The organism is Neisseria basseii (genome assembly GCF_962707005.1).
In the GTDB taxonomy this organism is placed as follows: domain Bacteria; phylum Pseudomonadota; class Gammaproteobacteria; order Burkholderiales; family Neisseriaceae; genus Neisseria; species Neisseria bergeri.
Map to the genome: position 1 here is coordinate 1 of NZ_CAUIXH010000015.1, position 44,983 is coordinate 44,983.

General features: G+C 52.1%; 37 protein-coding genes, 4 tRNA genes and 6 pseudogenes. 25 read left to right on the plus strand and 22 right to left on the minus strand.

Features of this window, described 5'->3' with window-relative positions; all coding sequences use genetic code 11:
* Positions 1–269: 269 nt before the first annotated feature.
* The 4 genes from Q9I99_RS08155 to Q9I99_RS08170 all read right to left on the minus strand — a co-directional run bounded on the left by Q9I99_RS08155 (position 270) and on the right by Q9I99_RS08170 (position 4,553).
* Positions 270–392, minus strand: a complete 123-nt coding sequence (locus Q9I99_RS08155; RefSeq protein ID WP_301667003.1) for a hypothetical protein — start codon at positions 390–392, stop codon at positions 270–272.
* Positions 393–404: 12 nt separating this feature from the next.
* Complete coding sequence (rnhB, locus tag Q9I99_RS08160; RefSeq protein WP_301667004.1) at positions 405–989, minus strand: ribonuclease HII; 585 nt, start codon at positions 987–989, stop codon at positions 405–407.
* 68 nt (positions 990–1,057) lie between these two features.
* Complete coding sequence (gene mnmG / locus Q9I99_RS08165; RefSeq protein ID WP_301667021.1) at positions 1,058–2,953, minus strand: tRNA uridine-5-carboxymethylaminomethyl(34) synthesis enzyme MnmG; 1,896 nt, start codon at positions 2,951–2,953, stop codon at positions 1,058–1,060.
* A gap of 172 nt (positions 2,954–3,125) precedes the next feature.
* On the minus strand, positions 3,126–4,553 hold the full coding sequence (locus Q9I99_RS08170; protein WP_301667005.1) for an alanine/glycine:cation symporter family protein: 1,428 nt from the start codon (positions 4,551–4,553) through the stop codon (positions 3,126–3,128).
* A 158-nt stretch (positions 4,554–4,711) separates the two neighbouring features.
* Between Q9I99_RS08170 and pdxA the strand changes: the two genes are divergently transcribed.
* Together pdxA and Q9I99_RS08180 are read left to right on the plus strand one after the other, a co-directional pair.
* On the plus strand, positions 4,712–5,701 hold the full coding sequence (gene pdxA, locus Q9I99_RS08175; RefSeq protein ID WP_301667006.1) for a 4-hydroxythreonine-4-phosphate dehydrogenase PdxA: 990 nt from the start codon (positions 4,712–4,714) through the stop codon (positions 5,699–5,701).
* A gap of 585 nt (positions 5,702–6,286) precedes the next feature.
* Positions 6,287–6,430 carry a hypothetical protein gene (locus tag Q9I99_RS08180; protein ID WP_304666203.1) on the plus strand — a complete coding sequence of 48 codons (144 nt, stop codon included), beginning with the start codon at positions 6,287–6,289 and terminating at the stop codon, positions 6,428–6,430.
* Between the two features lie 236 nt (positions 6,431–6,666).
* On the opposite strand, the gene Q9I99_RS08185 is transcribed toward Q9I99_RS08180, so the two are convergent.
* Positions 6,667–9,426: an Rne/Rng family ribonuclease gene (locus tag Q9I99_RS08185; RefSeq protein WP_301667008.1), complete on the minus strand. Its 2,760-nt coding sequence runs from the start codon at positions 9,424–9,426 to the stop codon at positions 6,667–6,669.
* Positions 9,427–9,920: 494 nt separating this feature from the next.
* Between Q9I99_RS08185 and Q9I99_RS08190 the strand changes: the two genes are divergently transcribed.
* Positions 9,921–10,913, plus strand: a complete 993-nt coding sequence (locus Q9I99_RS08190; protein ID WP_304666205.1) for an RluA family pseudouridine synthase — start codon at positions 9,921–9,923, stop codon at positions 10,911–10,913.
* Positions 10,914–10,960: 47 nt separating this feature from the next.
* Entirely contained in the window at positions 10,961–12,133 is a 1,173-nt protein-coding gene (gene lpxB / locus Q9I99_RS08195) for a lipid-A-disaccharide synthase (RefSeq protein ID WP_301667010.1), read from the plus strand.
* 215 nt (positions 12,134–12,348) lie between these two features.
* Here lpxB and Q9I99_RS08200 read toward each other — a convergent pair whose 3' ends face one another.
* Positions 12,349–12,738, minus strand: a complete 390-nt coding sequence (locus Q9I99_RS08200; RefSeq protein WP_002216284.1) for a DUF596 domain-containing protein — start codon at positions 12,736–12,738, stop codon at positions 12,349–12,351.
* A gap of 222 nt (positions 12,739–12,960) precedes the next feature.
* Here Q9I99_RS08200 and Q9I99_RS08205 point away from each other — a divergent pair, with 222 nt between their 5' ends.
* On the plus strand, positions 12,961–13,371 hold the full coding sequence (locus Q9I99_RS08205; RefSeq protein ID WP_301667011.1) for a hypothetical protein: 411 nt from the start codon (positions 12,961–12,963) through the stop codon (positions 13,369–13,371).
* 248 nt (positions 13,372–13,619) lie between these two features.
* Here the strand turns inward: Q9I99_RS08205 and dapB are convergent, their stop codons facing one another.
* Together dapB and Q9I99_RS08215 are read right to left on the minus strand one after the other, a co-directional pair.
* Positions 13,620–14,429, minus strand: coding sequence for a 4-hydroxy-tetrahydrodipicolinate reductase (dapB, locus tag Q9I99_RS08210; protein WP_301667012.1), 810 nt, complete (start codon positions 14,427–14,429; stop codon positions 13,620–13,622).
* Between the two features lie 9 nt (positions 14,430–14,438).
* Positions 14,439–14,816: an outer membrane protein assembly factor BamE gene (locus tag Q9I99_RS08215; protein WP_301667013.1), complete on the minus strand. Its 378-nt coding sequence runs from the start codon at positions 14,814–14,816 to the stop codon at positions 14,439–14,441.
* A 157-nt stretch (positions 14,817–14,973) separates the two neighbouring features.
* Between Q9I99_RS08215 and fur the strand changes: the two genes are divergently transcribed.
* The gene (gene fur / locus Q9I99_RS08220; protein WP_003675995.1) at positions 14,974–15,477 is read left to right on the plus strand and encodes a ferric iron uptake transcriptional regulator; all 504 of its coding nucleotides are present in this window, start codon (positions 14,974–14,976) and stop codon (positions 15,475–15,477) included.
* 72 nt (positions 15,478–15,549) lie between these two features.
* Complete coding sequence (gene aat / locus Q9I99_RS08225; protein ID WP_301667014.1) at positions 15,550–16,278, plus strand: leucyl/phenylalanyl-tRNA--protein transferase; 729 nt, start codon at positions 15,550–15,552, stop codon at positions 16,276–16,278.
* 77 nt (positions 16,279–16,355) lie between these two features.
* Here the strand turns inward: aat and gap are convergent, their stop codons facing one another.
* Positions 16,356–17,387: a type I glyceraldehyde-3-phosphate dehydrogenase gene (gap, locus tag Q9I99_RS08230; RefSeq protein WP_301667015.1), complete on the minus strand. Its 1,032-nt coding sequence runs from the start codon at positions 17,385–17,387 to the stop codon at positions 16,356–16,358.
* A 197-nt stretch (positions 17,388–17,584) separates the two neighbouring features.
* Entirely contained in the window at positions 17,585–18,388 is an 804-nt protein-coding gene (locus Q9I99_RS08235) for an RnfABCDGE type electron transport complex subunit B (protein WP_301667016.1), read from the minus strand.
* Positions 18,389–18,536: 148 nt separating this feature from the next.
* Between Q9I99_RS08235 and Q9I99_RS08240 the strand changes: the two genes are divergently transcribed.
* The 5 genes from Q9I99_RS08240 to Q9I99_RS08260 all read left to right on the plus strand — a co-directional run bounded on the left by Q9I99_RS08240 (position 18,537) and on the right by Q9I99_RS08260 (position 20,995).
* A complete protein-coding gene (locus Q9I99_RS08240) occupies positions 18,537–20,516 on the plus strand; it encodes a monovalent cation:proton antiporter family protein (RefSeq protein ID WP_301667017.1) in 1,980 nt (659 codons plus the stop codon).
* Positions 20,517–20,585: 69 nt separating this feature from the next.
* Positions 20,586–20,661 (plus strand) — tRNA-Val (locus Q9I99_RS08245).
* Positions 20,662–20,693: 32 nt separating this feature from the next.
* Positions 20,694–20,770: transfer RNA gene (locus Q9I99_RS08250), tRNA-Asp, on the plus strand.
* A 39-nt stretch (positions 20,771–20,809) separates the two neighbouring features.
* A tRNA-Val gene (locus tag Q9I99_RS08255) sits at positions 20,810–20,885 on the plus strand.
* Positions 20,886–20,918: 33 nt separating this feature from the next.
* Positions 20,919–20,995, plus strand: a tRNA-Asp gene (locus Q9I99_RS08260).
* 311 nt (positions 20,996–21,306) lie between these two features.
* Here the strand turns inward: Q9I99_RS08260 and Q9I99_RS08265 are convergent.
* Positions 21,307–22,521: an MFS transporter gene (locus tag Q9I99_RS08265; RefSeq protein ID WP_301667018.1), complete on the minus strand. Its 1,215-nt coding sequence runs from the start codon at positions 22,519–22,521 to the stop codon at positions 21,307–21,309.
* A gap of 180 nt (positions 22,522–22,701) precedes the next feature.
* Positions 22,702–22,809, minus strand: a pseudogene (locus Q9I99_RS08270) (IS5/IS1182 family transposase); the annotation flags it as partial.
* Between the two features lie 98 nt (positions 22,810–22,907).
* Here Q9I99_RS08270 and Q9I99_RS08275 point away from each other — a divergent pair.
* Positions 22,908–23,423: pseudogene (locus Q9I99_RS08275) on the plus strand (bile acid:sodium symporter family protein); the annotation flags it as partial.
* Between the two features lie 278 nt (positions 23,424–23,701).
* On the opposite strand, the gene Q9I99_RS08280 reads toward Q9I99_RS08275, so the two are convergent.
* The 3 genes from Q9I99_RS08280 to acpP form a co-directional block, all read right to left on the minus strand.
* Positions 23,702–24,829: a glycosyltransferase family 4 protein gene (locus Q9I99_RS08280; RefSeq protein ID WP_304666206.1), complete on the minus strand. Its 1,128-nt coding sequence runs from the start codon at positions 24,827–24,829 to the stop codon at positions 23,702–23,704.
* 339 nt (positions 24,830–25,168) lie between these two features.
* Positions 25,169–26,416 (minus strand): beta-ketoacyl-ACP synthase II, encoded by a 1,248-nt coding sequence (gene fabF / locus Q9I99_RS08285; protein ID WP_301666848.1) that lies wholly within the window; start codon positions 26,414–26,416, stop codon positions 25,169–25,171.
* A 155-nt stretch (positions 26,417–26,571) separates the two neighbouring features.
* The gene (gene acpP, locus Q9I99_RS08290) at positions 26,572–26,808 is read right to left on the minus strand and encodes an acyl carrier protein (protein WP_002215574.1); all 237 of its coding nucleotides are present in this window, start codon (positions 26,806–26,808) and stop codon (positions 26,572–26,574) included.
* A gap of 231 nt (positions 26,809–27,039) precedes the next feature.
* Between acpP and Q9I99_RS08295 the strand changes: the two genes are divergently transcribed.
* Together Q9I99_RS08295 and Q9I99_RS08300 are read left to right on the plus strand one after the other, a co-directional pair.
* Positions 27,040–28,047, plus strand: coding sequence for a quinone-dependent dihydroorotate dehydrogenase (locus Q9I99_RS08295; RefSeq protein WP_301666843.1), 1,008 nt, complete (start codon positions 27,040–27,042; stop codon positions 28,045–28,047).
* Between the two features lie 15 nt (positions 28,048–28,062).
* Positions 28,063–28,242, plus strand: coding sequence for a hypothetical protein (locus Q9I99_RS08300; RefSeq protein ID WP_061386567.1), 180 nt, complete (start codon positions 28,063–28,065; stop codon positions 28,240–28,242).
* Between the two features lie 132 nt (positions 28,243–28,374).
* On the opposite strand, the pseudogene Q9I99_RS08305 reads toward Q9I99_RS08300, so the two are convergent.
* The 3 genes and pseudogenes from Q9I99_RS08305 to Q9I99_RS08315 form a co-directional block, all read right to left on the minus strand.
* A pseudogene (locus Q9I99_RS08305) lies at positions 28,375–28,899 on the minus strand (IS1595 family transposase); the annotation flags it as partial.
* A 153-nt stretch (positions 28,900–29,052) separates the two neighbouring features.
* The gene (locus Q9I99_RS08310) at positions 29,053–29,886 is read right to left on the minus strand and encodes a DUF4198 domain-containing protein (protein ID WP_301666842.1); all 834 of its coding nucleotides are present in this window, start codon (positions 29,884–29,886) and stop codon (positions 29,053–29,055) included.
* A 90-nt stretch (positions 29,887–29,976) separates the two neighbouring features.
* Positions 29,977–30,120 (minus strand): annotated as a pseudogene (locus Q9I99_RS08315) (IS1595 family transposase); the annotation flags it as partial.
* Between the two features lie 79 nt (positions 30,121–30,199).
* Between Q9I99_RS08315 and Q9I99_RS08320 the strand changes: the two are divergent.
* The 7 genes and pseudogenes from Q9I99_RS08320 (at position 30,200) to Q9I99_RS08355 (ending at position 38,800) form a co-directional block, all read left to right on the plus strand.
* Positions 30,200–30,523 carry a hypothetical protein gene (locus Q9I99_RS08320; protein ID WP_301666841.1) on the plus strand — a complete coding sequence of 108 codons (324 nt, stop codon included), beginning with the start codon at positions 30,200–30,202 and terminating at the stop codon, positions 30,521–30,523.
* Between the two features lie 86 nt (positions 30,524–30,609).
* Entirely contained in the window at positions 30,610–30,891 is a 282-nt protein-coding gene (locus Q9I99_RS08325) for a hypothetical protein (RefSeq protein ID WP_301666840.1), read from the plus strand.
* A 78-nt stretch (positions 30,892–30,969) separates the two neighbouring features.
* Positions 30,970–31,428 (plus strand): DUF2247 family protein, encoded by a 459-nt coding sequence (locus Q9I99_RS08330; protein ID WP_301666839.1) that lies wholly within the window; start codon positions 30,970–30,972, stop codon positions 31,426–31,428.
* Positions 31,429–31,530: 102 nt separating this feature from the next.
* On the plus strand, positions 31,531–34,323 hold the full coding sequence (polA, locus tag Q9I99_RS08335; protein WP_301666838.1) for a DNA polymerase I: 2,793 nt from the start codon (positions 31,531–31,533) through the stop codon (positions 34,321–34,323).
* An 845-nt stretch (positions 34,324–35,168) separates the two neighbouring features.
* Positions 35,169–37,568 (plus strand): annotated as a pseudogene (locus tag Q9I99_RS11465) (hemagglutinin repeat-containing protein); the annotation flags it as partial.
* 377 nt (positions 37,569–37,945) lie between these two features.
* Entirely contained in the window at positions 37,946–38,314 is a 369-nt protein-coding gene (locus tag Q9I99_RS08350) for a hypothetical protein (RefSeq protein WP_003712418.1), read from the plus strand.
* A gap of 105 nt (positions 38,315–38,419) precedes the next feature.
* Positions 38,420–38,800, plus strand: a complete 381-nt coding sequence (locus tag Q9I99_RS08355) for a hemagglutinin repeat-containing protein (protein ID WP_301666850.1) — start codon at positions 38,420–38,422, stop codon at positions 38,798–38,800.
* A gap of 881 nt (positions 38,801–39,681) precedes the next feature.
* On the opposite strand, the gene Q9I99_RS08360 is transcribed toward Q9I99_RS08355, so the two are convergent.
* Positions 39,682–39,915, minus strand: a complete 234-nt coding sequence (locus Q9I99_RS08360; RefSeq protein WP_301666837.1) for a YgdI/YgdR family lipoprotein — start codon at positions 39,913–39,915, stop codon at positions 39,682–39,684.
* A gap of 146 nt (positions 39,916–40,061) precedes the next feature.
* On the opposite strand from Q9I99_RS08360, the gene Q9I99_RS08365 reads away from it, so the two are divergent.
* The 3 genes from Q9I99_RS08365 (at position 40,062) to Q9I99_RS08375 (ending at position 43,528) form a co-directional block, all read left to right on the plus strand.
* Complete coding sequence (locus tag Q9I99_RS08365) at positions 40,062–40,307, plus strand: helix-turn-helix domain-containing protein (RefSeq protein WP_003753308.1); 246 nt, start codon at positions 40,062–40,064, stop codon at positions 40,305–40,307.
* Positions 40,308–40,426: 119 nt separating this feature from the next.
* Positions 40,427–42,634: a DNA helicase II gene (gene uvrD, locus Q9I99_RS08370; protein WP_301666836.1), complete on the plus strand. Its 2,208-nt coding sequence runs from the start codon at positions 40,427–40,429 to the stop codon at positions 42,632–42,634.
* Positions 42,635–42,988: 354 nt separating this feature from the next.
* Positions 42,989–43,528 (plus strand): SMI1/KNR4 family protein, encoded by a 540-nt coding sequence (locus tag Q9I99_RS08375; RefSeq protein ID WP_003709240.1) that lies wholly within the window; start codon positions 42,989–42,991, stop codon positions 43,526–43,528.
* Positions 43,529–43,717: 189 nt separating this feature from the next.
* Here the strand turns inward: Q9I99_RS08375 and Q9I99_RS08380 are convergent, their stop codons facing one another.
* The 3 genes and pseudogenes from Q9I99_RS08380 to Q9I99_RS08390 all read right to left on the minus strand — a co-directional run.
* On the minus strand, positions 43,718–43,933 hold the full coding sequence (locus tag Q9I99_RS08380; protein WP_301666835.1) for a hypothetical protein: 216 nt from the start codon (positions 43,931–43,933) through the stop codon (positions 43,718–43,720).
* A gap of 123 nt (positions 43,934–44,056) precedes the next feature.
* The gene (locus Q9I99_RS08385; protein WP_002215099.1) at positions 44,057–44,416 is read right to left on the minus strand and encodes an immunity 8 family protein; all 360 of its coding nucleotides are present in this window, start codon (positions 44,414–44,416) and stop codon (positions 44,057–44,059) included.
* Positions 44,413–44,983: pseudogene (locus Q9I99_RS08390) on the minus strand (septum formation inhibitor Maf); the annotation flags it as partial. The gene Q9I99_RS08385 and the pseudogene Q9I99_RS08390, both read right to left, overlap by 4 nt.

A 44,983-nucleotide genomic window follows, 5' to 3' on the forward strand; every position in this document is an offset into this window, starting at 1 on the left:
AAATTCAAAAAAAAAACGGAAACCGGACGGATTGGATTCCCGCCTGCGCGGGAATGACGGATTTTAGGTTTTTTTTTGATTTTCTATTTTTCTCGGGAATGACGGTTTGGAAGTTTTCCGAAACTTAAAAACAACTGAAACCCAAAAAACTATAGTGGATTAACAAAAACCAGTACGGCGTTACCTCGCCTTAGCTCAAAGAGAACGATTCTCTAAGGTGCTGAAGCACCAAGTGAATCGGTTCCGTACTGTTTGTACTGTCTGCGGCTTCATCGCCTTGTCCTGATTTTTGTTAATCCACTATAAATTACCGCCTGCGCGGGAATGATGGTTTGGGTTCTTTCTCTTTGAAATTGCGATGCTGGAAATGCCGTCTGAAGTTCAGACGGCATTTTTGTGCCGGTTTAAAACAAGGCCTGCTGCGCGATCAGGTTTCTGACGGGGGCGAAGTCGCGGCGGTGTTCGGGCAGCACGCCGTATTGTTTGAGGGCTTCCAAATGCTGCTTCGTGCCGTAACCTTTGTGTTTGTCGAAACCGTATTGGGGATGGCGTTGCGCCAGTGCGTACATTTCCGCATCGCGTGCGGTCTTTGCCAAAACGGATGCAGCGGAGATTTCGATGATTTTGCTGTCGCCTTTGACGACGGCTTCGGCAGGGATGTTCAAATGTTCGGGAATGCGGTTGCCGTCGATGAATATTTTTTCGGGATGCACAGCCAAACCGTCAACGGCGCGTTTCATCGCGAGCATCGTGGCGTGCAGGATGTTGAGGCTGGCGATTTCTTCGGGCCCGGAGGCGGCGACGTGCCACGCAACCGCCTGTTCTTTAATCATTTCGGCAAGCGCGTCGCGTTTTTTCTCGCTGAGTTTTTTGGAGTCGGTCAGTCCGGGCAGGTCGAATGTTTCCGGAAGGATGACGGCGGCGGCAAAAACGCTGCCGACTAAAGGTCCGCGTCCTGCCTCGTCCACGCCGGCGGTCAGTATGTGCATGATGTTTCCTGTCGGGATGGTGGGAATGCCGTCTGAAAAGGGTTTCAGACGGCATCGCGCCGATGTGTTTATTTCGCGTCTTTAAACCCGCGCTTCAAATGCACCATCAGCAATGCCACTGCCGCAGGCGTTACGCCGGAAATACGACTGGCTTGACCGACGGTTTCGGGTTTGTGCTGGTTGAGCTTTTGCTGCACTTCGGCGGATAAGCCTTTGACTTTGCTGTAATCGATGTCGTCTGGCAGTTTTAATGTTTCGATGTCGCGGCGGCTGTCGATTTCTTCGTTTTGGCGGTCGATATAGCCTTGGTATTTGACTTGGATTTCGACTTGTTCGATGACTTCGGCAGACAGGTTTTCAGACGACCTTGCGCCTTCGAGCGTCATCAGCGCGGCGTAGTCGAGGTTCGGGCGGCGTAACAAATCGTGCAGGTTGGCTTCGCGGCTGAGTTTTTGTCCGAACACGCGGATTTGTTCGTCTTCGGCGAGTTTTTGCGGCGTGTACCACGTTGTTTTCAAACGTTGGATTTCGCGTTCGACGGCTTCGCGTTTTTCGTTGAACATGCGCCATTGTTCTTCACCCACCAAGCCGATTTTGTAACCGTCTTCGGTCAGGCGCATGTCGGCGTTGTCTTCCCTGAGTTGCAGGCGGTATTCGGCGCGGCTGGTGAACATCCGGTAAGGTTCGTTCACGCCTTTGGTGATGAGGTCGTCCACCAATACGCCGAGATAGGCTTGTTCACGGCGCAGCAGGAGCGGGTCTTGTTCGCGGACGTATTGCACGGCGTTCGCGCCTGCGAGCAGGCCTTGTGCGGCGGCTTCTTCGTAGCCTGTCGTGCCGTTGATTTGCCCGGCGAAAAACAGTCCCTCAATGGTTTTGGTTTCGAGGCTGGCTTTGAGGTTGCGCGGGTCGAAGTAGTCGTATTCGATGGCGTAGCCGGGGCGCAGGATATGGGCGTTTTCAAGGCCTTTCATGCTGCGCACGAGCGCGATTTGGATGTCGAACGGCAGGCTGGTGGAAATACCGTTGGGGTAGTATTCGTTGGTGGTCAGGCCTTCGGGCTCGAGGAAAATCTGGTGGCTGTCTTTGTCGGCGAAGCGGTTGATTTTGTCTTCGATAGACGGACAGTAGCGCGGGCCGACGCCTTCGATTTTGCCGGTGAACATGGGGCTGCGGTCGAAACCGCTGCGGATAATGTCGTGGGTTTTCAAATTGGTATGCGTAATCCAGCAGGACACTTGGCGCGGGTGCATTTCGGCGTTGCCGCGCACGGACATTACGGGAACGGGCGTGTCGCCGGGCTGTTCGGTGAGCTGGGAAAAATCAATCGTGCGCCCATCAATGCGCGGCGGCGTGCCGGTTTTCAGACGACCTTGCGGCAGGTTCAATTCGCGCAAGCGTCCGCCCAGCGATTTGGCGGCGGGGTCGCCGGCGCGGCCGCCTTCGTAGTTTTCCAAACCGATGTGGATTTTGCCGGACAAAAACGTGCCTGCGGTCAGCACGACGGCGCGGGCTTTGAATTCCACGCCCATCGCGGTGATTACGCCGCTGATGCGGTCGCCGTCGAGCGTTACGTCGTCAACCGACTGCTGGAAAAGGTCGAGGTTTTCTTGGTTTTCCAGCATTTCGCGGATGGCGGCTTTATACAGGATGCGGTCCGCCTGTGCGCGTGTGGCTCGAACCGCCGCGCCTTTGCTGGCGTTCAGACGGCGGAACTGGATGCCGGATTTATCGGTGGCCAACGCCATCGCGCCGCCGAGCGCGTCGAGTTCGCGCACGAGATGGCCTTTGCCGATGCCGCCGATGGAGGGGTTGCACGACATTTGTCCGAGCGTTTCGATGTTGTGTGTGAGCAAAAGCGTCTGCGCGCCCATGCGTGCGGCGGCAAGCGCGGCTTCCGTGCCTGCGTGGCCGCCGCCGACGACGATGACGTCGTAGGTTTTGGGGTAAATCATGTGGGTCATGTGTGTCTTGCCTAACGGTGTTTCAGACGGCATTCCAAGCAGGATGCCGTCTGAAAAACGAAATGGATTCAAAAGTAAAGGGTTGGGATTGTACGCCTGTTCGCCCTGTTTTTACAGTGCGCGGAAAGGGAAAAGCCGCTTCGCGGGGAAGCGGCTCCGGTAAGGGCGGGATTTACCAAACGTCGGATTTGATGCGGCGTTTCAGACCCGGATGTTCGGAAAGTTTGAACTCGGGGTCTTTGCCCATTTTCAGCTTGGCGGTGTAATCGCGCAGCAGCATAAACGCCAGTGGCGAGAGCAGCAGGATGGCGACAAGGTTGATCCACGCCATAATGCCCATCGCCATATCCGCCATATCCCAGACCAAAGGCACATTGGCAACCGCACCGAAATAGACCCACGCCAAAACCAGCATACGGAAAACGGCGGTAATCAGCCAATGGCTTTTGATGAATTGGACGTTGGACTCGGCATAGGCATAGTTGCCGATAACGGTGGAAAAGGCAAACATAAACAGGATGACGGCGAGGAAGCCCGCGCCCCATTGCCCCACTTGGCTGACAATCGCCGCCTGCGTCAGTGCCGCACCGCTCAAGTCGCCGTGAGGCTGTTGATAGGTCAAGACGATAAAGGCGGTGCATGAGCAGACGATGATGGTATCGACGAAAACGCCCAACATTTGAATCATGCCCTGGGAGACGGGATGTTTCACTTCGGCAGCGGCGGCGGCATTCGGTGCGGAACCCATACCTGCCTCATTGGAATACAGGCCGCGTTTGATACCCTGCATCATGGTGGTTGAAATCAGTCCGCCGAGGAAACCGCCTGCAGCCGAATCGAAGTTGAACGCGTTGGAGAAAATCTGACCGAACACGTCAGGAATCAGGGAAATATTGGTAACAATAATGAAGAGTGCCATGACGAGGTATAAAACCGCCATCAGGGGCACGACGATTTCCGCCGCTTTAGATACGCGCCGGATGCCGCCGAAGATAATCGGCGCGGTTAAAATCACCAGGGCAACGCCGACATAATGAGGCTCCCAGCCCCATGCCGCTTTGACGGTATCGGCGATGGTATTGGTCTGAACCGCTTCAAACACAAAGCCGAAACAGAAAATCAGGCTCAGGGCGAACAACACGCCCAGCCATTTCTGCCCCAGCCCTTGAGTGATGTAGTAGGCGGGGCCGCCCCGGAAATGGTGGTTGTCGTAGTCGCGGACTTTAAAGAGCTGCGCCAGCGAAGATTCGACAAACGCCGAACTCATACCGATTAAGGCGGTTACCCACATCCAAAACACCGCGCCTGGCCCGCCGACTTTGATGGCGATGGCCACGCCCGCGATGTTGCCCACGCCCACGCGGCTGGCAAGGCCGGTTACAAATGCCTGAAACGGCGTGATGCCGTGAGGGTCGTCCCCCTGTTTGCGGCCGCCGAGCATTTCTTTGATGCTGCGCCCGAACAGGCGGAATTGGACAAAGCCCGTGGTTACGGTGAAGAAAAGCCCCGTACCCAAAAGCATATAAACCAAGTATGACCACATCGGATCGTTGATGGCGCCGACCCAGCCGTGCAGCCATTCGGTAAAGTTCTCGTTCATATCGCTTCCTTAAAGTTGAAACCCGCACATATGGCGGTATGTAAGCAGGGTTTAAATTTTGTAAACGCCCATTCTAGCAGATTGTCAACAAAATCAGAAAAATTTACATCGCCGCGCGGCTGCGGCGTTAGAATCGCATTTTGTTTGGAGCAAACGAAATGAAACAGCCCGTTTTTGCCGTTACTTCCGGCGAGCCTGCCGGCATCGGCCCCGATATTTGTTTGGACTTGGCATTTGCACGCCTGCCCTGCCGCTGCGCGGTATTGGGCGACAAAAACCTATTGCGCGCGCGCGCCGAAGCCTTGAGCAAAAGCGTCGTCCTGCGCGACTTCGATCCGGAATCAGGCGGCGCGGCATACGGCGAGCTGGAAGTGCTGCATATCCCGACCGCCGAAGCGGTTGAGGCCGGGCGGCTCAATCCCGCCAACGCCGCCTATGTGCTGCAACTTTTGGACACCGCGCTCGCAGGCATTTCAGACGGCATTTTCGACGGCATCGTTACCGCGCCGCTGCACAAAGGCATCATCAACGACGCGCGCGCAAGCACAGGTTTTTTCAGCGGACACACCGAATATCTGGCGGAAAAAAGCGGCACGGGGCAGGTTGTGATGATGCTTGTCGGCAAAGGCCTGCGCGTCGCCCTCGTAACGACCCACCTGCCGCTGAAAGACGTTGCCGCCGTCATCACGCGGCCGCTGATTGAAAGCGTCGCACGCATTTTGCATCACGACTTAAAACACAAATTCTGCATCAAAAATCCCAAAATCCTGGTCGCCGGACTCAACCCCCACGCCGGTGAGGGCGGACACCTCGGACACGAAGAAACCGACACCATTATCCCCGCGCTCGAAAACCTGCGCCGCGAAGGGATAAACCTTGCCGGCCCGTATCCGGCGGACACATTGTTCCAACCGTTTATGCTCGAAGGTGCGGATGCCGTATTGGCGATGTACCACGACCAAGGGCTGCCCGTGTTGAAATACCACAGCTTCGGACAGGGCGTGAACATCACGCTGGGGCTGCCCTTTATCCGCACCTCCGTCGATCACGGCACCGCGCTCGATTTGGCGGCAACCGGCAGAGCGGATTCCGGCAGCCTGATAACTGCCGTGGAGACCGCCGTCGAGATGGCGCGCGGCAGCCTTTAAAGATGATAAAAGACCCGTCATTCCCGCGCAGGCGGGAATCCAGACCTTCAGGCAGCGGCAATATTCAAAGATTATCTGAAAGTTTGAGGTTCTAGATTCCCGTTTTCACGGGAATGACGGAATGTTGCGGTAATTATGGGAATGGCGGAAGGTTGCGGGAATGACGGGAATGGCGAAGTTTCAGACGGCATCGTCCATCCTCCGCCGTCATTCCCGCGCAGGCGGGAATCCAGACCTTCGGGCAGCGGCAATATTTAAAGATTATCTGAAAGTTTGAGGTTCTAGATTCCCGTTTTCACGGGAATGACGAAATGTTGCGGGAATCCGGCTTGTTCGGTTTCGGTTTTTTTGAGGTTTCGGGCAACTTCTAAACCGTCATTCCCGCGTAGGCGGGAATCCAGGCCTTTGGGCGACGGCAATATTCAAAGATTATCCGAAAGTTTGAGGTTCTAGATTCCCGTTTTCACGGAAATGACGGAATGTTGTGGGAATCCAGACCTTCGGGCAGCGGCAATATTCAAAGATTATCTGAAAGTTTAGAGGTTCTAGATTCCCGTTTTCACGGGAATGACGGAAGGTGCGGGAATGATGGGAATGGCGGAATGTTGCGGTAATCATGGGAATGGCGAAGTTTCAGACGGCATTGTCCACCCTCCGCCGTCATTCCCGCGCAGGCGGGAATCCGGCTTATTCGGTTTCGGTTTTTTTGAGGTTTCGGGCAACTTCTAAACCGTCATTCCCGCACAGGCGGGAATCCAGACCTTTGGGCGGCGGCAATATTCAAAGATTATCCGAAAGTTTGAGGTTCTAGATTCCCGTTTTCACGGGAATGACGAAAGGTTGCGGGAATGGCGGAATGTTTCGGTAATCACGGGAATGGCGAAGTTTCAGACGGCATTGCAGGTATCCGAATCTATGTAAAAAAGAGGTTCTGCGGAACAGAACCTCTTTTTGCCGCCGTCGGTTCAGCCTTGCCGGGTTTCGACTTGGATCATTTCTTCGGCAGGGACGGTTGCGGCTTCAGACGGCTTGGGCTGTTCGGAACGGCGCAAACCGCGTCCGGCTTGGACTTCGGGTTGTGCCGCCCATGCCTTCAATGCGGCAGGGTCGGTTTCGATCAGGACGAGTCCGCCGGTTTGTGCGGTTTCCTGTGCCTGTTCCGCCGCAGCCGTAAAGGTTGAGGTTTCAGACGGCATTTCCTGTGCTTCGGCTTTCGGTGTCGCTCCTTCGGGAAGGATGGCGGCAACGGCCTGACGGATTTTTTCTGCCGCATCATAAACCAGTGCGTCGTTGTTTGAAACGGTGGGAGATGCTGTCGGAACGTCCCTTTCTGCAACCGGTTTGGCAATGCTGACGGTAATCGGAGCATTTGCATCGTTTTCCCCGAAAACATGGGCGACAGCGGAACGGACTTTGTCGGCGGTATCGTGAATATTCAGGTACTGCTCGATTTTGGCGGCAGACGGGATATTGCGTTTTTTGCCGTTTTGACGGCGGTCGCGCTGATTGTTGCGTTCGCGGCGTTCTTTGGCATCTCGGCTGTCGCGTTCGCGGCGGTTGCGTTCGGATTTGGGCTTGCTGCCTTTGTCTTCTGCGGTATGCGGTTCGGGCGGCGTGTTTTCCGCTGTCTGAACGGCTGTTTCGGCAACGGCGGCGGTTTCCGGCGCGGTTTGGCTGCGTTCGCTGCGGCTGCCGTTGCGGCGGCGTTTGCCGGTTTGCACTTCGGTTTCGGACGGTGCGGCATCTGCAACGGTTGCGGTAGGCTGTACGTTGCGGCTTTGGATTTCCGCTTCGTTGGCGCGTTCGGCGGCACGGTCGCCGCGTTCGTTGCGGCGGCGGTTGCCGTTGTTGCGCGTTTCGGCTTTGTCGGCACGCGCTTCCTGTCCGGCAGTTTTGCCTGCCACTTCGCGGACTTCTACTTTGCTGCCTTCGCGTTTGCTGCGGCGCGGGTTTTGGCGGCGGTTGCTGGCGCGGCTGCCGCTGCGGTTTGCCGTGCTGCGTTTTTCGGAGGTTTCGGCAGCGGCTGCGGCTTGGGTTTCGCTGCCGCCGAAAATGCGTTTGAGCCATGCTTTGAAGCTGTCCCACCAGGAGGTTTTTTTCTCGGGGGCGGCAGTCGGGGCGGGGCTGGTGTGGCGCACGCCTTTGACGGCGGGTTCGGGACGGGCGGCTTTGGCCCTTTCGCTGCCGAACGGTTTGGCGGATTCGTCTTCTTCCGGCTCGGCAACGCGCTTGTAGCTCGGTTCGCCGTCTTCTTCTACGTCGTCGGTGCGGATGCGGTTGATTTCGTAGTGCGGATTTTCGAGGTGGATGTTCGGAATCAGGACGACGTTGACATCCAAACGCTCTTCCATCGCAAACAGCTCGGCGCGTTTTTCGTTCAGCAGGAAGGTGGCGACATCGACGGGCACTTGGGCGCGCACTTCGCCGGTGTTGTCTTTCATCGCTTCTTCTTGAACCATACGCAAAACGTGCAGGGCGGTGGATTCGATGCCCCGAATCACGCCGGTGCCGGCACAGCGCGGACAGGCGACGTGGCTGCTTTCGCCCAAGGCGGGTTTCAGGCGTTGGCGGCTCAATTCCAAAAGTCCGAAACGCGAAAGTTTGCCCATTTGCACGCGGGCGCGGTCTTTTTTGAGCGCGTCGCGCAGGACGTTTTCCACATCGCGCTGGTGTTTGGGGTTTTCCATATCGATGAAGTCGATGACGACCAAACCGCCCAAGTCGCGCAGGCGCATTTGTCGGGCGACTTCTTCGGCGGCTTCCATATTGGTTTTGAACGCGGTGTCTTCGATGTCCGCGCCGCGTGTGGCACGGGCGGAGTTGACATCGATGGAGACGAGGGCTTCGGTGTGGTCGATGACGATCGCGCCGCCGGAAGGCAGGCTGACGCTGCGCGAGAACGCGCTTTCGATTTGGTGTTCGATTTGGAAGCGGGAAAACAGCGGCGTGTGGTCTTCGTAGAGTTTCAGACGGCCTATATTGCCCGGCATGACGTAGCTCATGAACTCGGCAACTTGGTCGTAAACTTCTTGATTGTCCACCAGAATTTCGCCGATGTCGGGGCGGAAATAGTCGCGGATGGCGCGGATGAGCAGCGAGCTTTCCATAAAGAGCAGGTAGGGGTCGTGATGCGCTTTTCCTGCTTCTTCAATCGCCTGCCAGAGTTGTTTGAGGTAGTTCAAGTCCCATTCCAACTCTTCCGCGCTGCGGCCGATGCCTGCGGTGCGGGCGATGATGCTCATGCCGTTCGGAATGTCGAGTTCCGCCATCGCGGCTTTGAGTTCTTGACGCTCTTCGCCTTCGATACGGCGGGATACGCCGCCGCCGCGCGGATTGTTGGGCATCAGTACGAGATAGCGTCCTGCGAGGCTGATGAAGGTGGTCAGCGCCGCGCCTTTGTTGCCGCGCTCGTCTTTTTCGACTTGGACGATGACTTCCATGCCTTCTTTGAGCACGTCCTGAATGCGCGCGCGCCCGCCTTCGTAGTCTTGGAAGTATGAGCGGGAGACTTCTTTAAACGGTAAGAAGCCGTGGCGGTCGGTTCCGTAATCGACGAAACACGCTTCCAGCGACGGCTCGATGCGGGTAATGATGCCTTTGTAGATATTGCCTTTGCGCTGTTCTTTGCCCAGCGTTTCGATGTCCAAATCCAGCAGGTTTTGTCCGTCGACGATGGCAACGCGCAGCTCTTCGGCCTGCGTTGCGTTGAATAACATTCTTTTCATGATCACCTCGTGGGCAGGCGGCGTTCAGACGGCACATGCCCGGTTTGGCACTCCGGAATGCTGGGTTTTCCGATGTTTTCGGATGGAACCGGTAATCAGTTTTTGAGTTGAAAATCCGCAGGGATGCACGTTCCGAGGAACCGTGTGCGGAAGGGTCGGATAAAGAAGGCAATAAAGATCGATGCGGCGGTCTGTCTGCCGCGTTCCGAGCGGTATGGTCGGAAAAATGGGGGGCCGGCTTCTTCTTGTTATCGTTATGCCTGTGTTTTCGGGCGGTTTGCGTTTGGGGCTTGGGCCCGGCTGCCGTCTTACTTCCGCTCCGAAACGGCAAAATCAATTCAAACTTGACTACGTTCTGCGCCTGCCGGCTGGGAACAGGCGCAGGGAAAATGCTTTGCGGAGTGCGTTTTTAATATAAAATTCCGTTTTAAAGTAAACCGTTTCAGGGGGCGCGGCGGGCGCGCTTTCTGCTGAAACGGATGTTCGGATTATAGATGAAAACGCACGAAATAAGCAAAGGTTCGGTCAGCTTGATAGGGGTTGCCGAACATGAGGCGGGGCAACGCCTTGATAACTATCTGATAAAAATCCTCAAGGGTGTGCCCAAGAGCCATATCCACCGCATTATCCGCGCCGGCGAGGTGCGCTTGAACAAGAAACGCTGCAAACCCGACAGCCGTATTGCGGAGGGGGATACGGTGCGGATTCCGCCTGTGCGCGTGGCTGAGAAGGAAATGCCGTCTGAAAGGCGTGCCACCGTACCGGCGCGTGCGTTTGAGGTGGTTTACGAAGACGACGCGCTTTTGGTCATCAACAAACCGTCCGGCGTTGCCGTCCACGGCGGCAGCGGCGTGAGTTTCGGGGTTATCGAGCAGTTGCGCCGCGCCCGTCCGGAGGCGAAGTATTTGGAGTTGGTCCACCGTTTGGACAAGGATACGAGCGGCTTGTTGATGGTGGCGAAGAAACGCAGCGCGCTCGTCAAACTTCACGAAGCCATCCGTAACGACCACCCCAAAAAAATCTACCTTGCGCTGGGGGTGGGCAAACTGCCGGACGACAATTTCCATGTCAAACTGCCCCTGTTCAAATATACCGGCGCACAAGGCGAAAAGATGGTGCGCGTTAGTGCGGACGGGCAGGCTGCGCATACGGTGTTCCGTGTGTTAAGCCGTTTTTTAGACGGCATTTTGCACGGTGTCGGGCTGTCGCACCTGACTTTGGTGCGGGCAACGCTGAAAACGGGGCGCACGCACCAAATCCGCGTGCATCTGCAATCTCAAGGCTGTCCGATTGCGGGCGACGAACGCTACGGCGATTATCAGGCGAACCGGCGTTTGCAGAAGTTGGGTTTGAAGTGGATGTTTTTGCACGCATCCGAGCTGCACCTGAACCATCCGCTCACGGGTGAGCCGCTGGTGTTGAAGGCGGAGCTGCCGCCGGACTTGGCGCAGTTTGCGGTGATGTTGGAAAACGGGACGAAAATGTGAACCCCGATGCCGTCTGAAGCCTTCAGACGGCATCGGGAGGTGAAAGTATGTGGGGACAGACGAATATGGCTGATAAAAAAAGCCCTTTGATTGCCGTCAGTGTCGGCGAAGCGTCGGGCGACCTATTGGGGGCGCACCTGATACGCGCCATCCGAAAGCGTTGCCCGCAGGCGCGTTTTGTCGGTATCGGCGGCGAACTGATGAAGGCGGAAGGTTTCGAGAGCCTTTATGATCAGGAGCGGCTGGCGGTGCGCGGCTTTGTCGAAGTGGTCAGGCGGCTGCCGGAAATTTTACGGATACGCAGGGGGCTGGTACGGGATTTGCTGTCGTTGAAACCTGATGTCTTTGTCGGTATCGATGCGCCCGATTTTAATCTGGGTGTGGCGGAGCGGCTCAAACGGGCGGGCATTCCGACCGTGCATTATGTCAGCCCGTCGGTGTGGGCGTGGCGGCGGGAACGTGTGGGCAAAATCGTGCATCAGGTCAACCGCGTGCTGTGCCTGTTCCCGATGGAGCCGCAGCTTTATCTCGATGCGGGCGGACGTGCGGAGTTTGTCGGTCATCCGATGGCGCAGCTTATGCCCTTGGAAGACGATCGTGAAACGGCGAGGAAAACTTTGGGCGTGGATGCCGGCATCCCAGTATTTGCCCTGCTGCCTGGCAGCCGCGTCAGCGAAATCGACTATATGGCGCCGGTGTTTTTTCAGACGGCATTATTGTTGTTGGAACGCTATCCTGCCGCACGCTTCCTGCTGCCTGCCGCAACTGAGGCGACGAAGCGGCGTTTGGCGGAAGTTTTGCAGTGTCCGGAGTTTGCCGGATTGCCGCTGACGGTAACCGACAGACAGTCTGAAACGGTGTGCAGGGCGGCGGACGCGGTGCTGGTAACGAGCGGTACGGCAACTTTGGAGGTGGCGTTGTGCAAGCGTCCGATGGTCATCAGCTACAAGATTTCGCCGCTGACCTATGCTTATGTGAAACGCAAAATCAAAGTGCCGCATGTCGGTCTGCCGAATATCCTGTTGGGTAAGGAGGCCGTGCCGGAATTATTGCAATCTGAAGCAAAACCGGAAAAACTGGCGGCGGCGTTGGCGGACTGGTACGAACACCCCGATAAGGTTGCCGCGCTGCAACGGGATTTCAGGGCGTTGCACCTGCTGTTGAAAAAAGATACGGCGGATTTGGCCGCGCGCGCGGTTTTGGAAGAGGCGGGATGTTGAGCGGTTAATGGATTATCTTCCTGAAGCAGCACGTATTACAAAAAAGGGGGAGAAATTGTGATTAATGGCACATCAAACAATAAGTATTTAAGAGGAATTCCAAATGAAACAGAACTGACCCGAATGGGCTTAAGGTTAAAATATAATGGCTCGTTAACTGATTAATTTTTGTTATATATGATTTATGATTATAGCTTATACTAATACTAATACGCTTACTTACCTTGTTTCATTTGTTCTTCGTAAATTTCTATTTTAGGCAATTGTGTCAGTTCAATAGGGCAAGTTGCTCCCCACCAAAAATGTTCTACATAAAACCAAGGATTATCTGGAAAATATAGCAACATCTCTTCCATATCCGGCCAAATTCTTCTTAATTCATCTACCTGTGTTTTTGGCGAACCGGTTAATATTTTTGGAGGATTTTCACGATAATCGCATAATTCAATAACACCATCTGATAAAAGTTCTTCCAAAAAATCAAAAAATCTAATTTTTAAATTTGGATCTTTGATATCCATATTTAAATAATTTTTATAAACACCAAAAATACCACCTAAATATTCACAATATTCTAAAAGATTATATTTTATCTTCACATTCATAACGTAACCTTTATCTAAATTTTAATTCTAATCTTTGCCCACGTACTGAATCAGGTTGATTCCTAAACTCAATCGTCCATTTTGCTCCAGTTTGTTCTCGGCTAGTTGAAAAATTCCTTAAAATGAAGGAAGAGTTTAAACAACTGAAATTTCATAAGAGTAGTGGAACCAACTTGGACTCAAAAAATCTTAAAACCATTGTTTTTGAAAAGGTAAAATAATATGACAGCTTATACTATTCCAAGAAAAGATTATCAATTTCTGTATATATTTGAAGGTGCTCTATTAAACTATACTTTGAAAAATGATGAATTTCATATCATCGTCAATTGTGTGGATTATCCGGATTTACCTCAAGAAATTCCTACACCAAATTACACAGACTGGGTAAAAATTAAATTCAAGCAGTTCAGCTATCTGAAATTTATCTATGGATACGCTACGAAGAGCCAAGATAAAAAGATCAAAAATGTATTGGAGCTTGGCGAATTAAAGCAGGATGATGAAATCTTGGATTATGGAGGTACGCTGGAATTGATAGGCGGTAGGTATGATCTTCCGACCGGTTTTAGCATAGATATAGTTTGCCGGGAAATAGAGTTAGAATTTTTAGATCAGGAGAGTTTCAATTAAACGAGCCGTAGCTTGTTATGCTGAGCAGGCAACTTTATCGTATTTCCTTTTCGGTTGAAACCCCGCCCTTTAGGGCGGTAGAATCAGATTTTATTTGGGAGGGGCGTAACCCCTTCCGAATCAGGGCAACACATAGGGCGACGCTTTATGTGTCGTCCTGTGTGTTGAAACATTGATATGCCGATACGGAGCCTATCGGCAAAATGCCGTCTGAACAATATCTTTTCAGACGGCATTTTGTATGGGGGTTAACGGTTGTTCAGCCCGAGTACGTCCTGCATATCGTACAAACCTGTTTTGCCGTTTACCCAAACTGCGGCGCGGACGGCACCGGCGGCAAAGGTCATGCGGCTGCTGGCTTTGTGGGTGATTTCCACGCGTTCGCCGTCGGTGGCGAAGAGGGCGGTGTGGTCGCCGACGATGTCGCCTGCGCGGACGGTGGCAAAGCCGATGGTGGACGGATCGCGCGGACCGGTGTGGCCTTCGCGGCCGTAAACGGCGCATTGTTTGAGGTCGCGGCCGAGTGCGCCGGCGATGACTTCGCCCATGCGTAACGCGGTGCCGCTGGGGGCATCGACTTTGTGGCGGTGGTGGCCTTCGATGATTTCGATGTCGTAGCCTTCGTTTAATACGCGGGCGACGGTGTCGAGGATGTGGAAGGTGAGGTTCACGCCGACGCTGAAGTTGGCAGCGAAAACGATGCCTGTTTTTTCGCCTGCGGCTTGGATGGCGGCTTTGCCCGCATCGTCGAAGCCTGTTGTGCCGATGATGATGCAGACACCTTTTTCCACGCATTTTTGCAGGTGTTTGAGGGTCGGCTCGGGGCGGGTAAAGTCGATGAGTACGTCGCTTTGTGCGAGAACGGCGTCAACGTCGTCTGAAATGGCGATGCCGGTTTTGAGTCCGACGGCGTAGCCTGCGTCCAGCCCGAGGGCTTCTGAGCCTGAGTGTTCAAGCGCACCGGAAAGGACGGTGTCGGGATGGTTGTTGACGGCTTCAACCAATACGCGCCCCATGCGGCCGTTGACGCCGGCGATGGCGATTTTGAGCGGTGTCATGTGTGTTCCTTATTGTTTGTCTGCGTTTTGTTTCGCGCGGAGGGCTTCGGCGGCATTTTGGAGGGCGTCGCCTTCGGCGCGGACAAGCACGCCGTTTTCAAAATAGACGGTTAGATTGCTGCGTTCTTTGATGATGCCGTTGCGGGAGGTGTTGAAGGTATAGTCCCAGCGGTCGGTATGGAATGCGTTGTGCAGCATGGGGCTGCCGAGCAGTAGCAGGACTTGGTCTTTGGTCATGCCGGCGCGGAGGGAGACGACGGCACGGGGTTCGAGTTCGTTGCCCTGTATGATTTTGAGTTTGTACGAGGGGAACAGTGAAACGCGTTCGACGCTGCACGCGGTCAGGCTGAACAGGGCGGAAAGGACGAGTATGAGGGTTTTGTTCACGAGAGAACCTTTCTGTGCAAATCGGGATGTCTAGTGTAGTACTGCTTGAATATTTTATAAAAGCGAACGATAATCATACGCTTAAGCGGTATTTCACCCTGTCTGTGTCCGACTGCCCGTCCGCCGTTGCGGTTTTGCTATTGTAAACTGCTATGGCGTGATAGTGGGCAAGCAGGCTGAAATTGCGTATTATAGCGTCTATTATTTTACAGGGATATTGAATATTATGGAAAAATTCAGCAACATTGCGCAACTGAAAGACAGTGGACTGAAAGTTACCGGTCCGCGTTTGAAGATTTTGGATTTGTTCGAGACTCATGCGGAAGAGCATTTGAGTGCCGAGGATGTGTACCGTATTTTGTTGGAAGAGGGTGTGGAAATCGGCGTGGCAACGATTTACCGCGTGCTGACCCAGTTTGAGCAGGCGGGTATTCTGCAACGCCATCATTTTGAAACGGGCAAGGCGGTTTATGAGTTGGACAAGGGCGACCACCATGACCATATCGTCTGTGTGAAATGCGGCGAGGTAACGGAATTCCACAATCCCGAAATCGAAGCCCTGCAAGACAAAATCGCGGAAGAAAACGGCTACCGCATTGTTGATCACGCGCTGTATATGTACGGTGTGTGCAGCGGTTGCCAGACTAAGGGCAAACGTTAAAATCCGGACGGTTTGTTTTTTCAGACGGCATTCGTCATTTCGAATGCCGTCTGTGTTTTATGGAGGACTGATATGGGTATTCCGTTGCTTGCACCCGGAGATTATGCATTCCCCGATCCTGCCCGTGCATTGTCGGAGTACGAAGGGCTGGTCGGTGTGAGCAGGGATTTGGATGCGGGGAGACTGCTTGAGGCGTATCGGAACGGCGTGTTTCCGTGGTTTTCTCGGGACGGGTGGTTTTTTTGGTATGCGGTCGGGCCCCGTGCGGTGGTGTTTCCCGACAGGCTGCATATTCCGCGTTCGCTGGCGAAAACGCTGCGCAACGGCAGCTATCGGGTTACGGTCAACGGCTGTTTTGCGGAAGTTGTCGCGCATTGTGCGGCAGCGGCGCGCCCGAATCAGGATGGGACTTGGATTGCGCCTGAGTTTCAGACGGCATACCTTCAGCTGCATGAAATGGGACACGCGCATTCTTTCGAGTGCCATTATCCCGATGAAAACGGTAGAACGAGGTTGGCGGGCGGGTTTTACGGCGTTCAGATCGGCAAGGTGTTTTATGGCGAATCGATGTTTGCGTTGCAACCGGATGCGTCGAAAATCGCGTTTGCCTGCGCCGTGCCGTTTCTCGCGTCTTTGGGCGTGGAACTGATAGACTGCCAGCAGGACACGGAACATATGCGCCGTTTCGGATCGGAATTGCTGCCGTTTGCGGATTTTGCCGTCCGGCTCCGAAGCCTGAATGCCGTACCTTTGAAAGAGGCGGTAGGCTGCTGCGAAGTGGCGTGCAACAGGCTGGGATAGCGGTTCTTGTGTGAAAATGCCGTCTGAAACTTGAAAATATTGGGTTTCAGACGGCATTTTGTTTGACGGTTTATTGCTTATTTGAGCGGGCGTACTTCAAGTCCGAACATGCGGCGTGCAGTGTTCAGCATTTGACAGCTGAATCCCCATTCGTTGTCATACCATGCGAAGACTTTAACCATGTTGCCGTCGACGACTTTGGTCAGCGTTGAGTCGAAGTGGCTGGCTTGCGTGGTGTGGTTGAAGTCCATGGAAACAAGCGGCAGGGTGTTGTAGCCCAAAACACCTTTGAGCTCGCCTTCTTCGGAGGCAGCTTTCAGCAGTGCGTTGATTTCTTCGGCTGTCGTGTCGCGTCCGGCCTGGAAGCTTAAATCGACCAGGGAAACGTTGACGGTCGGTACGCGGATGGCAAGCCCGTCGAGTTTGCCTTTCAATTCGGGCAGTACCAGTCCGACGGCTTTTGCCGCGCCGGTTTTGGTCGGAATCATGTTCTCTATGCCGCTGCGTGCCCGGCGGAGGTCTTTGTGGCGCACGTCGGTTACGGTCTGGTCGTTGGTCAGGGCATGGATGGTCGTCATCGCGCCTTTGACGATGCCGACGCTTGCGCTCAATACTTTGGCGACAGGGGCGAGGCAGTTGGTGGTGCAGGAGGCGTTGGAAACGACGGTCATGTCGTCGGTTAGGACGCCGTCGTTTACGCCGTAAACGACGGTCGCATCGATATCATCGCCGCCCGGTGCGGAAATGAGGACTTTTTTCGCGCCGCTTTCCAGATGTATTTTGGCTTTTTCTTTGCTGGTAAACGCGCCGGTACATTCCATGACCAAATCTACGCCGAGTTCTTTCCATGGCAGTTCGGCGGGATTTCGGGTGGAGAAGTAGGGAATTTTGTCGCCGTTGATGATGAGGTGGCTGCCGTCATGGGATACGTCGGCGTCAAATCGGCCGTGCACGGTGTCGAATTTGGTGAGGTGGGCGTTGGTTTCAAGGCTGCCGCTGGCGTTGACGGCGACGATTTGGAGCTGGTCTTGGATTTTATAGTCGTAGATGGCGCGCAAAACCTGGCGGCCAATGCGTCCGTAGCCGTTGATGGCGACTTTGATGCCCATGGTTCGTTCCTTTGTTGAGGGTTGGGTAGATTTCGGGGCGGATTATAGCAAATTTGTAGTGGCGTGTAATTAATATTTTATTGAAAACGGCGCTGCCGGATGGGTGGGCGGTAAGATGCGGACGGCACAGGTGCGGCGGACGGAGAGCTTGATAAAATGCCGTCTGAAGCGGCTTCAGACGGCATTTCGGGGAGGGGTCAGGAGGCGGTATTCTGTGCGGCTTCCTGTTTGGCTTTGTATTGTTTGAGGTATTCGAGGGCGGCGGCTTTTTCGCTGTCGCTGCCGTATTTCATATCGCGTTGGGCGCGGCGCAACTCGGCGCGTTCGCGGGCTTCGGCTATCTGTTTCGCCTGATAGTCTTTGCGGTTGTCGGCGGCGGCGAGGCGGTCTTGTTGGGTTTGCGCTTTTGCCATGGCTTTGGCGATGAGGTCGGCAGGGTTAAACGCCGGTTTTTTCGGTGTGTCGGGTGTTTGCGGACGCGCGTTGCGGACGGCGGCTTCGCGTTGTTTGCGTTCGTTGCGTTTGAGGTAGCGCGCACGCGCGTGTTCGGCGGCGGCAAAACGGCTGTCGGCGGACAGGCTGAAGCGGCGCGCGCGGGGCAGGACGGTGTCGGCAACGGGCTGCATATGGATGCAGTCCACGGGGCAGGGGGCGACGCAGAGTCCGCAGCCGGTGCATTCGTCGGCGATGACGGTATGCATAAGTTTGCCCGCGCCCATAATGGCATCGGCAGGGCAGGCGCGGATACAGGCGGTGCAGCCGATACAGGCGGATTCGTCTATCCGGGCGAGTGCTTTGGCTTGGGTTTTGGCAGGTGCGACAAGGGGTTTGCCGAGCAGGGCGGCAAGGTCGCGGACGACGGATTCTCCGCCCGGGGTGCAGAGGTTGTACGCTTCGCCTGTTGCGACTGCCTGTGCGTAGGGCAGGCAGCCGTCGTAGCCGCATTCGCGGCATTGGGTTTGGGGAAGCAGGCGGTCTATGGCGGCGGCTGTGGCGGTCATGTCGGTGTGCGGCTCAAAATCGAAAGGGCGTATTTTAGCAGAATTGTATGCCGCGCCCGTTTCGGATGGTGCGCGGTGTTTTGTTATAATACGGCGGCGTATGCCGTTTCAGACGGCATTTTTCTGTATTTTCCTGTTCGGACGGTCTATGAACGAATTTTCGCTTGCCCCTATTGTGGTTGTTTTGCTGGTGTCGGTCATTACGGTGATCCTGTGCCGCAAGTTCAACATTCCCTCCATGCTGGGCTACCTGCTGGTGGGTTTTTTGGCGGGGCCCGGTATGCTCAGCCTGATTCCGAAAAGCCATGCGACGGATTATTTGGGTGAAATCGGGATTGTGTTCCTGATGTTCAGCATCGGTTTGGAGTTCTCGCTGCCCAAGTTGAGGGCGATGAGGCGGCTGGTGTTCGGGCTGGGCGGTTTGCAGGTCGGCGTTACGATGCTGTCGGTAATGGGCATACTGATGCTGACGGGCGTGCCGTTCAATTGGGCGTTTGCCGTGTCGGGCGCGTTGGCGATGTCGTCCACGGCGATTGTGAGCCGGATTTTGTCGGAAAAGACGGAATTGGGGCAGCCGCACGGTCAGATGGCGATGGGCGTGCTGCTGATGCAGGACATCGCCGTCGTGCCGCTGATGATTCTGATTCCCGCGCTGGCGGGCGGAGGGGACGGAAATATTTGGGCGGCCTTGGGTTTGGCGTTTGCAAAAATGCTGCTGACGCTGGGGCTGCTGTTTTTCGTCGGCAGCAAAATTATGTCGCGATGGTTCAGGATGGTGGCAAAACGCAAATCGTCCGAACTCTTTATGATCAATGTGCTGCTGGTAACCTTGGGTGTGGCTTATCTGACTGAGCTGGAAGGTTTGTCTATGGCGTTGGGCGCATTCGTTGCCGGCATGCTGCTTTCGGAAACGGAATACCGTTTCCAAGTCGAAGACGACATCCGCCCGTTCCGCGATATTTTGCTCGGCTTTTTCTTTATCACGGTCGGCATGAAGCTGGACATTCAGGCATTGATCGGCGGCTGGCGGCAGGTATTGATGCTGTTGGCAATGCTGCTGGTGTTGAAGGCACTGGTTGTGTTTGCCATTGCCTTCAAAATGAAACATTCGGTCGGCGACAGCCTCAAAACGGCTTTGTATCTCGCACAAGGCGGCGAGTTCGGCTTCGTGATGCTGGCCATTGCCGGGCAGCTTGATATGGTTTCGCCAGAATGGGAACAGGCGGCGACGGCGGCGGTTCTGCTGTCGATGATTATCGCGCCCTTCCTCTTGGGCGGCAGCGATGCACTGGTCGGGCGTTTGGTCAAATCAAGCTGGGACATGAAGTCGCTCGATCTGCACAGTATGCTGGTAGAAACCATGAGCAAGTCCGACCATGTGCTGATTGTCGGCTTCGGCAGGGGCGGGCAGACGGTCGGACGCGTCCTTGCTCAAGAGGATATTCCGTATTTCGCGCTCGACTTGGACATTGTGCGGGTGCAGGTTGCCAGAAGTGCGGGCGAACCGGTGTCGTTTGGCGATGCAAAACGCAGGGAAGTATTGGAAGCCGCCGGTCTGGGACGGGCGAAAATGGTGGTGGTTACGCTCAACAATATGCACGAAACGCAACACGTTTTAGACAATGTGCTGTCCATGTATCCCAATATGCCCGTATATGTGCGCGCCACCAACGACGATTATGTGAAAACGTTTACCGATATAGGTGCGGAAGAAGCCGTGTCGGACACCAAAGAAACCGGACTCGTGCTGGCAGGCTATGCGATGTTGGGCAACGGCGCGTCGTACCGGCACGTCTATCAGACGATGGCAAATATCCGCCACAGTCGTTATGCCGCATTGGAGGGACTGTTTGTCGGCAGCGATGACGAAGTGGGATTCGGTGAAAACGGCGAAACTGTTTGTCGCCATGCTTTTTCTTTGGCGCAAGAGGCTTATGCCGTCGGAAAAACAATCGGCGCACTGCCTTTGGACAGGCACGGCATCAAACTGCTGTTCGTCCGCCGCCGTACCGCGAGGATTGAAAATCCCGTTCCTTCCTTTGTTTTGGAAGGCGGAGACATATTGGTCGTCGTCGGCAAAAAGGATGAAATTATTTCGTTTGAAAACTGGAGTTTGCAAGGTGATTGAATGGGGCGGTCAAATAATGCTTGCATGAAGGCCGATTATTTGGTCTAATAGCGTTTTCGCAAATCGCAGGGGTGATTAGCTCAGTTGGTAGAGCGTCTGCCTTACAAGCAGAATGTCGGCGGTTCGACTCCGTCATCACCCACCAAGTTTCCTTTCATTGTTGCAAACAATGGATGCGCGGTGGTAGCTCAGTTGGTTAGAGTACCGGCCTGTCACGCCGGGGGTCGCGGGTTCGAGCCCCGTCCGCCGCGCCAAGTTTCACAATACTGACTCTGTCGGTATTTTTTATACACGGGTGATTAGCTCAGTTGGTAGAGCGTCTGCCTTACAAGCAGAATGTCGGCGGTTCGACTCCGTCATCACCCACCAAGTTTCCTTTCATTGTTGTTAAACAGTGGATGCGCGGTGGTAGCTCAGTTGGTTAGAGTACCGGCCTGTCACGCCGGGGGTCGCGGGTTCGAGCCCCGTCCGCCGCGCCAAGTATTGAAAATACCGACCTTAGGGTCGGTATTTTTTCGTCTGCCCGATTTGATGGGTTTGTCTGTTTTGGGTCTGTTTCGCCCGGATATTGCTGTTTTAATCTGGTTTTGTATCATTGGATGGTATTTCCGATACGGATTCGGACAGTTGTTGCGTGCTGTTCTGATGTTGCTTACCTGTCGTATCAATGGGCAGGAGGATGCTTGCGGATTTTATGGCTTTCTTTCTTGCCGTTTTGTGGGTTGAAATGTCGGCGGATATGTCGGATATTTTTGAAAATGCCGTCTGAAGGTTTCAGACGGCATTTTTGTCAGGCGGTTTCGGGTTCGCGGATGGGGAGGACAAGCAGGGCTGCCGTGCCGGCGAGTACGGCATCGGCGTACCACATCCAGCCGTAGTCGCCGAATCGTGTAATCACGATACCGCCGATGTATGAGCCGAGGAAGCCGCCGATTTGGTGGGTGAGCATCACCAGTCCGAACAGGGTGGCGAGGTAGCGTGTGCCGAAGAGTTTGCCGGTAACGGCGGCGGTCGGGGCGACGGTGGCGAGCCATGTGAATCCGAGTGCGGCGGCGAAAATATAGAAATTAAAGTCGGTCTTGGGCGAAAAAATGTAGATGAGTATCATCGCGGCGCGCGAGGTGTACAGTCCGAACAGGACGTATTTGCCCCGAACGCGGCTTGTGCACCAGCCTGAGAACACGCAACCGGCGATGTTTGCCAGTCCGATGATGGCAATGGATGTTGAGGCGACGGTGGCGGGCAGTCCGCACAGGGTGACTTCCGTGGGTAGGTGGGTTACGAGAAAGGCGATGTGGAAGCCGCAGGCGAAAAAGCTCAGGTGCAGCAGGATGTAGCTTGGGGTTTTGAAGGCGGTTTTGACTGCTTCTCCGAGGCTTTGTCCGTGTGTGGCTTGGGTGTGTTGGGTGTGGGCGGCGTTGTTGCCGCCGGCAAGCCACCATGAGACGGGCAGAGTCAGCAGGGCGATTGCGCCCCAAACGTAAAATGTACCCGTCCAGCCGACTTCGGGCAGGACGACGAGTCCTTGAACCAGCGGTGCGAACAGGAATTGTCCTGCCGAACCGCCTGCGTTGACCAGTCCGGATGCCAAGCCGCGTTTGTGTGCGGGGACTTGGGCGGCAACCTGCCCCATAATGATGGAGAAACCGCCTGAGCCTGTGCCGAATGCGAGCAGCAGCCCGACGGCAACCATCAGCCCCCAATAAGTCGGGATGTTGGGGGCAATCAGGCAGGCGCAGACGAGCAGGACTGCGCCGCCGCTTAATACCCTGAACGCGCCGAAACGGTCGGCAAGCGCGCCGGACAATGGTTGCGATATGCCCCACATCAGTTGGAAAACGGCGATGATGAGGCTGAATTGGGCAATGCTCAATTCGGTGGTGTTGACGACGGGTTGGACGAACAGTCCGAGCGTCATCCTCATGCCGATGGTAATCAGCAGGATGAATGCGGCGGCAGCAATGACCGCCCAGAGTTTGGGTGTTTTCGATGCGGTGTGCGTCATAATGTGTATTTTGAGTCGGTTAAGTTTGCGGATTTTAACAACCCGGATGATTCGGGCTAAATAATTCCTGATTCTTTGGATATAGCTAGCTCGAAGGTACGGGCAAATGCCGTCTGAAAGGGCTTAATGGGCATTTGCGGTTCGGGTTAATATTTGTGCCGTATTTGTTAATTCCGGTTAGTATAGTGGATTAAATTTAAACCAGTACGGTGTTGCCTCGCCTTGCCGTACTATTTGTACTGTCTGCGGCTTCGTCGCCTTGTCCTGATTTAAATTTAATCTACTATAAAACGGGCGGGGCGGGGACGATGAGTGGCTGCCGGCCGGTTTTGCACGGGCGGCAATGATGCCCGGCGCAAGGTGCGCCGTTTCGGGAGGCGTGTGTGATGGGTTTTCTGATTGGTTTGAGCCGCAACCTGACGCGGTTTACGGCTTTGGTCATTTTGCTTGCGTCGGCGGTTGCGTTTATCGAACCGGCTTCGTTTGCATGGGTCAAGGGCGATGTTCAGGCTTTGGTGTCGGGCATCATTATGCTGGGTATGGGGATGACTTTGGGCAGGGAGGACTACCGGATTTTGGCGCAGCGTCCTTTGGATGTGTTTATCGGTGCGGCGGCGCAATATACCGTGATGCCGCTGCTCGCCATCGGTATTGCCAAGCTGTTCGACCTTTCGCCGGGGCTGACTTTGGGGCTGGTGTTGGTGGGGGCGTGTCCGGGCGGCGTGTCGTCCAATATTATGGGCTTCCTTGCCAAAGGCGATGTGGCGTTTTCAGTCGGGATGACGACGGTGTCCACGGTGCCGGCTCCGGCCGTCAAGCCTTTGTGGATGACCTGCCTGGCCGGTCAGACGGTGGATATGGACGGTTGTGGGATGTTCCGGTTCAGTGCCGTAGCAACTGTATTTTTGCCCGACGGGGTGAAAAATACAGTTGCTACATCCTCCCCTGCACAACACCTTACGACCGCTGAAAAAATTTCAGGCGGCATTTTTGCCAAATGCAAAAATATCCCGTTATTCCCGCGAAAGCGGGAATCCGGAAACTTAACGCTGCGGCAATTTGTCGGAGACGGCTGAAACTCAACGGGCTAGATTCCCGCCTGCGCGGGAATGACGGGGGTTTGGCGGGAATGGCGGGGGTTTATCAGAAATGACCGAAACTCAAAAGCGGGCAGCCTTGTTTACGCCTTCAAAATATCGAGTAATTTCAAATCGACTTTTTCGGCATCGAATTTATCTTTGGCAATCGCATAACTTGCATTCCCCATCAGGCGGACGGCTTCCCTGTTTTCGATAAAATAAATCATTTTTTCGGCCAAGATGCGGGGATTCCAAGGTTCGATCAGGAAGCCGTTGACCTTGTCGGCAACCGTTTCCCTGCATCCGGGGACATCCGTCGTAATCACCGCCCTGCCGACGGCCATTGCCTCCTGAGTGCTTCGGGGAACGCCTTCCCTATAAGACGGCAATACGAATATATGATGTTCTTTTATCACTTCGGAAACATTGTTCACAAAACCGGGGAAACGGATAATATCGCGGGCAATAAGCCGTTTCAAATCGCCCCCCCCCCCGCGCGATTTGTCGATTGCGCCCAAAGCGGTAAAAACCGTATTGGGGTATTTGCCCTTAACCCGTTCCGCCGCCCGAATAAAATCATCAATCCCTTTTTCTTTCAGAAATCTGCCGATAAAGAGAAATTTTACGGGTTCTTTTTCATCGGGAATATCCGCCTCGGAATAAGGATATTGCCGCAAATCCAGACCGATTCCGCCCAAAATATGGATGTTTTTTATTTTGATGCCGTATTTGTCCGTCAGTTCGTCTTTGTCGTCGGGGTTTAATACAATCAGGCTTTCCAACATCGGCAGGGCAATGCGGTACAAGGCAGTCAAAATCCCCTTTATGATTTTTGTTTTTAACGGTATGCCTTCCGGCTGCGGGGTAAATGCGAATCCCAAACCTTCCAGCATCCCGACGATTCTGGGCACGCCTGCCAGTTTTGCGGCAAAAGTGCCGAAAATCACGGGTTTTGCGAAATAAGGGAAAACCAAATCCGGCGATATTTTTTTGAGTGCTTTAAATATGAGGAAGGTGGATTTTATATCGGAAAACGGGTTCAGCCCGCTGCGGTTTGAACGGTAGGTAACGGGTGTAACCCCCATTTCCCTGATAATATCCAAATCGTTATCGGAAAACTCCGATACAAAGGCATACACCTGATGGTTTTTGCCGATTAATCTTTTAATGACGGGGGCGCGGAAACCGTAAATGCTGGATGCGACTGTGGTGATAAAAACGATTTTCATCGTGTTTCCTTTTCGGTTGAACCCTGCCCTTTGGGGCGGTAGAATCAGACTCTATTTGGGAGGGGGCGTAACCCCTTCCAAATCAGGACGACACATAGGGCGGTGCTTTATGTGTCGTCCTGTGTGTTGAAACATAAGGCGGACACCTTGAATATATGATTGGAAATACGGTCTGCTACGGCAGGGTTTCGTCCCGCAATCCGGCAGGGCTTGGGTTTGCCTGCGTATTATAAGGCTGCCTTGTGTGCCGCGAAGTGCCGGTAACGGGAGGGGTGTTTTGAAAATGCCGTCTGAAACGGTTTCAGACGGCATTTCGATGTCGGCGGCGGCTTTGCGGAATCAGCCTTTGAAGCGTTTGAACACCAGCGTGCCGTTGGTGCCGCCAAAGCCGAAGGAGTTGGAAATGGCAACGTCGATTTCCGCGTCGCGTGCTTCGTTGGCGCAGTAGTCCAAATCGCAACCGGCTTCGATGTCCTGTTCGACAAGGTTGATGGTCGGCGGGATTTTGCCGTCGTGTATCGCCAAAATGCTGTACACCGCCTCCACGCCGCCCGCCGCGCCGAGCAGGTGGCCGGTCATCGATTTGGTCGAGCTGACGACGGTTTTGTAGGCGTGTTCGCCGAACGCGCGTTTGAGGGCTTTGGTTTCGTTGGCATCGCCCAAGGGAGTGGACGTGCCGTGTGCGTTGACGTAATCCACGTCTTCGGGATTCAGTCCGGCATCTTTCAGCGCACGAGTAACCGCCAATGCAGGACCTTCTTCGTTCGGCGCGGTAATGTGGTAGGCATCGGAACTCATGCCGAAGCCGACGATTTCGGCGTAGATTTTCGCGCCGCGTTTTTTGGCGTGTTCCAATTCTTCCAACACCAATACGCCCGCGCCTTCGCCGATGACGAAGCCGTCGCGGCCTTTGTCCCACGGACGGGAAGCGGCGGCGGGGTTGTCGTTGCGGGTGGAGAGGGCTTTCATCGCGGCAAAACCGCCCACGCCCAAAGTGCTGATCGCGCCTTCGGCACCGCCTGCAATCATTACGTCAGCGTCGCCGTATTTAATCAGTCGGGCGGAGTCGCCGATGGAGTGTGCGCCGGTGGTGCAGGCGGAAACCATCCCGTAGCTGGGGCCGCGGTAGCCTTTGAGGATGGTAACGTGTCCGGAAATCAGGTTGATCAGCGAACCGGGGATGAAGAAAGGGTTGATTTTGCGCGCGCCGCCTTCGATTACGGCTTTGCCTGTGGCCTCGATGCTGGGCAGTCCGCCGATGCCGGAACCGATGTTTACGCCGACGCGGTCTTTATCGAGGTTTTCCACATCGTCCAAACCCGAATCGGCAATTGCCTGCAATGCGGCGGCAATGCCGTAGTGGATAAATACGTCCATGCGGCGTGCTTCTTTCGCGCTGATGTATTGTCCGATGTCGAAACCGCGCACTTCGCCGGCGACACGGCTGTTGATGTCGGATGCGTCAAAGCGGGTAATCGCGCCGATGCCGCTTTTGCCGGCGAGCAGGTTGTCCCAAGCCTCTGCGACAGTGTTGCCGACAGGGGAAACCTGACCTAAGCCTGTAATGACTACTCTTCTCTGACTCATGATAACCTCGCTGTTGGTTGTCGGAATGGGGGCATATGCGGCTGTCGTGCAGATGCCGTCTGAAATTTGCGGCAGGGGTTCAAACAGTTTGCCATATAAGGGAAAAGCCTCTATTGCGCGGTGCAGCAGAGGCTGTTGTGTCGGGCGACGACCGGTTAGCCGTTGTGGGCATTGATGTAGTCGATAGCCAGTTGGACGGTGGTGATTTTTTCGGCATCTTCGTCGGGGATTTCGCAACCGAATGCTTCTTCCAAAGCCATAACCAGCTCCACGGTGTCCAGAGAATCCGCGCCCAAGTCGTCTTGGAAGGAAGATTCGTTTTTCACGTCGGCTTCGTTTACGCCCAGTTGTTCAGCAACAATTTTCTTAACTTGTTGTTCGATGTTTGACATATCAGTCGTTCCTTTATGCCTTGCGGCAGGTTGTTTAAGGGAAATAAATCGGTGGTATTGTACCGACTTTTAATAGAGTTTTCTATCTAATGCCTATTATATCAATATTTGCCGATTTGTACATTTTTGGGTGCGGCGGGTTTTGTCGTTCAAGTTTGACCTGTGTGCCGTATGTTTGGCGGGATTTCGGTTAAAATGACGGCATTTCCATCTGAAGCAGAAAGCCCTGTCATGTATCCACTTGCCCGCCGCATCCTGTTTGCACTCGATGCCGAAAAAGCCCACCACTTCACGCTCGACGCGCTCAACACGGTTTATAAGCTCGGTCTGATTCCCGTAACCGACAACCGTACCAAACCTGTAAAACTGATGGGTATGGATTTGCCCAATCCTGTCGGACTTGCCGCCGGACTCGATAAAAACGGCGAATACATCGACGCTTTGGGTGCGCTCGGTTTCGGCTTCATCGAAATCGGCACGGTTACGCCCAAACCGCAGCCCGGCAACCCGCAGCCGCGCCTCTTCCGCGTTCCAGAACACCAAGGCATCATTAACCGCATGGGTTTCAACAACCACGGTATCGACACCATGATACGCAACATCGAAAAAAGTAAATTCAGCGGCGTATTGGGCATCAATATCGGCAAAAACGCCATAACACCTATCGAAAACGCTGCCGATGATTATTTAATCTGCCTCGAAAAAGCCTACGCACACGCAAGTTACATTACCGTCAATATTTCCTCGCCCAACACCAAAAACCTCCGCGCGCTGCAAGGTGGCGACGAGTTGAGCGCATTGCTTGAGGCTTTGAAAAACAAACAGGCACAGCTTGCCTCTGTACACGGGAAATACGTTCCGCTCGCCGTCAAAATCGCCCCCGATTTGGATGAAGCACAAATCGAAGACATCGCCCACGTTGTCAAATCCGTCGAAATGGACGGTATCATCGCTACCAATACCACCATCGACAAATCAAGCCTCGGCAGCCATCCGCTCGCAGGCGAGCAGGGCGGTTTGAGCGGGCTGCCCGTTCATGAAAAAAGTAATCGGGTGTTGAAGCTGTTGGCAGACCACATAGACGGCGCATTGCCGATTATCGGAGTAGGCGGCATTATGGAAAGCGGGGACGCGGCAGAGAAAATCCGCTTGGGCGCGACCGCCGTCCAGGTGTACAGCGGATTGATATACAAAGGTCCGGCATTGGTCAAAGAATGTTTGAAGGCATTGGCGAGATGACGCGCCCCGCCCAAAATGCCGTCTGAACGCACGTTTTGCCGTTCAGACGGCATTTTTATTTCCTTTTCCTGCCTGTCGTCCCTTGAAAATCCCAAACGCGCCGCCCTGTTTGAAACAAAGCAAACGCCCGCCGCGAACCGGACAATCTTGATACGCAGCCAAAGCAAGCCCGGCGGCAAGTTGTTAAACATATAAATAATTGATATAAAAAATAATTTTATGCCGTGGTGGACGGTTTGAGAAAACGCAAAATATTAACGGCATTGAAATTCATTATGTGGAAAATAAGGATATGGGGATAAAAATAGATGGGACTGTCCTAGATAACTAGGATAAACTCGATTTTACTAATTGTTTTAAGATGGAACAAGAACTTTTATCTCACTGTTGTTAAAACGCCATTCGCACTCCTTTAAATACAGCTCAAAATGCTCTTTGGGAATGCCGTTAAACTTGCGTAAATGACGTTTTGCCCTGTTCCAAAAGTTCTCAATTCCATTGATATGGTTTTGTCGTTCGGCAAAATGTGTACTGTGATTGATACGAAAACGAAGTTTCAGCGAAGCTAAAATGGCTAAATTCGCTCACATCTAATACATCGTAGCTACGATAACAATCCGTATAAACAATGCTGTCAGGTTTCACTTGTTCACGGATTATAGGAAATAAAGTGGCGGTTTGAGTATTCGGTACAGTAACCGTATAAACCTTACCATTTCGCTTCAAAAGACCGGATACGGAGATTTTACCGGCAGCACCGCGACCGCGTTTACCTTTGCGTTGCCCGCCAAAATAACTTTCATCTGCTTCTACTTCGCCATCAAACATTTCTAAATGTGGACTGTTTTGATAAAAGTGTGGTTTTGATCGGCTGCAACCGTGTCCGTTTTGCCCAATTAAATGGTGATGAGTTGGAAACATTCTCCCGTTTTTTTAGAAAGTTGGGTTATGAATTAGAATAAATGAAGGCCGTCTGAAAGTTCAGACGGCCTTTTTTAATGGTTGTTAATGATGATGGTGGGCATGGCGTGCGGCTGCGCGTTTGGTACCGACAGGCACAATCAGCGTTGCGTAAGTATTGTCTTTCTGACATACGCTTTTATTGCCGTAATCGGTCTCGTTCACGACTTTGATTTTCCACAAACCGTCAATCAGAGTAATCACATTGACCACGCCGTTTTTATCGGTTTTGCCGGAGAAGCCTTGAGGTTCGCGGTGGTCATGGGTTGATTCCAAGTCCATTTCCGCCAAAGTGTCCGAGCTGGCGGTAACAGTGGCTTTAACCAAAGGCTCGCCTTTGTACAGGACTTTGACGGGCAAAATACCGCCGGCTTTGACTTCGTTCGGATTTTTCAGCGGAACCAGTTCCAGCTCTTGGCCGATAGGGCGGGTCAATACCGCTTCATCAACTGCGCCGTTGCCCACTTGGACAAAGCTCTTTCCGAACATTTGCGCCTGTTCGCAATAGGTTGCGCCGGCCAGCTGTTTCAAGGTTTGCTGTTTCCAGCCGTCTTGGTTTTTCGACCAGAAAGTCGGTTTGTAGGTTGCGCTGACCCAGTAGGAGCCTTCAGGCAAAGCGGCTTTGGAAACGTATTGATAGTTTTCGCCTTTATTTACCAAATCAACGGTTTTCTTTGAGCTGCCGGTCAATTGCAGCGGTTTGAAAATATGTACGCGGTCGTCGGCGATTTTTTCGACATTGGGGAAGTCATGGCTGTAACCCAAATCCGCATGCAGGATTTGTCCGGCAGGCTGATGTGTCGGTGCGGCCACCCAAACATCGTGCGCCTGCGCCACTGCGCCCAATCCCAGCAATCCTAAAAGCATCCATTGTTTCATAGTTTCTACACTCCATTTTGTTGTTGAATGAAAGGCCTTGTATTTTGGCGAGTAGAAACATTACTCTTATCTGCATTTTTTGTAAATAAAAAGTAATCGTAAACGATGAAAATAATAGGCTGCGGTATTTTTATTAACGCCTACTAACTCTGCTGCTGTTTTTGCAGTTACACCTGCGACAAATAGCTCAATGAGTTTATTTTGTTTATACTGGCTTAGACGACTTTTTCTCATAGGGATAATTCTAACTTAATTTGAATTTCCCTAGTTATCTAGGACAGCCCCAAATAGATTTTATGTTTAAGGATTCGATATGTTTAAGGACGAACTAAATGAATTTATCCGATTGATATCCGATCCGGAAAGTGAATTGGATGAATGGTATTTGAGTGATTTTAAAGATGAACATATATGGAAAATGCAAAGTTACGAAGCATTTTCATGCTTGCGTGAAACAATCCCCTATTTGTTTGCTTATCCCCGATACGGGTATGAACTGTTGGAAATAATTTCCGCTTTAAAAGAAACGTCTGATACGACAGAATTATTTTATGAGCCGGGTATCGTGCCTTTGCTGATTGATTTATATAAAGAAGATAGTTATCTGGTAAATATGGTCAAACGGATATTCAAATGATGAAAGGGGCGCGGGCGTTTGCTTGGCGGAAGGCAGGTAATCCAGTTTGAAGGACGCGGAAGCCGATACGTTAAAAAGGATGAAAAATGGAAAACGGGCAACGGAATAAACGGTTTCCCTTGGAAAAACGAATTTTTTATCTGGAGCATTTGGGGCGGTATCTGATGATTTGCGCCTTATCGGATTATTCCCAAAACAAACATACTGTCGTTATGGCAAATTTTCTCCATCCGGATGAAAAAACGGATTGGCGGAATTTGGATGATTTATTCAATGAGTTGGTTTTAGAGGAATTACAGGCTTCATTTATGGATTGGTATCCGACTGTTGAAGAGGCAATCAGCCGTCATTTGGAAGACTTTTCGTAACAGGCATAATCGGAAGGGGCGGAATGACGGGGCAGGCAAACCGATGCGTGAACACGGAGCAGGCAACCAGAGTAAAAAATGAACCTTGATTTAACCGCGCAAAAAGTCCGCCTTTCTTGGAAGGATATTCTGTGGGGATATGAGAATAAATACTTGGGTTGGGCTGATGTAGTAGCTTATGCCCGAAAAATGACGCTTTCAGATCATGATGAACGCGTGTTCAAGCTATCTTTAATCAACAAATCCAATATTCTTGAATTAAAACCTGTTCTGGAAGATTTGGCTTCGGAAATGAGTGGTTATTCCCCTAAAAATTGGCTGTACATCCTCTTAAGCGATGTATTCCATAGAAAAGAAGAATTTGAGGATCCTTTGGGGGAAGTTGAAAAAATTTATGCAGATTTCGATTATCCGGAAGAAATAGAATCATTTGTCAGGTATATGCCGCCCAAAGACGGTTATACCCCTTCCCATCATCGTGATGAAGAAAATATTGCCCGGCTGTATCTGAATTGGGCAAAATATTTGGGCAAATAAGGCAGGCCGGATTCAAATGCCGTCTGAAATGGGCTTTCAGACGGCATTTTGATTATCCCTTATAATTAGGTCATTTTTATTTTCTCATCAGCAGATACTATCATGGCAACCATTCACACCCTTCTCCTTGTTGACGGCTCTTCTTATCTCTACCGCGCTTATCACGCGATGGCGCAATTGACCGCGCCTGACGGTGCGCCGACGGGGGCGATGTATGGCGTGTTGAACATGCTGCGTCGGCTGCGCTCGGATTATGTGCACGATTATTGCGCGGTAGTGTTTGATGCGAAGGGTAAGAATTTCCGCCACGAGATGTTTCCCGACTATAAGGCGACGCGTCCGCCGATGCCGGACGATTTGCGCCCGCAGGCAGAAGCCTTGCCGGATTTGGTGCGCCTGATGGGTTGGCCGGTGCTGGTGATTCCGCAAGTGGAAGCGGACGACGTTATCGGCACTTTGGCTAAGATGGCTAGCGAAGCAGGTTGGAACGTGGTGGTATCTACCGGCGATAAGGACATGGCGCAGTTGGTGAACGAGCGCGTAACGCTGGTAAACACGATGAGCGGCGAAACGCTGGATATTGAAGGCGTGAAGGAAAAATTCGGCGTGCGCCCCGACCAAATCCGCGATTATCTCGTGCTGATGGGCGACAAGGTGGACAACGTGCCGGGCGTGGAAAAGTGCGGCCCGAAAACGGCGGTGAAATGGCTGGAAGCTTACGGCTCGCTGGCCGGTGTGATGGAACACGCTTCGGAAATCAAGGGCAAGGTCGGCGAGAATCTGCGTGCCGCCCTGCCGCGCCTGCCGCTGTCGTATGATTTGGTAACGATTAAAACCGATTTGGATTTGCACACCGAGCTTTCAGACGGCCTCGAAAGCCTGCGCCGTACTTTGCCGAAATGGTCGCAGCTTGCGGTTGATTTCAAACGCTGGGGCTTTCGCACTTGGCTGAAAGAGGCGGAAAGCCGTATGCACGAAGCGGCGGACGGCGATTTGTTCGGCAGTGAGCATATCGGCGAACAAGCCGTATTGGCGATGGAAACACAGCCTGAAAAACAACCCGAACTCGCCCCAGCCCCCGAAAAGCTGGATTATCAAGCCGTTACCACCGAAGCTCAGTTTGCCGCCTTGTTGGACAGATTGGCGCAGGCGGAAAAAATCGGTATTGATACGGAAACCACGTCATTAGACGCGATGAACGCCTCGTTGGTCGGCATCAGCATCGCCTTCCAAGCAGGCGAAGCGGTTTACATCCCCGTAGGGCACAGCCTGACTGCCGCGCCCGAACAGCTTGATTTGCAAGACGTATTAGGTCGTCTGAAACCGCATTTGGAAAACCCCGCCCTGAAAAAAATCGGTCAAAACCTCAAATACGACCAACACGTTTTCGCCAACTACGACATCGCGCTGAACGGCATTGCCGGCGATTCCATGCTCGCTTCCTACATCATCGAGAGCCATCTCGGACACGGCTTGGACGAATTGTCCGAACGCTGGCTCGGCCTGGAAACCATTACCTACGAATCGCTGTGCGGCAAAGGCGCGAAGCAAATCGGTTTTGCCGACGTCGCCATCGGGCAGGCGACCGAATACGCCGCCCAAGACGCCGATTTCGCCCTGCGCCTCGAAGCGCACCTGCGCACGCAAATGGACGAAAAACAGCTTGAAATGTATGAAAGAATGGAGCTGCCCGTCGCGCAGGTATTGTTTGAAATGGAACGCAACGGCGTACAAATCGACCGCGCCGAACTCGCCCGCCAAAGCGCGGAACTCGGCGCAGAGCTGATGAAGCTCGAACAAGAAGCCTACGCCGCCGCAGGCCAGCCGTTCAATCTCAATTCGCCCAAACAGCTGCAAGAAATCCTGTTCGACAAAATGGGCATCCCCATCAAAGGCCTGAAAAAAACCGCCAAAGGCGGCATTTCCACCAACGAAGCCGTGCTCGAACAGCTCGCGCCCGACTACCCCTTGCCCAAAATCATCCTGCAAAACCGCAGCCTGGCGAAACTCAAATCCACCTACACCGACAAACTGCCCGAAATGATTTCCCCCAAAGACGGCCGTGTGCATACCACCTACGCCCAAGCCGTCGCCATTACCGGCCGCCTCGCCAGCAACAACCCCAACCTGCAAAACATCCCCATCCGCACCGCCGAAGGCCGCCGCGTGCGCCGCGCCTTTACCGCGCCACCGGGCAGCGTCATCGTTTCCGCCGACTATTCCCAAATCGAACTGCGCATCATGGCGCACCTCTCTGGAGACAAAACCCTCATTGCCGCATTCCAAAACGGCGAAGACGTACACCGCCGCACCGCCGCCGAAGTGTTCGGCACTGCGCCCGAAAACGTCTCGCCTGAGCAACGCCGCTACGCCAAAACCATCAACTTCGGCTTAATCTACGGTATGGGGCAATACGGCCTTGCCAAATCATTGGGCATCGACAACCTTTCCGCCAAAAACTTTATCGACCGCTACTTCGCCCGCTACCCCGGCGTCGCCGAATACATGCAGCGCACCAAAGAACAAGCCGCCGCCCAAGGCTTCGTCGAAACCCTGTTTGGCCGCCGCCTCTACCTGCCCGACATCCGCAACAAAAACGCCAACGCCCGCGCCGGAGCCGAACGCGCCGCCATCAACGCCCCCATGCAAGGCACCGCCTCCGACCTTATCAAACGCGCCATGATAGACGTGTCCCGCTGGCTGGTTTCAGACGACCTGAAGAGCAAACTGATTATGCAGGTGCATGACGAACTGGTACTGGAAGTACCTGAAGCCGAACTGGATTTAGTCAAAGAAAAACTGCCGCAGATTATGGCGAAAGTGGATGAAGGGATGTTGAAAGTGCCGCTGGTGGCTGAGGTTGGCGTAGGGGAGAATTGGGAAGAGGCACATTGAGAATGCACAAGTATTGAACTGTTACGTTTTGATTTATCAAAATTTAAGGAAGTAAAATACCCGATTCGAATGATTGGAAATCAATAGTATTAAACATTGTTTGCGGTATTGTTACAGCTGTCATTATAGGTATATTTACCGGTTTATGGAAAAAATCCAGATATAAATGTCAAGAATGGGTATCTGGAAATTCTGATCGGATACCTGTTCAAGATACGTCGTTTTATCCTAATGATATAAAAGCCAAGAGGAGGTATGAAGTAAAAAAATTTATTGGCGAAGTGTTTTTTTATACACTTACTTATTTGATTATTTTGGTATCTTTTCCTATGCCAATTTATTCAACGACCCTTTTGGTACAAATCGGCTTTATTTGAGTCAGGCCAAATATATTGGAATGTATTTTCCTGAAATCTCAATGACTGGCGGATACGCTAATATTCAGGAGGGAAATAATTGAGAAAATTTTTTGTCACTGCAGCAATAATTATATTTACTATATTATTTAATAAATATGATCAACAGAATTGCATGAAAAAAATAATTTTTATAAATAATAGAGTTCACTTGTTTAAAACTCAGAAAGGAAGATACCCATCTAATTTAAGCGAGATTAATATTTATCCACATGAAATTTTAGGATGTAATTTTTTTAGCTATAACGTGCCTGGCTGGGGGAATTGTAATTACATATCGTATAACCACGGACACTATATTTTAAGTATAGATAGTGTTTTCAATGGTTGTTTAACAGAGTCTGAAGACGAGTCTATTTATTTAAACTCAGGGAGATATGATTTCTAAAAGCCGGCGGCGACATCAATATCCGCAGCCGCGAGGGCGACATTACCGTCCAAGGCAGCAACATTACTGCGGGCGACACCATCCGCCTCGATTCCGCGCGCGACATCCTGCTGCAGTCGGCCCAAGACAGCCAACATCAGGACGGCAAAAACCGCAATGCCGGCGTACAAGTCGGCGTCGGGGTTTCCGTCGGTGCGCAAACCGGTGTCTATATCTATGCCGAAGCGGCCTACGGCAAAGGCAAAAACCGTTCGGACAGCCAAACCCATCAAAACACCCTGCTGCAATCGGACAAACTGCAGCTCAGCAGCAAGGGCAATACCGTGTTGAACGGTGCCCAAGCCCATGCCCGACGCATCGACGCCGATGTCGGCGGCACCCTTTATATCGAAAGCCCGCAGGACACTGTCGAACAGGAGAGCAAACAAAGCGGCGGCGGCATCCGCGCCCAAGTCGCGCTCGGTACCGCATGGAGCGTATCCGGCAACTACAACCAAAGCAAAGCCAGCGGCCACAGCCGCAGCGTCGGCAGCCAGAGCGGCCTCTTTGCCGGCGAAGGCGGCTACCACATCACAGCCGACAGCGTCCGGCTCAAAGGCGGTGCCATCGCTTCTGCCGCAGATAAAGATCACAACGAACTCACCGCCCGCAGTTTCAGCTTTGAAGACATCCGCAACGAAAGCAGCTACAGTGCCAGCAGCATGGGTATCGGTGCCGGTTATGGCGGTAGCCTGAAAGGCAGCGACGGCTTCAATCAAAGCGCCTTCGGCCGTGCGTCCCAAACCGCCGGCCAGAACATGAACAAAGGCTTCAACTACAGCCCCACCCTGCCGCAACATGAAAGCGGTAACAGCCAAGGCTATACCCGCTCGCTGCTCAGCGAAGGCAACATCACCATCGGCGGCAAAAAAACCAGTGCCCGCGCCCTCGGCATCCATACCGATTCGGCCACTGCCCATCACGGTGCCGACAGCGTTCCCGATCTGCAAAACCTACTCGACAAACAGCAAACCGTCGCCCGATCGACTGCCGCCATCCACAGTGCCGTCGGCACCTATAGGGGCAACCGTGCCAAAGCGGCAGCCGAAGAGCTGGAAAAACAACAGGCCGCCCACGAAGGCCGTCTGAAAGAACAAAACGACGGCAGCTACGAACACTATCTCAGCCTAAGCGACGCACAACGGCAGCAGGAGATGCTGGCCCATTCCCCCGCCTACGCCCAAGCCTACCAAGAAGCCCGAAGCTGGGGCGTAGGCGGCAGCAAAAGCCGTGCGCTTAGCGCCGCCGAAACCCTGATTACCGGCGCATTGGGCGGCCAGGGGGATCTGCAGCTGGCGGCCAATACGTTGGCGCCGTATGCCGCAGCCGCCATCGGCAGGCGCTTCGGCCACGGTGAAAACAAAAACGAAGCCGCGCAAGCAATCGGCCACTTTATGCTCGGCGCGGCCTTGGCCTACGCCAACGGCGCCGACCCGCTTGTCGGCGGCAGCGCTGCCGTTGCCGCCGAACGCGCAGCCGGGTATCTGGCCGGACAATACGACGACGGCCGCACTGCCATCGACCCGATAAGCGGAAAATTCAATCCCAACCTGTTACCCGAGCACATTAAAGAAGAGATCAAAGCGCAGACCGGGGCGCTTGCTTCGGTGGTGGGTGCGGCGGGAGGCAGTCTGAACGGCACCAGCGGCACAAACACCAATGCCCTGTTCAATGCGCAAGTAGGGGGCGTGTTGGGGCAGAATGCGGTGGAGAATAATAATGCCCTAGACCGTTTGGACGGATTCACACCCGGCGAACGAAGCCTGAGAGCCAGAGCAGATAAGATCTACCAAAACAATCCAAAGGGCAAAGACCTTTACATCCGCTCTTACGAAGCCTATGAATTAGAAGCATCCTATCTGGCAGCCAAAGAGATTGTTGTAGGCACATGGGAGGGCATACGCCACCCGTGGGACAATACCATTGTTCCATTGGCCGAAGCCGTTTCCAGTCCCGTGCAAACAGTCAACAAAGTTGTGATGTCCTACGAAAACTGGAAAGCGGTTCGCGACGAAGCATATATCAACAATCCGCAACTTGCAGGCAGAATGGACGCAATGTTTGATGCCCGGGTTGGAACCAATGCAGCATTTATGGTTGTCAGTGGCGGGACGGCATCTGCCATTGTCCGCTCGCCTGCCGCCGCAAAGGTAGTGAATAGTGCCGGGAATTTAAGCAAAATTGTCCGCAAGGCCGAGGCTCCATCCGGAAAGGCTGTTCCTGTCGGCGAAGCCCGCATTCCCCAAAGCCCCCAAGCGGTAAAAGGAACAACCGTTACCCTGTCGCAGGAGCAACGCCTGGCCAACGGAGAGCTGATACCGAAAGGCTCTGTGGTAACGTGGTCGGACAATGCGGTAAAAGTGGTACGGCCCGACGGAATTAAAAAAATATTTAACTCTAAAATTTTAGAGGGAAGTACAGCATCAGTTTATGAATCCAAGCAGCTAATAAACTCTCAACAATTAATTTCTATTTGGCAAAATAACCCTCAATCCATTTGGGGATTATCAGCCGTAAGGATTGCAGAGCATTTTAACAATGCTGGATATAAAGCAACTGTTAGACAAAGCACACAAGGAAGTGGAAAGGCACTTATTGTAAAAATAGAAGGTCATAAAACAATCACTCAAATTCAAGTTCATCCAGGAGGAGGAAGACATGGTGGTGAATACTATAAAATATCTACAACAGATAAAGGGAAAATTAAAATAGTTAACCCTAAAACGTATAATAAAACAAATGAAAAAGCAACTATCTTATATAAATGAAAGGATTATTTATGGATGAGTTATCAAATTTGCGTTGGTCTGTTGTTGCCATGACTCAAGATCCTGATACTCAGAAAAAAATTACAGGATCTAGGCATACTGCTGGGGAGGAAATTGTTTTGGAATTCACTGATGCATTTGAAGAGTGTTTAGATAAAGGAAGTATCTTGACAACTAGACAAAAAGAAATGCTATTAAATTTAAATGCATATATATCTAGCATTAGTGGAGATGGATTCGATTTCATTTGGCTTGATGAATCAGGATTATATAGTCAGGAATGGGGAAATATACGTACATTAGCCAAGCAGGTGCTTAAAGAGTTTGGTTGGGAAAATATTTGTGCTTCTCCCTTGTATGAGAAAATATATATAAAATAAAAATTAGAGCTTAATTGCAAAAACGAAGAAACATCATAGGCCAAAAGCTAAATCGACAGCCTGAAAGCCGGCGGCGACATCAATATCCGCAGCCGCGAGGGCGACATTACCGTCCAAGGCAGCAACATTACTGCGGGCGACACCATCCGCCTCGATTCCGCACGCGACATCCGGCTGCTCTCCGCCCAAGACAGCCAACATCAGGACGGCAAAAACCGCAATGCCGGCGTACAAGTCGGCGTCGGGGTTTCCGTCGGTGCGCAAACCAGTGTCTATATCTATGCCGAAGCGGCCTACGGCAAAGGCAAAAACCGTTCGGACAGCCAAACCCATCAAAACACCCTGCTGCAATCGGACAAACTGCAGCTCAGCAGCAAGGGCAATACCGTGCTGAACGGTGCCCAAGCCCATGCAAAACGCATCGACGCCGATGTTTGTATGGTTCATTACGCTTACCTTATATGTTCCAATTTTTGGACTGTCTAAGTTAATGACAAAGTATTTATGGTATCCGTTGACAAACATATTTTGGGACGATAACGAAAATTTGGATAAAGTTGGATTTCTCATTTTTATTGCTTTGAAATCATTATTTATATCAGCTTGTGTGCAGTGGTTATTTTTTGATACGGAATTTTTGCAGGCATTGGAAAATGTCTTAATTTTAACTGTTTTTTCAATTGTTTTTGCACTATCACAAAATCGACGCCAGTAAGCCGTAGCCTGGATACCTATTTAGTTGCGCGCGACGGTTGAAACCCAAAACCCGCCCGATGCCGTCTGAAGCCCGACAATTCGGGTTTCAGACGGCATCGGGCTCCGGCTGTGTTTTCAGATGGTGCGGATTTGCCGGTCTGAAATGCCGGATACGCATTTTGCCATCATTTGAAGATATTTTAACTTGGTTGTGTTTTAGTAATCTGTTGATTTCAATTATCCGCAAGGGGAAAGACAATTATTTTTTGGTTTGGAAGAAAGCTATCCTATTGAATAAATTGGAGATAAGTATATATATCAACACTATATTAAAACACGGCCTGTTAATTTTTCGAACTAAAACAACTTTATCCGCCCCCATTTGTTTCGCGGCACTATTTTGAAACGCAGCCGTTTGTTCCGGCGGTGTTTGAACAATCGGTACGATTCCGGCTGTTGCAAGGCGGTTATTCCTACGTTCGGTCGGCAAACCGCCCTACCGGATACAAAATATTTCCCCGCCGCTGCGGGATTGAAACCCATCCGGACACCGCCTTGTTTTCAGGATTTGCGGGAAAGAAAAGTAATGCGCCCCTTTGGCTGGGTGCAATATATAAGGCTTCCCCGCGCCCGGCCGCGTGCCAACCGTCGTCAGGCGGTCTTGAGCCTGCTTAACGGTATCCCCTCATCAGGCTGTAACCGTTGGCTTTCATGCAGTAGAAAACCAGCTTGGCGGCTTTCTGTTTTTCCAAACGGTTTGCATCGACATCTTTGCGGCAGTAGCCCAATTGGTCGAGTGCCTCTTGCTTGGAGCCCCCGTCCTTATGCCAATATACATACGGTGTGGCGCAGGCAGCCAAGAGGGCTGCCGATACCGACATTAAAGCAATACGGTTTACTCTCATTTTTTACCCTTCTGAATAAAATTTAAAAAATTTTGATGTGCTGCATTTGAAATATTATTCTATTTTACAAATTTATTCAACTATAGTTTTATTTTAACAAGCTATAGTTTATTGTTTGAATATTGGGATTTTTCCATACTCACTGCATGGAAAAACCGACCACCCCAAACCCCTACCGCCTTATCTTCGCCCAAAATATGAGGCAGGTCAGGCGTTTGAAAGAGCTTTCTCAAGAAGAGTTGGCTTTTAGTGCGCGCGTAAGCAAAACCTATATCAGCGAAATAGAACGCGGCAGCCGTTCGGTTTCCATTGATGTGATGGGTCAGATTGCCGATGCGTTGGGTATGCCTTTGGAAGAACTGGTTAGAAAAGACCTGCTGCAACTCAGATAATGTCGGCGACCCGCCCTATGCCGCCTCCGGCCGCCATCGTACAGTTTCTGTTTTGTTTTCAAACGGCATCCTTCCGTTTCTATTAAAATAGCGCATTCCACTTTTCAGACGGCATCCCTATGTTTCCCAACGAATCCGCCCCCAACCTCCTGCAAGGCTTGAATCCCGAACAACTCTCCGCCGTAACCTGGCCGCCACAATCCGCCCTCGTTCTGGCAGGCGCAGGCAGCGGCAAAACGCGCGTGCTGACCACGCGCATCGCATGGCTTTTGCAAAGCGGACAAGCCAGCGTGCACAGCATTATGGCGGTAACGTTTACCAACAAAGCCGCCAAAGAAATGCAAACCCGACTCGGCGTGATGATTCCCGTCAACGTCCGCGCCATGTGGCTTGGCACGTTCCACGGACTCTGCCACCGTTTTCTACGGCTGCACCACCGCGACGCAGGCCTGCCCTCTTCCTTCCAAATCCTCGACAGCGGCGACCAACTCTCCCTGATCAAACGTCTGCTCAAAAGTCTCAACATCGCCGAAGAAATCATCGCACCGCGTTCGCTGCAAGGCTTTATCAACGCGCAAAAAGAATCCGGCTTGCGCGCTTCCGTGTTGAGCGCGCCCGACCCGCACACGCGCCGCATGATTGAGTGCTACGCCGAATACGACAAAATCTGCCAACGCGAAGGCGTGGTCGATTTTGCCGAGCTTATGCTCCGCAGCTACGAAATGCTGCAAAGCAACGAAATCCTGCGCCAGCATTACCAAAACCGCTTCAATCACATTCTGGTCGACGAGTTTCAAGACACCAACAAGCTGCAATACGCCTGGCTGAAACTGATTGCCGGCAACAATGCCGCCGTCTTTGCCGTCGGCGACGACGACCAAAGTATCTACCGTTTCCGCGGCGCAAACGTCGGCAACATGACCGCGTTGATGGAAGAATTCCACATCGACGCGCCCGTCAAACTCGAACAAAACTACCGCTCCGTCGGCAACATCCTCGCCGCCGCCAACGCCGTCATCGAAAACAACGACGAACGCCTCGGCAAAAACCTGCGCACCGACGCCGAAGCAGGCGACAAAATCTGCTACTACTCCGCCTTTACCGACCTCGAAGAAGCCCAATTCATCGTGGACGAAACCAAAGCCCTCGAACGCGAAGGCTGGAATTTGGACGAAATCGCCGTCCTCTACCGCAGCAACGCCCAATCCCGCGTTATCGAACAAAGCCTGTTCCGCAGCGGCATACCCTACAAAATCTACGGCGGCCTGCGCTTTTACGAACGCCAAGAAATCAAACACGCCCTCGCCTATCTGCGCCTCGCCGTCAATCCCGACGACGACAACGCCCTCTTGCGCGTCATCAACTTCCCACCGCGCGGCATCGGCGCACGCACCATCGAAAACCTTCAGACGGCATCGCAAGAGCAGGGCGTTTCCCTCTGGCAGGCCGCCTGCAACGCCGGCGCGAAAGCCGCCAAAACCGCCGCCTTCGTCCGCCTGATTGAAGCCCTGCGCAACCAAGTCGGACAAATGCCCCTGTCCGAAATCATCGTCGGCATCCTCAAAGACAGTGGCCTGACCGAACACTACCGAACCCAAAAAGGCGACAACCAAGACCGCCTCGACAACCTCGACGAACTCGTCAACGCCGCCATCGAGTTCAAACCCGAAGACAGCAACTTTGAAACCCTGCCTGAAAACATTTCAGACGACCCCGCCTTCCCCATCCTCGCCTTCTTGAGCAACGCCGCCCTCGAGTCCGGCGAAAACCAAGCAGGCGCAGGCGAAAAAGCCGTCCAACTGATGACCGTCCACGCCTCCAAAGGCTTGGAATTTAACGCCGTCTTCCTCACCGGCATGGAAGAAGGCCGCTTCCCCAGTGAAATGAGCCTTGCTGAACGCGGCGGCCTCGAAGAAGAACGCCGCCTGATGTACGTCGCCATCACCCGCGCCCGCAAACGCCTCTACATCACCATGGCACAGCAAAGAATGCTGCATGGGCAAACCCAATTCGGCATCGTCTCTCGTTTCGTTGAAGAAATCCCGCCCGAAGTGTTGCATTACCTGTCCGTCAAAAAAACCGCCTATGACGGCTACGGCAGCCCGCGCCAAACCGCCGCGCCCAAAGACAAAATCATCGACGACTACAAACAGCCGCAAACCTACGCAGGCTTCCGTATCGGACAAAACGTCCGCCACGCCAAATTCGGCACCGGCGTGATTATCGATGCCGCAGACAAAGGCGAATCCGCCCGACTGACCATCAACTTCGGCAAACAGGGTGTGAAAGAGCTGGATACCAAGTTTGCGAAATTGGAAGCGATGTAAATTTAAAATGCAGGCCGGATACTTGTATCCGACAAAAAAAATTTGACGCGTTTATCGTTTCCGAAAAACCGCTGTTGGAGATGTCGGATTCGAGAATCCGACCTACGGAAAAAACTGTAGCAAGGACAAGGCAAAAGGCCGTCTGAAAACGGGAAGGGCAATTTTGCCCAAACCTCCGCCGTCATTCCCGCGCAGGCGGGAATCCAGACCTTTCGGCACGGAAACTTATCGGATAAAAGGTTTCTTTAGATTCCACGTCCTAGATTCCCACCTGCGTGGGAATGACGGACGGTAAAAGCCGGGTATGAATACCCAACCCCCTGTTTATAGCTGAAATCAATAAGGAAGAACGTTATGTCCCAAGTTTTTAAAGATTTTGATTTGTCCTCCGTATGGGAATCCGACAGTTGGGCGGATGAAAATTACAAAGAAGCCCCGTTTACCCCTGAAATTTTGGCTGCCGTAGAAAGTGAACTGGGCTATAAATTGCCGCAAAGTTTTATTGAATTGATGGCAGTACAAAACGGCGGAATATTTGTCAAAAACTGCTTTCCGACCACGCAGAGAAATTCGTGGGCGGAAAATCATGTGCAAATTTGCGAGGTATCGGGAATCGGTTTTGAAAAAGAAGGGAGTTTGTGCGGCGAAACAGGGCAAAAACTTTGGCTGGAAGAATGGGAATATCCGCCCATCGGCGTGTATTTTGCCAACGACCCGTCAGGCGGTCATGCCCTGTTTGCCTTAGACTATCGGGCGTGCGGCAAAGACGGCGAGCCGAAAGTGGTGTTTGTCGAACAAGAATCGGATTTTGAAATCGTCGAACTCGCCCCCGATTTTGAAACCTTTATCCGCAGCTTGCGGCATGAAGATGAGTTTATTGACGAAGAAATATAAAACGGCGGTTGAAAAACCAGAATCATCAAGGGAAAACGGGAGAAATAACAGATAACCGGTTGAATCTGTAAGGAAAACGATTCGGCGGAACGTGCCATCCAAGACCTTTGCAAAGAAAAACTGTCCCCGACAGCATTGACATTATTAACAGAACTTATCAAATTTGGAGCTATCTCAAATATAATTCGGTTATCCTTTTGTATCCATTAAATTATATGCTTCAATTAAATGTTGTTCCAGCTCTTGTACTAATTGAGGATTGCGAATTCCTGACACAATCTCAAATTCTTCTGCATCTATGCAAACACCTGCATAAATTTCAATAACAAGGGAACGCAATAATTGAAGCTCTTCTCTTGTTAAAGAAATAATAATGTCATCATCTTTGTAATTGATTATATTCATAATAATTTTATTTTTGCTTGTCAAAGTAAGTTTTGCCTAAGGTTGGTCTAAATGCAGTCCCACCATCTTTTGAATTTGGGTCTCTAATTACAATTGCTCCAGACTTATCATCCCAAATTGCTCTTATGTGTTTGGATTGTAATCTTCGAATTCCCAAGAAAAAAATCGTAATAAGTTTGAAAGTGTCAAATCCCAAGTTTCTTTTGAGCAATATTCTAATATTTTATCAATTTCACTTTTAATAATCTTATGATCAAACTGTTCTAATATTAATGCATTAGACCAAAAAAAACCTTCTTTATTACAATGATGGGAAATCCATTTAGGAGAACAAATGCAAAGTGAAAAAATAGATGAGCCTTGTTCTCCTTCGATTCCGATATCCAAATCTATCCATCTATGAAAATTATCTGGAATTTCGGGGGTAAATTTTTCAAAATCAATATCATATAAATTTATGCTTTTTAAATCCAATTTAATCATTTTATATTCAAATGTCCATTAGTTAAGGTTTTTCCATCAACACTTCTAGTAACAAAATTAGCTTGCACTCCCGTTGGGTTAAGTGATTCAGGGGTGTTTGATTTTGTAGTTGGAGGACGATATAGCCTTGTGCCATCTGCACTTAACATACATCCTTGACAAGATGGGCTATTAACTGGTTTAGCTCCGTCTCCAACCCAAATTTTTCCTAACTGTTCAGCCTCTTGACGAGTCGCAGAACCAATACCAAAATTAATTTCTCCCTTTTTATTTGGTTGTATTGTTTTCCAATCATTTACAGCACTTGCTAACCTTGAATCTTGTGCAGCAATGTTTTTTAAGTTTTGCTCAGTTAATTGATTAACTAATTGAGGATAAGTTGCAGCATTGGCTTTTCCTTCCGACGTTATAGATTTAGGCGGTCTATTCCCACCTGCCATCTCCCCGTCTACAGTCTGCATAGGTCGGGCAGCAGGTGTTTTATAGCCGTTATTTTTAACCCAATCCCATTTGGTCGGGTTAAGTTCTACTTTTTTATCTCTCCAAACCGTACCTGCGGCCTCTGCT

What these genes read in the sequence shown, in the direction of transcription:
- pdxA (WP_301667006.1), top strand. Translation starts at nt 4,712, where the DNA reads ATGAAACAGCCCGTTTTTGCCGTTACTTCCGGCGAGCCTGCCGGCATC.
- Q9I99_RS08375 (WP_003709240.1), top strand. Translation starts at nt 42,989, where the DNA reads ATGTCCCAAGTTTTTAAAGATTTTGATTTGTCCTCCGTATGGGAATCC.
- Q9I99_RS08280 (WP_304666206.1), bottom strand. Translation starts at nt 24,829, where the DNA reads ATGAAAATCGTTTTTATCACCACAGTCGCATCCAGCATTTACGGTTTC.
- Q9I99_RS08185 (WP_301667008.1), bottom strand. Translation starts at nt 9,426, where the DNA reads ATGAAAAGAATGTTATTCAACGCAACGCAGGCCGAAGAGCTGCGCGTT.
- dapB (WP_301667012.1), bottom strand. Translation starts at nt 14,429, where the DNA reads ATGACACCGCTCAAAATCGCCATCGCCGGCGTCAACGGCCGCATGGGG.
- Q9I99_RS08380 (WP_301666835.1), bottom strand. Translation starts at nt 43,933, where the DNA reads ATGAATATAATCAATTACAAAGATGATGACATTATTATTTCTTTAACA.
- Q9I99_RS08385 (WP_002215099.1), bottom strand. Translation starts at nt 44,416, where the DNA reads ATGATTAAATTGGATTTAAAAAGCATAAATTTATATGATATTGATTTT.
- Q9I99_RS08205 (WP_301667011.1), top strand. Translation starts at nt 12,961, where the DNA reads ATGACAGCTTATACTATTCCAAGAAAAGATTATCAATTTCTGTATATA.
- aat (WP_301667014.1), top strand. Translation starts at nt 15,550, where the DNA reads ATGGGTATTCCGTTGCTTGCACCCGGAGATTATGCATTCCCCGATCCT.
- polA (WP_301666838.1), top strand. Translation starts at nt 31,531, where the DNA reads ATGGCAACCATTCACACCCTTCTCCTTGTTGACGGCTCTTCTTATCTC.
- Q9I99_RS08155 (WP_301667003.1), bottom strand. Translation starts at nt 392, where the DNA reads ATGCCGTCTGAACTTCAGACGGCATTTCCAGCATCGCAATTTCAAAGA.
- Q9I99_RS08330 (WP_301666839.1), top strand. Translation starts at nt 30,970, where the DNA reads ATGAACCTTGATTTAACCGCGCAAAAAGTCCGCCTTTCTTGGAAGGAT.
- Q9I99_RS08365 (WP_003753308.1), top strand. Translation starts at nt 40,062, where the DNA reads ATGGAAAAACCGACCACCCCAAACCCCTACCGCCTTATCTTCGCCCAA.
- Q9I99_RS08325 (WP_301666840.1), top strand. Translation starts at nt 30,610, where the DNA reads ATGGAAAACGGGCAACGGAATAAACGGTTTCCCTTGGAAAAACGAATT.
- Q9I99_RS08310 (WP_301666842.1), bottom strand. Translation starts at nt 29,886, where the DNA reads ATGAAACAATGGATGCTTTTAGGATTGCTGGGATTGGGCGCAGTGGCG.
- acpP (WP_002215574.1), bottom strand. Translation starts at nt 26,808, where the DNA reads ATGTCAAACATCGAACAACAAGTTAAGAAAATTGTTGCTGAACAACTG.
- Q9I99_RS08180 (WP_304666203.1), top strand. Translation starts at nt 6,287, where the DNA reads ATGATGGGAATGGCGGAATGTTGCGGTAATCATGGGAATGGCGAAGTT.
- Q9I99_RS08170 (WP_301667005.1), bottom strand. Translation starts at nt 4,553, where the DNA reads ATGAACGAGAACTTTACCGAATGGCTGCACGGCTGGGTCGGCGCCATC.
- mnmG (WP_301667021.1), bottom strand. Translation starts at nt 2,953, where the DNA reads ATGACCCACATGATTTACCCCAAAACCTACGACGTCATCGTCGTCGGC.
- Q9I99_RS08295 (WP_301666843.1), top strand. Translation starts at nt 27,040, where the DNA reads ATGTATCCACTTGCCCGCCGCATCCTGTTTGCACTCGATGCCGAAAAA.
- Q9I99_RS08265 (WP_301667018.1), bottom strand. Translation starts at nt 22,521, where the DNA reads ATGACGCACACCGCATCGAAAACACCCAAACTCTGGGCGGTCATTGCT.
- Q9I99_RS08240 (WP_301667017.1), top strand. Translation starts at nt 18,537, where the DNA reads ATGAACGAATTTTCGCTTGCCCCTATTGTGGTTGTTTTGCTGGTGTCG.
- uvrD (WP_301666836.1), top strand. Translation starts at nt 40,427, where the DNA reads ATGTTTCCCAACGAATCCGCCCCCAACCTCCTGCAAGGCTTGAATCCC.
- fabF (WP_301666848.1), bottom strand. Translation starts at nt 26,416, where the DNA reads ATGAGTCAGAGAAGAGTAGTCATTACAGGCTTAGGTCAGGTTTCCCCT.
- Q9I99_RS08350 (WP_003712418.1), top strand. Translation starts at nt 37,946, where the DNA reads ATGGATGAGTTATCAAATTTGCGTTGGTCTGTTGTTGCCATGACTCAA.
- Q9I99_RS08190 (WP_304666205.1), top strand. Translation starts at nt 9,921, where the DNA reads ATGAAAACGCACGAAATAAGCAAAGGTTCGGTCAGCTTGATAGGGGTT.
- Q9I99_RS08200 (WP_002216284.1), bottom strand. Translation starts at nt 12,738, where the DNA reads ATGAATGTGAAGATAAAATATAATCTTTTAGAATATTGTGAATATTTA.
- Q9I99_RS08300 (WP_061386567.1), top strand. Translation starts at nt 28,063, where the DNA reads ATGCCGTCTGAACGCACGTTTTGCCGTTCAGACGGCATTTTTATTTCC.
- gap (WP_301667015.1), bottom strand. Translation starts at nt 17,387, where the DNA reads ATGGGCATCAAAGTCGCCATCAACGGCTACGGACGCATTGGCCGCCAG.
- rnhB (WP_301667004.1), bottom strand. Translation starts at nt 989, where the DNA reads ATGCACATACTGACCGCCGGCGTGGACGAGGCAGGACGCGGACCTTTA.
- Q9I99_RS08360 (WP_301666837.1), bottom strand. Translation starts at nt 39,915, where the DNA reads ATGAGAGTAAACCGTATTGCTTTAATGTCGGTATCGGCAGCCCTCTTG.
- Q9I99_RS08320 (WP_301666841.1), top strand. Translation starts at nt 30,200, where the DNA reads ATGTTTAAGGACGAACTAAATGAATTTATCCGATTGATATCCGATCCG.
- lpxB (WP_301667010.1), top strand. Translation starts at nt 10,961, where the DNA reads ATGTGGGGACAGACGAATATGGCTGATAAAAAAAGCCCTTTGATTGCC.
- Q9I99_RS08235 (WP_301667016.1), bottom strand. Translation starts at nt 18,388, where the DNA reads ATGACCGCCACAGCCGCCGCCATAGACCGCCTGCTTCCCCAAACCCAA.